Here is a 57,671-nt window from a genome sequence, read left to right as displayed (position 1 = left end):
CTTTATAACGAATTTCAAAATGTAATCTTACTGATGAAGTTCCTGTAGCCCCCATGGTAGCAATTTGTTCACCAGCACGAACATTTTGTTGTTCTTTAACTAAAATGGTTTGGTTATGTGCATACGCTGTTAAATAGTCATCGTTATGTTTTATAATAATTAAATTACCATAACCAGGTAATGCATTACCTGAATAAACCACTCGGCCATTAGCCGCAGCAACGACTTTAGCACCTAAATTACCTGAGATATCAATCCCTTTGCTAGCATTAGAAAATTTTTCAATAATTTTACCTTGTGCAGGCCATTGCCATACAATATTAGCTACGTTAGATGTAGTTGGTAGTTTAGTTGGCACTGCAGTATCAACTGGTTCAGTTACCGTTTCCGTAGTTTGAATCGTATTGGTTGGTTTATTTTTACCAGAAGTTGTAGTTGTAGTTGTTGTAACTGTCGTTACAACCGGTTTAGTTTTAGTCGTGGTATTGGTTACTGAACCGTTATTGTTATTATTTGTTGTGACAACAGGCATAGTAGAGGTGGTTTTTTTTGTTTCAACCACTGTTGTACCACCACTAACATCCAATACTTGCCCCACATTTACAGCAAATGGTTCTTTAATGTTATTTTTGGCTGCCAATGCTCTATAATCATTACCTGTTACCCAAGCGATATAAAAAAGTGTATCACCTCGTTTAACTGTATAAGTATCACCTTGATAACCACCTTTAGGTATATCATTGTAGTCACGATTATAAACAATACGTTCATTGGAGGTAACCACACTTTGGCTATCTCTAGTGCTATTGTTATTGGCTGTAACTGGCGAGCGAGATGTTGTTGGTGTTGATGATGAATAAATTTGTGACGAAGAACGAGTCCCAGTAGAAATATTTGCCGGTGGTTTTGAATATACCGACGAAGTAGAACAACTGGAAGAGTCAGAAATATCTTCAATTTGAGCTGGATTAGTTTGTGTACATGCGGCGATCATCAAACTTAAACAACTTAATGTGAGAATTTTTTTCACAATAACACCTTTCATTAATTTATATTATATTATTTTGTTATGCACATTTTAACTTTTTTACAACAAAAAGCTATTATATTAATTACTTGTAAAGTAAATCAATAAAATCACTGGCAAAAATGTACAATTCTTGATTTAAAAGTTATTAATACATCTCATTTGATGGCTAATTGTTCACAGAATATATAAATAATTCCCGCATTCTAAATAACCTACTATATGGACGAATAAATATCATCAATAAAAAAAAGCATTCAAGCAATATTTTTATCCAATAGTCATTAAAACTAATTTCACGGTAATGAGTATATACAATAAAACAAGGTTTGGTATAGTATATTTAATGTCTTACCATAAAATTTACAGTGATCAAAATAGAATGACTTTATATATTGTTGCAACACCCATCGGTAATTTAGATGATATTACACTAAGAGCCATTAATACACTTAAAAGTGTTGATCTTATTGCGGCTGAAGACACTAGACATAGTGGACTACTATTACAACACCTAGGTATTAAAGCTAAACTTTTTGCTTTACACGATCACAATGAACAAGAAAAAGCACAAGTTTTGATCGAAAAACTAAAATCAGGTTTATCAATTGCATTAATTTCAGATGCAGGCACACCGCTAATTAATGATCCTGGTTATCACCTAGTGAAAGCCTGTCGAGAAAATAATATTAATGTGGTACCAATTCCGGGCGCTTGTGCGGCTATTGCCGCATTATCGGTTGCTGGATTACCTTCTGACAAATTCAGTTATGAAGGTTTTTTACCGGCAAAAACCAAAGCTCGTCAAGATTATCTAACTACTTTATGCGAAGAGAGTCGAACAATGATTTTTTATGAATCAACTCATCGACTGTTAGAAACCCTAAATGATATGCAAACAATTTGGGGGTGCGATAAACATATTGTTTTAGCAAAAGAACTCACTAAAACATGGGAAACGATTGTCAACTATCCAGTAAATGAGTTAATTGACTGGTTACAAGAAGATAGTAATCGCCAAAAAGGCGAATTTGTTCTAATTGTTGAAGGACATAGCAAAACTGATAATGCTATTGATGCCAAAGTAATGACTACCTTAAAATTATTAGTTAAAGAGTTACCATTGAAAAAAGCAGCTGCAATTACCGCAGCGATGTATGGGCTGAAGAAAAATCAATTATATCAAATCGGTTTATCATTGGAAAATTAATCAAAAAGGTAATTAATAGTTAATTATGATGATAGGAACAACAAATTTTTAGTTCCTAAACTTAATACACTAGTTTTGCTCAATATTTTATATCAGTATCAACATTAGCATAATTAGCCTAATTTAGTATATAATTGCTACCTATTTTTAAGATTTTTATAACACAAGGTAATAAACAGTATGGGATTTAAATGTGGAATTGTCGGACTACCTAATGTAGGTAAATCAACGCTTTTTAATGCACTAACCAAAGCAGGAATCGAAGCTGCTAACTTTCCGTTTTGTACGATTGAACCGAATACAGGTGTAGTGCCAATGCCAGATCCGCGTTTAGATCAACTTGCGGAAATTGTTAAACCACAGCGAACCTTACCTACTACAATGGAATTTGTTGATATTGCAGGATTAGTTAAAGGTGCATCGAAAGGTGAAGGCCTCGGTAATCAATTTTTAGCCAATATTCGTGAAACAGAAGCGATTGGCCACGTTGTTCGTTGTTTCGAAAATGAAAATATCGTTCATGTTGCAGGTAAAATCGATCCGGCTGAAGATATTGAAATCATTAATACTGAACTTGCGTTAGCTGATCTTGAGGCTTGCGAAAGAGCCATTACCCGTTTACAAAAACGTGCTAAAGGTGGTGATAAAGACGCCAAGTACGAACTGGAAATCTTAGATAAATGTTTACCTCATCTTGAACAAGGCAAAAAACTATTATTACTCGATTTTAGTAAAGAAGAATTAGATGCAATTAAATATTTAAGCTTTTTAACCCTAAAACCAACAATGTATATTGCTAATGTTAATGAAGATGGTTTTGAAAACAACCCATATTTAGAAAAAGTCAAAGCTATTGCTGAGCAAGAAAAAGCCGTCGTTGTACCTGTCTGTGCTGCTATTGAAGCTGAATTAGCTGAACTTGATGACGCTGATCGCGATGAATTTATGCAAGACCTTGGTTTAACTGAACCTGGCTTAAATAGAGTAATTCGCGCAGGTTATAGTTTACTTAATCTGCAAACTTACTTTACTGCTGGTGTTAAAGAAGTTCGGGCATGGACAATTTCTGTTGGAGATACTGCGCCACAAGCTGCCGGTAAAATTCATACCGATTTTGAAAAAGGCTTTATTCGAGCACAAACCATTGCTTTTGATGACTTCATTAAATATGGTGGTGAACAAGGCGCTAAAGAAGCAGGCAAAATGCGCTCTGAAGGGAAAGATTATATCGTACAAGATGGTGATATTATGAATTTCTTATTTAATGTTTAATCTTTGTTGATGCCGTATATTGCGGCATCATTATCATGTATTTATATAACTCAATAGATTATCTGCTCTCAATTAACTACTTGTCTAACACCACGGAAAATCGATTATAAGGAGCTTCATTTATGTTATTAACCTTTGAACAAGCCAAAAAAAATATACTTGAAGCAACAAATAATCATAAACCGGCAATGGAAAAAGTAGCATTATTTGATGCCTTAGATCGAATCACTGCTGAACCTGTTATTTCTCCAATTAATGTACCTAGCTTTAATAATTCAGCTATGGATGGTTATGCTGTAAGATTATCTGATATCAATCAATCGACGTTATTACCGTTAGCAGGAGTCATTTATGCAGGTGACGATATCTCATCATTAAATTGGCCTAAAGGTAGTTGCTTACGAATTATGACTGGTGCACCAGTTCCTAACGAAGCTAGTGCAGTTGTAATGCAAGAAGAGACAGAACAAACTGAATCAGGAATTAAATTTTTACAGGAGATAAAACCAGCTAGTAATATTCGTTATATAGGTGAAGATGCTAAACAAGGTGCGGTTATTGTCGAAAAAGGTACTCGATTAACTATTCCGACCTTATCCAGTTTAGCAACACTTGGTATTGCTGAGTTAACAGTATATCGAAGAGTAAAAGTTGCAATATTTTCCACCGGTAATGAATTAACCGAAATTGGCAGCCCATTAGCAAATAATAGTGCAATTTATGATAGTAACCGATTTACCCTCAAATTATTATTAAACAAATTAAATTGTGAAATTATTGACTTAGGGATTATTGTCGATGATCCGAGCAAAATTAAGCAAACACTCGAAACCGCATCTAAACAAGCTGATTTAGTGATTAGTAGTGGCGGTGTTTCAGTCGGGGATGCTGATTATACTAAAATGGCACTAGAGGAACTGGGTAAAGTTAACTTCTGGAAAATTGCCATAAAACCAGGAAACCGTTTGCCTTTGGCAATATAGGTAATGCGTTATTTTGCGGATTGCCGGGTAATCCTGTTTCAACTCTCGTCACTTTTTATCAATTGGTTCAGCCATTAATTTTGGCGCTTGCTGGACAAAATTTAACAGAAGTTGAGTTATCACTTAAAGTAAAAACAGCAACAAATCTGAAAAAAAGTATCGGTAGATTGGATTTTCAACGAGGTGTATTGCAAATTTCAACTAATGGCGAGTTAGAGGTTGTCTCAACTGGTCAACAAGGCTCCCATCTCACGCAATCGTTTAATCATGCTAATTGCTTTATCTTACTTGAAAAAGATAGAGGCAATGTAACCAAAGGTGAGATAGTAACTGTTGAGCTGTTTAATACACTATTAAAATAGTGCAACTAATATCGCCCCAGCAGCTATCATGGCAACGCCTATAGCCGAAAGAAATGAAATTTTTTCGCCAAATATGATGGCTGCAAAAATAACCGCAAAAACGACACTAAGTTTATCAATGGGGGCGACTTGCGATACTTTCCCTTCTTTTATTGCCATAAAGTAAAATAACCACGATAACGCCCCAGCAACGCCACTCAATGCAATAATAAGCAGTGCTTTTTTATCATTAAAAAAAGTATTAATTAAATTCAGTTTTCCCTGTACAACAACAACACCAACTAAAAATACTGCCATCACTATAGATCTAATTGCTGTCGCAGTATTAGCATCAAGATGTTGTAAACCAATTTTACCGAGAATTGCTACGCAAGCCGCAGTAATCGCCGATAATAATGCATAAATAAGCCAAGCACTCATATAAATTAATACCTATCAATTTGGAATAAATATTGTTGATTATTAGAATTTCTTTGACATTGTTCTGATTTATTCATTACACCGCGGCAATCTTCGAGAACGCCATGAGCTTTTGACCAATGATATTGTTTACCTTCATCATTTTTGCCACCGCAAGCAGTTAAACCTAAACTAAGCGTTAAACAAGTTAATGCAATAATTACAGATTTCATTATGTTTCCCTCTCAAATATCAAAATGTAGTTTAAATTATTATTACTAATTATTTTAGTTCATTATTGCGACGATTGATAGCTAAGCTATCACCTATTTTTAATATATAAAATGCTCTATCTTTCTTTAATGAATTTAATAATGTTGGTGGTTCATCTAATGGCTCATCAGCCAATTCAAAAGCACCCCAGTGGATCGCAATGGCTGACTGGCAATTTAATTCATCATAAAGTTGTACAGCTTGTTGTGGATCTATATGCTGCGATTGCATAAACCAACGTGGTGCATAAGCACCAATTGGTATCAAAGCAAGGTCTATCTGCTTAAATTTATCGGTTATTTTCTTTAAGCTTGCGCAATAACCTGTATCCCCCATAAAGTAGACCGTTTTAGTTGATAATGGTTTATCAATATCTGTCTGCATAACCCATCCACTCCATAATGCTTTATTCACATCAAATGCACCTCGATTACTCCAATGCTTTGCCGGTGTAGCATTAAAGGTAATTCCATTAACATTAGTTGACTGCCACCAATCTAACTCAATAACTTGCTTGGCCCCCCATTTTAATAGTTTTCTTTTAAGTCCTAAGGGAACCAGAATAGTAAGTTGCGGATACCGCATTATAAGTTGGCGGATACTATTAAAATCAAGATGATCATAATGACTATGAGAGATTACCACTACATTAATTGGAGGTAATTTCTCAATGGTAATTGCTGGTTTTGTTCGTCGTTTTGGCCCAATAAATTGCACCGGCGATACCCGGTTAGAAAAAACTGGATCGGTTAATATCCATTGTTCATTAAGCTTTATCAAGGTAGTAGAATGTCCGATCCACCAAACTCTATCACCACTTAAGCTAATATCAATTGAGCTAACCCAATTTTGGATGAATGCTTGATATCCGCCTTTCGGCGGTAACACTTTACGTTGCAGTCGCCAACGCAAAGCATCAGTTAATTTAATTGAAAAAGGTTCAGTATTATCAAAACCTTTCTTTTTATGATGTGACTGATCACATATTATTTTGTTCGCTTTACTCATTAAGGGATATCTAGTTGTAGTTATTTAGCGCTGCGTTCTATTAATACCGCAACGTTACCAGCATTAGCAATGGCATCAGGTTTTGACACTTTTATTTTCAACCATTGTACCGAGAATTGCTCAATGACTAACATTGCGACACGTTCAGCTACAGTTTCAATCAACTCAAATTTATTTCTTTCAATAAATGACGTTATTGATTGCGACACAACAAAATAGTCTAAACAAAACTTCACATCATCACTTTGCCCAGCAGGTTGATTATCCCATGCCATTTCAAGATCAAGAACTAACTTTTGTTTAATCGTTTTTTCCCAATCATAAACACCAATTGTGGTATAAGCCGTTAGTGATTCAATGAATACTCTATCTTTAATTGTTAATGTCATATTCTATTCCAAATATAGATATTGTTTAAAATAGAGATTACCGAATCTTAATAAATTACGCTATAATTTATTTTAAATAATAGTAAATAATAGTTTATATGACGCGAATTTTTCAGCCTTACACAATCAATCAAAATAGTTTGATCACTTTAGATGATAATGCTTTTAATCACCTTATTCGAGTATTAAGAATGAAAACGGGGGAATCAATTACTCTTTTTGATGGTTCCAACAAAATTACGCCTGCCGTAATACATGAAGTTAATAAAAAAACGGTTATTGTTAAAACAGCAAACAGTGTGTTAGATAATCGAGAATCACCATTGAACATTCATTTAGGACAAGTAATTTCTCGGGGTGATAAAATGGAGTTTACTATTCAAAAATCGGTAGAATTAGGTGTTAATACCATTACTCCCCTACTTTCAGAACGTTGTGGCGTCAAACTCGATCAAGAAAGACTCGAAAAGAAAGTTCAGCAATGGCAAAAAATTGTTATTTCGGCTTGTGAACAATGTGGACGAAATATCATCCCAAGCATCAATCCAGTAATGAAATTAGAAAATTGGTGTGCAAATTTAACCGATAGTTTAAAACTTAACTTACACCCTAAAGCCGAACAAGGAATTAATCAATTAGCGAATGATAACAAAAATATTAGTTTATTAATTGGGCCGGAAGGTGGTCTATCTAATGAAGAAATTAACATGACTCATCAATATCAATTTACTGATATCTTGCTTGGACCGAGAGTATTACGTACTGAAACAGCGGCGTTAACTGCAATAACAGCCCTTCAAGTTCGTTTAGGTGATTTAGGTTAGTCGCAAGAAATAAATAAGTTAACAAATGATTGCTTTGCTTATTAATCGGTAACGGGTATGATAGTTGAAAACTTGATTATTATTGCTAATACCTCTTTCTACCTTGATTTTATATAAATTATTAAATAGGTAGAGCAGCATGCAAATCATCAACACCGAATTCAGTAAAATCAAATATAATCAGTAAGGAGTTACCATGATCAAACTTGGTATTGTTATGGACCCCATTAGCCATATCAAATTAAAAAAAGATACTAGTTTTGCGATGCTACTTGAAGCACAAAAACGCGGCTATCAACTTTATTATATGGAAATGAATGATCTGTTTTTACGCAATGGAGAAGCTAGTGCAACAACACGTACAGTAACAGTTCATAACAATAGTGAGCATTGGTTTGATTTTGGAGACGAACAGACTATAGCATTAAGAGAACTTGACGTAATATTAATGCGCAAAGATCCGCCTTTTGATACTGAATTTATCTATGCAACCTATATATTAGAGCGTGCAGAAGAAAAAGGAGTATTAGTAGTAAACAAACCCCAAAGTCTGCGTGATTGTAACGAAAAATTATTTACGGCTTGGTTTGCTGATTTTACACCTGAAACCTTAGTTACTCGCCAGACATCACAAATTAAAGCTTTTCATCAACAATATCATGACATCATTTTAAAACCACTAGATGGCATGGGTGGTTCGTCAATTTTTCGAGTAAAACAAGATGATCCTAATGTTTCGGTGATTATTGAAACGCTTACTGAACATAATACCCGTTATTGCATGGCGCAAACATTTATTCCCGCAATCAAAGATGGAGATAAACGTGTTTTAGTTGTCGACGGTGTACCCGTGCCTTACTGCTTAGCAAGAATCCCACAAAAAGGGGAAACACGAGGAAACTTAGCAGCTGGTGGACATGGTGAAGTCCGACCATTAAGTGATAGTGATTGGCAAATCGCTAATAGTATCGGCCCTGTTTTGCAACAAAAAGGACTACTATTTGTGGGACTTGATATTATTGGTGACAAACTAACCGAAATTAACGTTACTAGCCCGACTTGTGTTCGAGAAATTGAAGCTGCTAACCCAGATTTATCAATCACAGGTTTATTAATGGATGCTATTGAATCAAGATTAAATATAAAGAGTTAAAAATGATTAGAGAATATCAAGCAAAAGATTTAGATGCCATAATGACAATTTGGCTTCAAGGTAATGAACAAGCACATAATTTTATCGATCCTGAGTTTTTTAAACAAAACTTTGAATTAGTGAAGATGTTGATCCCAATGTCAACAATATATGTTCAAGATATCAACGGCGTTGTTGTTGGTTTTATTGGCCTAACTGAAAACTATATCTCAGGTTTATATGTTGAAAAAAATTCTCGTCATCAAGGTACGGGGGCAGCATTAGTTGAAAAGGCCAAACAACGTCATAACGAATTAATGGTACATGTTTACAAACAAAATAGTGATGCAATTAACTTTTATTTATCACAAAATTTTGAAATTGTTGGTGAATCAATTAATGAAGAAACCAATCATCCTGAAATATTAATGCGCTGTAATGTTGAACATAAAGTCAAAATAGGTAAATGTGCATTATAAATTTAACGACAATGTGAGCATATGAATTTAAAAAATCATTTTATTATAGCCATGCCTACTGTTAATGACTCAATTTTTAGTCGTTCAGTAATATATATTTGTGAACATAATCGTGATGGTGCAATGGGGATTATTATTAATAAACCCATTGTTGATCTCAACGTAGAAACGGTATTATCCCGTTTAGAAATAACCGCATCAAAAAGTTGTGCTGAACTTGAACACCCAGTGTTTTGTGGCGGCCCGCTTGCTGAAGAGCAAGGATTTATTCTTCATACTCCTCATCAAGGGTTTGCTTCAAGTATAAAAATTTCTGATGATATCATGATTACCACATCTCTCGATGCATTAAAATCTATTGGCTCACCAGAACAACCAAAAGATCTTTTCTTAGCATTAGGTTATTCAAGTTGGCAATCATTACAACTTGAAAGTGAAGTAGCAAAAAATGATTGGTTAGTTACCGATGTTGATCCTGCAATTATCTTCGAGGTAGCTATTGAAGATCGTTGGCAGAAAGCAGCTGAATCATTGGGCATTAATATTAAAATGATTTCACCTCAAATGGGTAACGCATAAATTATGGCTACCATCATTGCATTTGATTTTGGTACAGCGAGCATCGGCGCAGCTATCGGTCAAGATATAACCAAGACTGCAAATCCACTTTGTTCATTCAAAGCTCGAGATGGTATCCCTAATTGGCCGTCAATAGAGAAAGTACTTAATGAATGGAAACCTGATTATTTAGTGGTGGGATTGCCACTAAATATGGATGGCACAGAGCAACCGTTAACCGCAAGAGCACGCAAATTTGCTAACCGTCTGCATGGAATGTTTGGCTATCAAGTTCATTTACAAGATGAACGATTATCAACCGTTGAAGCAAAATCACATATTTTTGCTTCACGTGGCTACCGAGCCCTTGAAAAAGGCCATGTCGATGCGACTTCGGCAATTATTATTTTAGAAAGTTGGTTCGAAAATAGCGAATCTTGATAATCAAGAAATTATTTTAACAATAATTAGTCGCCAATAAATTTCATCCTTGCTAAAATAACAAGCAATTTTTTCTATTGAAAGGACTGCTCCCCGTGTCAAATAATAAATCTCTTAGCTATAAAGATGCTGGTGTCGATATCGATGCTGGCAATGAATTGGTTAATCGTATTAAATCTGTCGTAAAAGAGACCAAACGTCCTGAAGTTATGGGTGGACTTGGTGGTTTTGGTGCATTATGTGCAATTCCGGAAAAATATAAACAACCTATTTTAGTTTCAGGTACTGATGGTGTTGGCACTAAATTACGCCTTGCAATGGATTTAAATCGCCATGAATCAATTGGTATTGATTTGGTTGCTATGTGCGTTAATGATTTAATTGTTCAAGGAGCTGAGCCTTTATTTTTCCTCGACTATTATGCTACAGGTAAATTAAATGTCGATGTTGCCGCAACAGTTGTTACGGGTATTGCGGAAGGTTGTAAACAATCTGGGTGTGCATTGGTTGGCGGTGAAACTGCAGAAATGCCTGGTATGTATCATGGCGATGATTATGACTTAGCGGGCTTTTGTGTCGGTGTAGTTGAAAAATCAGAAATGATTGATGGTAGTAAAGTTCAAGATGGCGATGCACTAATTGCCCTTGCATCAAGTGGTGCGCATTCAAATGGTTATTCATTAGTACGTAAAATTATCGAAGTTAGTGGTGTTAATCCAGCAACAGAACAATTAGACGGAAAACCATTAGCAGATCACTTACTTGCGCCAACTAAGATTTATGTAAAATCAGTACTTGATTTGATTTCAAAAATCGATGTTCATGCTATTGCACACATTACTGGCGGTGGTTTTTGGGAAAACATTCCACGAGTTTTACCTGATAACACTCAAGCTGTTATTGATGAATCTAGTTGGCAATGGCCGGCCATCTTTAATTGGTTACAACAAGCAGGTAATGTAAGCCGTCATGAAATGTACCGTACTTTCAATTGTGGAGTAGGTTTAATCATCGCTTTACCAAAACAGTTAGCCGAACAAGCAATTAATTTACTTAATCAGCATGGTGAAAAAGCTTGGTTACTTGGCGAAATAAAACACTCTTCATCAACTGAACGAGTTGTTATTCAGTAATATATACAATATCAATTTTTGTCTAGTAATTGTAACTAATCAGCTAATATTACTGGACAAAAATCATCGATATAAGAATCTTCAAAAAAATTCCTTGCAGTATCAACCTAATATTTACATTTTATGTTTTTCAATACCAAAACCCTTCCTTATTTATTTTTACTAAAAACGTATAGTTAGCCAAAAATTTAACTTAAAAATAACTAAAAGCTATCTTAGTTTCTGGTACAATAAGCAAAATTATTATAACTAAGTAATGTCATAATACTCTAAGATACAAGGTTTTTTAATGATCATATCAGATGCTAATAGTGCGGTGTCATCTGTCGCATATCGTGCAAACGAAGTCGTTGCTATTTATCCAATAACTCCAAGTTCATCTATGGCTGAACAAGCCAGCACGTGGGCGGAATTCAATAAACCCAATGTTTTTGGTGATACGCCGAAAGTCGTTGAAATGCAATCCGAAGCAGGAGCAATATCAACCGTACATGGCGCATTAATGACTGGGGCATTAGCAACATCATTTACTTCATCGCAAGGTCTGTTATTAATGATTCCTTCGCTATATAAAATAGCTGGGGAATTAACACCATTTGTATTACATGTTGCTGCCCGTACTGTTGCAACTCATGCCTTGTCTATTTTTGGTGATCATTCTGATGTTATGTCTGTCAGGCAAACTGGTTTTGCGATGTTGTGTTCTAGCTCGGTACAAGAAGCACAAGATTTAGCCTTAATTTCGCAAATTGCAACACTCAATAGTAGAGTGCCATTTATTCATTTTTTTGATGGTTTTAGAACTTCACACGAGGTAAATAAAATTTATCCAATCAGTGATGAACAGATTCGTAATTTGCTTCCCCATCAAGCTATTGATGCTTTTCGCCACCGCGCCTTAACGCCTGATAATCCAGTTATTCGTGGTACATCAGCTAATCCTGATACCTACTTCCAATGCCGTGAAGCAGTTAATCCATATTATGAGTATACCTTCAATCATGTTGCAGATGCTATGCAAGCCTTTGAAAAAGAGACAGGTAGGAAGTATCAACCTTTCGAATATTATGGCGCAAAAGATGCTGAACGTATCATTGTCATTATGGGCTCCGGCGTCAGCACCACGAAGGAAGTTGTCGATCATCTGATTAAAAATGACGAAAAAGTTGGCGTCGTTATCGTAAGATTATTCCGACCATTTTCAGCAACTCATCTACTTGACGTTATTCCGCAAACTGTGAAAAAAATCGCAGTACTAGATCGTACCAAAGAACCAGGAGCACAAGCTGAACCTCTTTATCTAGATGTAATGACAGCCTTTGCTGAGAGTTTTTCACGTGGCGAACGAAACCATTTACCGCAAATTATTGGTGGTCGTTATGGTTTATCATCGAAAGAGTTCGATCCTCGCTGTGTATTAGCTATTTTTAATGAACTAACAACAGAGAAACCTAAACCTCGCTTTACCGTTGGTATTTATGACGATATAACCGGCTTGTCACTACCATTACCAGAAAAATCTATCCCACAAAAATCAGCACTTGAAGCACTATTTTATGGTTTAGGCAGTGATGGTACGGTTTCAGCGACCAAAAATAATATCAAAATCATTGGTGATAGTTCACCATTTTATGTACAAGGTTATTTTGTTTACGATTCGAAAAAAGCAGGTGGTTTAACCACGTCTCATCTTCGAGTTAACCTTGAACCAATAGATTCACCATATTTGATAACCAGCGCCCATTTTATCGGTTGTCATCAAGATCAGTTTATCGACAAATATCAAATAGTTGAAAGATTAAAAGATGATGGTATTTTCTTACTAAATACACCTTATAGTAAGGATGAAGTTTGGCATAGATTACCTAAAGAAGTGCAAATTCAATTAATTAAGAAAAAAGCACATTTTTATATTATTAATGCAGCTAAAATTGCTCGAGAATGTAATTTAGGTGCAAGAATTAATACAGTCATGCAAGCTGCATTCTTCCATTTATCAGAAATATTTAAAAATGATTTTAGTATTTCACAGCTAAAAGAAGTTATTGCCAAAAGTTACAGCAGTAAAGGACAAGATATTGTTGAAAATAACTGGAAAGCACTCGATTTAGCCATTGCATCTCTTGAGCAAATTCCATTAAGTTGCGTGGATGAAAGTAGTCCATCACGCCCGCCAGTTGTGCCAAGCAATGCCCCTGATTTTGTTAAAATGGTCACTGCAACTATGTTAGCTGGCTTAGGCGATAGTTTACCTGTTTCAGCCTTTCCACCCGATGGAACATGGCCAGTTGGCACCACCAAATGGGAAAAACGTAATATTGCTGAAGAAATACCAATCTGGCAACCTGAACTTTGTACTCAATGTAACCATTGTGCAGTTGCTTGCCCTCATGCAGCTATTCGAGCAAAAGTTGTTGAACCAGATGATATGATCAATGCACCAGAATCACTAAGCTCACTTGAAGTAAAAGCTCGAGATATGAAAGGTCAACGTTATGTTTTACAAGTTGCGCCTGAAGATTGTACCGGATGTAATTTATGTGTTGAAGTTTGTCCTTCACGTGACCGTAATAACTTTGATGTTAAAGCCATTAACATGCGTTCACGAATTGACAATTTAGAAACTCAGCGTGCTAACTATAATTATTTCACCGACCTTCCTGATCGGGAAATCAAAACGCTAGAACGAATTGATGTACGTACATCACAACTATTAACACCTTTATTTGAATATTCTGGTGCTTGTGCCGGTTGTGGTGAAACACCATACATCAAACTACTAACCCAATTATATGGTGATCATCTCGCTATTGCTAATGCAACGGGTTGCTCGTCAATTTATGGTGGTAATTTACCATCTTCACCATATACAACCGATCGCAATGGCCGTGGACCGGCTTGGGCAAATTCACTATTTGAAGATAATGCCGAATTTGCACTTGGTTATCGTATTACTTATGATCAACATAAAAAACGAGCATTACGTTTGCTTGAACATGTTGCCGGTGAGATTTCGCCAGAGATTGTTATTAATTTACAATCACCAGATTTATCAATTGATGAAAAACGAACTCAAGTTAATTTATTACGTCAACAATTAGCGCATTTAACTTCAGCAGAAGCTAAGGAGTTAATGCAAGATGCTAATTATCTAATTGATAAATCAGTATGGGCTATTGGTGGTGATGGTTGGGCTTATGATATTGGCTTTGGTGGACTCGATCATGTAATGAGTTTAACCGAAAACGTTAACATCTTAGTGCTCGATACCCAATGCTACTCGAATACAGGAGGACAGCAATCTAAAGCAACACCGATGGGAGCTGTATCCAAATTTGCAGATTTAGGTAAACATAAAGCTCGTAAAGATTTTGGGGTCAGTGTAATGATGTATGGCCACGTTTATGTCGCTCAAGTTGCTTTAGGTTCGCAATTGAACCAAACACTTAAAGCATTACAAGAAGCCGAAGCTTATGATGGCCCTTCTCTGGTTATTGCTTATAGCCCTTGTGAAGAACATGGTTACGACTTATCTAAATCTCATGAACAGATGAAAGATTTAGTTAAATCTGGTTTCTGGCCGCTATATCGTTATGATCCACGCCGCATGCAAGAAGGAAAACCAGGTTTAGTGTTAGACTCTAAAGCACCAAACAGTCAATCATTAACGGATATTTTACTTAAAGAGCAACGTTTCCGTCGTTTAGAAACACTTGAACCAGTTATTGCCAATACTTTACATGAGCAATCAACTAAAATGGTAAATTCTAAATATAAATTCTTGCAAATGCTGGCAACCTATTCTGATATTGAAACACCAGCAGATAGTTAATAACAAAGTAACTATCAGGCAAAAATAGTCTTAGTTATGAGGTCTTAAGATCATTGTTCGTATATTCATTAATAGTAGCAATGATCTTAAACATTGACATAATGCAGTGCAAATCCGAACTAAATTAGTGCGCTTTTCAATCTAGCTAATTAGTATTCAAACATCATAAATTCCCCAATCTTTAATTTTATCAATTTGATATCAGTTATTTCTATTTGTTTATTAAATTGGTATGAATCTTGCTGTATTTTATATTTGTAAAAGCGGACTGAACGTGAGGTGAATTATGGTAACAAATTTAAACATTAGTCGTAGAACATTATTGGGTTTTTCTACTGCAGCTATTGCTGGGTTATCTGTAAATCAATTATTATCTAAAGCCTATGCTAGCGAGTTACAAAAAACGATTTCATTCTCACTTCCGGTAATGGATACAGCTGTTACACCTAGTCTAGATAATCCAGTTAGACTCAACTTTAATGAAAATGCCATAGGTATGTCGGGAACAGCCAAACAAGCAGCTATAGATGCAGTTCCGAAAGCTAATCGATATGCTAAAGCTGAAATACTGCTATTGAGTAAAAGATTAGCACAGTATCATAATGTTAGCGAGGAACATATTTTATTAACAGCAGGATCATCTGAGGGTATTCGTAGTGCCATTGCTGCTCATATAAATCCTAACACTCAACTAGTTATTCCAGAATTGACTTATGGTGATGGGGAGCATTTCGCTAAAACTTTTAATTTGAAAATAACTAAAGTTCCTTCATTAAAAGATTGGCAAATTGATATTAACGGTTTGCGCAAAGCGGTTGAAAATCATCAAGGATTTTCGATTGTTTATCTAGTAAATCCGAACAATCCTACATCTACGGTAATTGGTTACAAAGAAGTTGAATCGTGGATAACAAGTAAGCCTAAAAATACATTATTTATTATTGATGAAGCTTATGCCGAGTTTGTCAATGATCCGGTATTCCGTTCTGTTGATAGTTTAATTTTTCAAGGTTATAGCAATATTATTTTACTGAAAACTTTTTCAAAAATTCATGCTATGGCAGGTTTGCGAGTCGGTTATGTTGTCAGTTCGCCAGATAATATCAAAAATATTGGTCAGTATGTAGCAGGTGAAAAACTGAATTACTGTGGAGTTTGTGCTGCTCTTGCATCAATCGATGATAATCAATTTTTGACCTACTCAAAGAAAGCAACTGATGTATCACGTAATATTATGGAAAAAGTATTGTCAGAATTAGGATTACACTATCTTAAATCAGAAACAAACTTTATCTTTCATAAGAGCCCTATTGAGTTGGGACAATATCGTGAATTAATGAAGAAAAATTTTATATTAATAGGACGTGATTCTAATCCAGCTACCAACTGGTGCCGAATATCATTGGGAACACCTGGCGAAATGTTGTATGTTGCCAATGTGTTATATGGTTTAAGAGAAAAATCACTGATATAAAATTGGAAAAACTAAGGAAAGGAAACAAAGACTCACTGAATATATTTCATATCAGTGAGTCAAAATTTTATTTAACTTTAGTATCAATTACCCGACGAGTCATCCAATAATGTTTTTTCCAATAATCTTCTTTTAAATTAGAGAAAATAACACCTTTTGATGTCGAAGCATGTAGGAATTTACCATCAGCATAATAGATGCCAACATGCAAACCACTTCGACTACGGCCAGTTTTAAAAAATACTAAATCACCAGCTTTAGGGGTGGTAACTTTATAACCTAATTTAGCTTGTTCAGCAGCACTTCTTGGTAGCGTTTTTGCCAATCTATTTTTGTAGAAATTCATGACTAAAGCAGAACAATCACTACCGGCTAAAGTCGTCCCACCATAACGATATGGGGTTTTTTTCCATTTTTTATAATGTTGATCGATTTTTGCCAAAATAACTGGATCTGATTTATTTACAGCTACTTGCCCCTGACTGCTACTACAACCAAACAATACAAACAGAGAAAAAATAAGTGAAATTACTAAACATCGTTTTCTAACACTGCTGCAATTGTTGCGCAACTTGATTAATAACCGACTGTCTTTTTTTATCATTTCTTTTTGATCCTTTATTTAAAGTCGACCACTGCGAATAACGTCTCGCTACCTTTAGACTTTTAGGTAACACACCTTTTTGCCACTCGTTTTTATCTAATCTAGATAATCTAATCGGGCTGGTGTTCGCGTGGCTGCGATAATTTAGACTCTCTTTTAGTTGAACTAATCGTAAAGAAAGAAAACAAATAATCACATCATCAACACTTAATTTACTATATCCAGAAAACTGATAGCGCATTCTAGATCCATAATGCTTTGCAGTTTGCATCAAACTACCCACCGCAGCGCCAATTAACGCAGCTGAACCAAAGGATAATCCACCGGTAGCTAAATCAATACTAGCTCCGATAGTTGCGCCAGACACAAATCCTTTGGTCAAATGCATACCCATCAATTTCAACGCATCTAAGTTAAACAAATCAGCATTATATCTACCTTTAATTAAAGGTAGATTCTCTTCACTCTCTTGAGTTGAATCAAATTGATATAGTTGCAATAAATCGTTAATTACTTTTTGTTCACGTAACCTGACTTTATTTTGCATATCAGTTACAGCTTGATTATCATCCGATTTTGCCATTTTATAAAAAGCAGTCACATCAACCAATGCTTCGGCAATAAGCTTATTTGCTGTATGATTACGCGATTCACGAATCCTCGTAATATTATCTAACCAATTATCCAATATTTTTTTAGCTGGTTCAATTAATAAAGCTAAACTTTTGTATAATTTTTCCTCACCATCTATGGGTGGAAACATAGCGTTGAACCCAATGATAGCATGGATCCCCATTCTTGAAAGCAATCTTTTCCATTCCTTTTCGTTTTGTTCTTTAGTTGAAGTGAAGTTAAGGACAGCAAGAATGGGTTTATCACTATTCGCTAAGATGGCTAATTCATCGTGATATTTAGGTAGCACAGGCTCTCTCACATCGATGACATAAATAGCTGCATCACAATTTAACACTTGTCTAATGACTTTTGCTTCTTGATTAAAAAGGTTTTCAGCCTCTGGACTTTGTAAAAAATTCGTTAATTTATCGATACCATCAAGCTTAGTATTTGCTGGTAAAAGTTGTGTTATATAATCATAAAGCGCCAAACTATCTTCAAAACCAGGAGTATCATAAAAAGTGATGTCAGTATCATTAGCCAACGGCAACTTAATCGACTCGACGTGTCTTGTAGTGCCTGGTTTATCTGAAACATCACCAAAATGACTATTGTACGATAATGCTCGTAAAAGCGAAGTTTTACCAAAATTTGCATGGCCAACTATCGCTAATTTCAATGAAGTTATCATATTAATTATCCTGCTCTAACCAATTAGGATTAGCTAATGGTAAAGATAACGATTGCCAATTATGAAATTGCTTTCCTTGATTAATAAACCATATCCGAGATTGCTGTGATTTATTAATTAACTGTTGAATAAAGTTCAATAATCCTCGATCAGGTGCTCGATCAGTATCGATGGCAATTAATAATTTTTTCGCCGGTTTTAGTTGCAAATAATCTAATATAGCAATCCGTTGTTCACGGGTATTGAGAAATCCATAGAACGGAACAATAGTTGCCGGTTTCCAACTGTCAACGATGTCCACTGCAACCAAATAGATACCATGTCCTTCTTCAATTTGCGAAATCGGCAATTGCCATCTAATTTCACCTAATTTATCTTCATCTTCTACATTAGTGACTAATGGCTGCAATTGTCGTGCTAGTATTTGATAATCTGGATCATCTAAATTTAATTTAAGCTTACGACTGCTTAGCATCCAGATGACACCACAAAAAATCATTAGAAATAAACGAACAATTAAGCCATAAAAAATAAAAACGCCAAGTAACCATATCGCCCATGAAGAACGAATATCACCAGCACTTAATGCATGTTCACTAAGTTTAATCACTTCATCTTTTGGAATAGAAAATCCAAACCAAGAAGGTAAATAACCTAAATAATGAGTCAATTGGGTAATTGAATCCGCACTTAATAAAGTTGTTTTCCATTCAAAACTATAATGTTGTGTAGAAAAAAGTACTAGCAAAACGATTAAAGCGCTAGTCAAAATAACTGTCCAAAACAGATTAAGAACAAAACCTAATAACCAATGAATTCGATAACCAAATAATGAAACAAAAGCGGGAACAAGTTGTTTTACGGTCTTTTTTTGGTAAAGTTTTTCTGCTATCCATAACCAACAGTGAATTAATAGGCTACCACCAAACCGAGAAAAAAATAACAATGAGCAAAGCCAGATAATTAGCGTAATAAAATGAACACCCAATAAACTGAATAACGCCCAATATAAATTGATTGGATTTTGACTTAATGCGCCAAATGTCAACGAGCTACCGATAAAAAGCGAAAAAAACAATAATAGCAAAAATGAGAGCTTAATTGAGCGCAACATGACTTTTTGTGCCAAATATAAACCATTTTGTTTAGATAATAAGGTAGCTCGCATAACAATACGATTAACCAAAGATGTTGGCATAGCTTTAACTTGCCGATTAATATCTTGATCAGCAAAGCGTCCAGATTGTGACTCAATTAAATGAATAGTTTCAGTAAGCCATAAAGATTTTAGCTTTTCACGCATTTTAATTTAATTTTCACATATTGGTTCGTCATAAAAGAAACGCGACATAAGTCGCGTTTAAAATCGATTAAATCGCTTACTGGGTAATTTCACCAATTTTATTTAAAAGAGTTTGAATCCGTTGCTGCCAAATTTGTTGGTCTTGTTTTAATTTTTCATTTTCATCACGTAATGCTTTCATTTCATCAGAACTATCATTAATTAATTGTTCAAGTTCTTGATTGCCTTGTTTTAATCTAGCGATCTCTTGTTGCAATGTATTAATGGTGTTAACAGTGTTTTGAATTCTAGTTTCTAATTGATTCAATATTTCTAATGACATATTTTTCCTCAAGCTCAATTTATTTGGTGTATAATAAGTAGTATTATAACCAATTCATTCTGAAATCAACACCTTTTTAAATTTTAAGTTGGAGAAAAATATGCGAAAACCTCTCGTTATGGGTAACTGGAAACTCAATGGTAGTATCGGTATGGCAAAAGACTTAGTCACAGGATTAAGAAATGAGCTATCAACAGATGCCAACTGTGGCATTGCAATTGCACCGCCTAGCGTTTATTTAGATTTTGTAGCACACCAATTAGGTGGCTCAAACATTCTTTTAGGCGCTCAAGATGTCGGTATTCATCTTTCTGGTGCTTATACTGGTGAAGTATCAGCAACTATGTTAAAAGAAATCGGCGTAACTCACGTTATTATTGGACATTCTGAACGTCGTACTTATCACAAAGAATCTGATGAATTTATTGCGCAAAAATTTGGTGTATTAAAAGAAGCAGGTTTAGTACCAGTACTTTGTATTGGTGAAACTGAAGCTGAGAACGAAGCTGGCCAAACTCAAGCAGTATGTGCTCGTCAAATCGATGCTGTCATTAATGCATTAGGTGTACAAGCATTTAACGGTGCGGTAATTGCTTATGAACCAGTTTGGGCAATCGGTACAGGAAAATCTGCAACTCCTGCTCAAGCACAAGCTGTTCACAAATTTATCCGTGATCATATTGCTAAACAAGATGCAGCTGTAGCTGAACAAGTAATCATTCAATATGGTGGTTCAGTTAATGATAAAAATGCAGCTGAACTATTTACACAACCGGATATTGATGGTGCTTTGGTTGGTGGTGCTTCATTAAAAGTTGATGCATTTGCAGCAATCGTTAAAGCAGCAGAACAAGCTAAGAAATAAAACGTAAGACGCCTATCTTAGGCGTCTTTTTCTACTCAGTAATACAATTGTAACTTATTTTTTAACCTTCTTTTCGTATCTAGATGGCCAAATTTGCTCAACAGGTACTTGTAAATATTCAGAGATAATACGTTCATATTTAGGACAATGTCGATATAATGCATTACGTAAAGTATCAGCCTGTAAACCACTTGAACGTGAAAGAGCTCTTAAATTTCCACCTCGAATTTTAATCTCACCTACTACTCTTGATGGTGTCCAGTCTTGATCTTGTTCTCTCATTATGAGATCCTCTATTGGTTAAATTTTTTGCTATTGTAAAGATTATCGGTATTACGCGACTAAAGCGATAACAAGTTACCAACAAAGAATAACATATAAAAAAACGAATTAAAATAATAAAAACAAAAAAATATCTAGAAATGGAATAAAAAACAATGGAAAATAAAGTAAAAAAACAGTCAGATCAAGAAAAAACACGAGCACTAACCAGTACGGGAGTAATAAACTTTAAAAATCGATTAACTATTGTTTTAGAAGGTCTCTCAGGAAACGCTTTTGCAAAAAAAGTAGGAATGTCTGAAGCAGTAATACGAGATTATTTATGTGGTAAAACCTATCCATCGCTAAATAGATTGGCAACAATAGCTCAGAAATGCGATGTACCAATCGAGTGGCTTGTGACAGGAAAGGGAGAATGTCGTTTACTTCCAGAAAGCCAAGGTAAAGGTTCTATTGATATTCCATTTCATCATCTCAATGAAACAAATAGTGCATTTTCAGTTTTGGAAACAATTCCATTTGATATCACCTTAATCAAACATCATGGTTGTGAAGTTGATAATCTAGTCGCTGTTTGGGCTAAGGGTGATAGTATGGAACCAACTATATCAAATCATGATATCCTTATTATCAATAAAGCTTATGCTAAACCTATTGATGGTTTTCTTTATGCGGTACAGTACGATGAGCATATAAGTATCAAGCGTATTCAAAATCAAGGTGCTAACTTAGTTTTAATTTCAGATAACCCTAAATATCCAGCTATGGTGGTTGACAGAAAAGAACAGGACGATTTTAAAATAATCGGTCATGTAGTCTATTTATTAAAAGATCTTAATTAATATCACCATAATAAAACTATTTCTAATTTTAACTCCATTGATATTATCAATGGAGTTTTGAACCATAATTATTTTTTTCTGCGAATAGATATCAGCAGACAACTATTAATCAAAATTTGTTAATCTAATCCATATCCCTCTTTTGCATAGCCTTATACATTTCATCATAATTATGCTAAAATTATCACAAAATTTTTGCCCATTGATTTAGTTATTATGCCAAATATAAACACTCGAAAAAAAGTCGTTGTCGGCATGTCTGGCGGCGTAGACTCTTCCGTTTCTGCTTATTTATTACAACAACAAGGTTACGATGTTGTTGGTTTATTTATGAAAAATTGGGAAGAAGATGACACTGAAGAATATTGTTCAGCGGCGATCGATTTAGCCGATGCGCAAGCAGTTTGTGATAAATTAAACATCAAATTACACACAATCAATTTTGCTGCCGAATACTGGGATAACGTATTTGAACATTTTTTATCCGAATATAAAGCGGGTAGAACGCCTAATCCTGATATCCTGTGCAATAAAGAGATCAAATTTAAAGCTTTTCTTGAATATGCAGCCGAAGATCTTGGCGCTGATTATATCGCTACCGGTCATTATGTTCGCAAGCGAGAAAATGGAAATAAAGTCGAATTACTGCGCGGTATAGATAACAATAAAGACCAAAGTTATTTTTTATATACGCTGAGTGAAAATCAAATTAGACAAAGCTTATTTCCTGTTGGTGAACTGGAAAAACCACAAGTACGAAAAATAGCCGAAAAACTGGGCCTAGCAACAGCAGCAAAAAAAGACTCAACAGGGATCTGTTTTATTGGTGAAAGAAAATTCAGTGACTTTTTAGCTCGTTATTTACCCGCACAATCAGGAGTGATTCGTACTGTAGACGGTGAAGTTATTGGTCAACATCAAGGTCTAATGTATCACACATTAGGACAACGTAAAGGACTTGGTATAGGTGGTCTAAAACAAGCCGATGATACACCATGGTATGTTGTTGACAAAGACATAAAAAATAATGAATTAATTGTAGCCCAAGGTCATGATCATCCTGCTTTGTTTTCGGATGGATTAATTGCTCAACAACTACACTGGGTTGATCGTAAAGTTGTAACTAAACCTTTTCAATGCACAGTAAAAACCCGTTATCGTCAACAAGATATTGTTTGTAATGTCACACCATTAGAACAAGATAAAATTCAAGTAATGTTTGAACAACCTGTTGCAGCAGTAACACCAGGGCAATCAGCGGTATTCTATCAAGATGAAGTCTGCCTTGGTGGCGGTATTATTGAGGAACGAATTGTAAGCAGTAAGGATCATTAAAGTGAATAGTAAATACCATCATATTGCAATAGCCCTTGCCGGCGTAACACAAAGTGCGTCACTTATTCCCCAACTTGCTAATACAGGGGTTTGTAACAATACGCTTTATCAAATAGCAATTAAAAGCATATTTAATACATCACCAAAAACCACTGATGATGTTTATGATGGTATTATCAATATTAAAACTGGTCTTGAAACACTTATCTCACTACTATCATCCAATCAAAAGCAACAAGTTGAAATCATCCGTTATTTGTTTGGTGCATTAAGTGTCACTAGCAAACTTTTAAAAAATAATGATGCACTAGGTAAAATAGATCAACGTTTACAACGGATATCTGGACTTTATTCAGATATGAATCAGGAGACAATTGGTAATCATGTTGATGATCTCTCTTATTCATTAGCGGGAATCTATTCGGATATTATCAGTCCTCTATCAACCAAAATCAAAGTAGTAGGTAAAGCTGAGTATTTACAAAATTCATTAGTGCAAGCCAAAGTTAGAGCTTCACTACTAGGTTGTGTTCGTTCCGCCATTTTATGGTACCAAGTTGGTGGTAGTCGCTGGCAAGTTTTGCTGGGTCGTAAACGAATATGTAATGCAGCACAAGAATTATTAAAAGATATTAATCAACAAAGTTATTAAATTTAAAAAAATAGCAACGGAGTAAAACCGATGGAATTATCTGCTCTTACCGCCCTATCACCAATTGATGGTCGTTATGGTGACAAAACAACAGAATTACGCACCATTTTTAGTGAATATGGTTTGTTAAAATATCGTGTGCAAGTTGAAGTTCGATGGCTACAAAAACTCGCTAAACAAGCAGATATTCTTGAAGTACCAACGCTAAGTGAGCAAGCTACTAAGCACCTTAATGAAATTGTTGAGAACTTTAATGAACAAGATGCAATACGCATCAAAACAATCGAAAAGACAACAAATCATGATGTTAAAGCTGTTGAGTATTTCTTAAAAGAAAAAGTTAACACTAACGAAGAACTGCAAGCTATTAATGAATTTATCCACTTTGCCTGTACATCAGAAGATATCAACAATCTATCTTATGCTTTAATGTTAAAAACAGCCAGAGACACAGTTCTTATCCCTTACTGGAACAAATTAATTACTATCATCACTACGCAAGCTAAGACTTATCGTGACTTACCATTATTATCAAGAACACACGGACAACCAGCTACACCTTCCACTATCGGTAAAGAATTTGCCAATGTTGCTTATCGATTAAAAAGACAGTTAAAACAATTAGAGTCAATTGAAATCCTAGGTAAAATCAATGGCGCTACAGGTAATTATAATGCGCATATGGTTGCTTATCCACAAATCAATTGGCATAAATTTAGTGAGGAATTTGTAACTTCATTAGGATTACAGTGGAATCCATATACTACCCAAATTGAACCACATGATTATATTGCTGAATATTTTGATTGTATTGCCCGTTTTAATACAATTATGATCGATTTTGATCGTGATGTTTGGGGGTACATCGCTCTAAATCATTTTAAACAGAAAACCGTTGCAGGTGAAATTGGTTCTTCAACTATGCCACATAAAGTTAACCCAATTGATTTTGAGAATTCAGAAGGCAATTTGGGCCTTGCTAATGCAATTATGAGTCATCTTGGTAGTAAATTACCTATTTCTCGTTGGCAACGAGATTTAACCGACTCAACGGTATTACGTAATCTCGGAGTAGGTATTGGTTATGCGATTATTGCTTATCAGTCAACACTTAAAGGTCTAAATAAACTTGAAGTAAATCAAGAGCATCTACTTGATGAACTTAATCGAAATTGGGAAGTATTAGCTGAACCTATTCAAACCGTGATGCGTCGTTATGGTATCGAAAAACCATACGAAAAATTAAAAGAATTAACGCGAGGTAAACGTGTTGATGCACAAGGAATGCAACAATTTATCGATTCGTTAGCGTTACCTGAACATGAAAAAGCTCGTTTAAAACAGTTAACCCCAGCAAATTACATTGGTTTTGCCATTAATTTTGTTGATGAATTATAACTGACATTATGAGTGTCGCAGCCTAAAGCTCAAACATAATGAGTTTTAGGCTAACCAATTTATGTTGAATGACATATAACAACAAAAATATTTAAAATTCGGTAGATAGGGAGCATCATTGAAAATCCGCATCGCAACAAGAAAAAGTCCCTTAGCCCTTTGGCAAGCTAACTTTGTTAAACAACAATTAATGACTATCCACCGAGATTTAACCGTTGAACTAATCCCAATGGTAACTAAAGGTGATGTACTATTGGATAGTCCGCTATCGAAAATCGGTGGTAAAGGGTTATTTGTCAAACAATTAGAACAAGCCATAATAGATAATAAAGCTGATATTGCCGTTCATTCTATTAAAGACATTCCAGCTCAATTTCCTACAGGATTAACACTTGCTACAATCTGTCAACGAGATGATGTTCGTGATGCATTTATATCAAATCAATATCAATGTTTAGATGATTTACCTAATGGCGCTATCATTGGCACCTCAAGTTTAAGACGTCAATGTCAATTACGGGCTAAATATCCACATCTCATAATCAAGGATTTACGTGGTAATGTTGGTTCGCGCTTATCAAAATTGGATAATCAAGAATATGATGGCATAATTCTAGCTGCGGTTGGTTTAAAACGACTAGGATTACAGGAACGAATCAAGCAATACATTGATACTGACTTAATTTTACCCGCGGTAGGCCAAGGTGCAGTTGGTATCGAAACTCGAATCAATGATGAAACAATCTTGCAATTACTTGCGCCACTTGATGATAAACATAGCCGAATTTGTATTCAAGCCGAAAGAGCAATGAATCAGGCATTGCAAGGTGGCTGTCAAGTGCCTATTGCCTGTCAAAGTCTTTTAAATAACAATTTATTAACCTTAAATGGTTTAGTTGGCAGTCTAGATGGTTCAACAATTATTAAAGTTAGTATAACAGGAGCTGCCAAAGAAGCCGAGAGCTTAGGTGAAAAATTGGCTGCAAAATTATTAGCTAAAGGCGCTGATAAAATATTAGCGGAACTAATTAACTAATGATTTATATTACTCGCCCTTCCCCCGAAGGGGATAATTTAACCCGATTATTAAATCAAGCCAATGTATCAGCAATACATCTGCCTTTTTTTAATATCTTAGCTGGTCAAGATCTGAGGGATTTACAGCAACAATTGGATAATCTCAATCTAGGTGATATGGTTATTATTGTTTCACCACAAGTTACTTATATGATTGAACAACATCTGCCCGATCTCAGGTTACCTAATCACCTTCGTTATTTTGCTATTGGCAAAAAATCTGCCGAATTATTTAGTCAGCAAAATAACGTTCATGTTGATTACCCTAACGAAGAAAATAGTGCCGGATTATTATCATTATTAAATCAACAAGCAATAAGTGGTCATAATGCATTAATTCTTTGTGGGGATAATGGTGGTCAACAATTATCTCAGCAGTTAAAATTGCAAACAGTTAATGTGAAAACAATTGCATGCTATACTCGTCAAACTATTACTTATAAACCAAACATATTAGCCGAAAATATTGCCCAACAAATCATATTAATTACAAGTGTTGATCACTTATTACAACTAGATATTTACTGCCAAAATAAACATAAGAATGAAGCGCAACTAATCGTTACCAGTGAGAGAATTTTTATAAAAGCTAAACAGTTAAATTGGCAAAAAGTTTTAAAAATTGTTAGCGCAAATAATCAATTTTTATTTAAAACAATGATAACTCTATGTCATAATGCCAAAAATATTTAAAAAATCTAAATGAGGTTAATTTATGCCAGCAAAATACTATGGTGCCAATGCAACACTTTCAAACATCAGCACCACTTCATTTAGTCAACCGCCTATACCTAATGCAAACAAAGAAGCGAAAAAGACGATGAACGTAGATAAAAAAGAACCAATCAAAAAAACTTCTAGTCCAAAAATCGAACAACCAACCAATTCATCGGTTAATAGCAGTAAATCCCACATACCTGTATCAAAACTGTCTATACTTGCAATAGCATTAACAGTTTGTCTAAGTGGATTTGTTTATTTCCAAGGATATAAACAAATTGAAAATCAAAAGCGAAAGATTGCCACCTTACAAACAGAAGTTGCAAACTTAAAGCAAAATACTAAAGCTAGCATAATTAATGATTTGCAAAGTAATATTAATGATGCCGTCAATCAACAAAACCAACAGTTTACATCTTTATCACAGCGTGTTGATCGCCAATTAAATGAAAACCAAAAGATTCAACAACAATTAAGCATACAAATTAACGATGCAACTAAGTTAAACGAACAAAACTTAAATACTATTAATGAACGTTTATCTGCCCTATCCACACTTGATAATAATGTTTGGTTAATCTCACAGGCTAACTACTTAGTCCATCTTGCTGGTAGAAAAATTTGGAATGATCAAGATTATACCAGTGCCCGTCTATTATTAAAAAGTGCTGACGAAAGTTTGGCCAAAACCAATGATCCAAGTCTATTAGCCGCAAGACAAGCCATTAGCAAAGATATTAATGCCTTATCACAAATAAGTTTTATTGATGCGGATGGAATTATTATTAAGCTATTAGGTTTATCTGAATCATTAACAGACCTACCTTTAGTCGGTAATTATAAAGAAACTGCGCAGGCAATTAAGCAAAATGAAATTAAAACCGCAGATGAGGTTTCAACAAGTAATAAACCGTCATCGAACTTAGCTGAAAATGATAATGTTAGCTCATCAATAGATGATTGGTCAGATAATTTACTTGTCAATGCCGAAAAATTTATGGACAAATTTATCAAAATTGAAAAACTTGACGCAAAAGATAACCATTTTGCCACTTGTTTAGATAAGGCTGGTAATGATGAAAAGCAAATTGTTAGATGTCAAATTTTAAAAACACCTTTAAGTTTAGAACAGACTCTGTATCTTCGTGAAAATATTCGTTTCCGGTTATTAATTGCGGCACAGGCAGTACCAAGACATCAAGAACTCATATATCAACGTGCTTTACATGATGCTTCGACTTGGATTAATGCTTATTTCGATGGTAATGCATCAGCAGTTAAATTGTTCTTAAATGATCTTGATAGTTTACAAAAACAATCGATTAGTAATCAAAATATCCCCGATAAACTCGACAGCATTATTGAGCTTGAAAAATTAATGCAAACCCGAGTCAAATCAGCATTAGGTAAATAGGAGAATAATAATGTTAAAAATACTCATTATTTTCTTAGTATTAGTCGGTGGATTTTTCCTTGGCCCTATTTTTGAAGGCCATCAAGGGTCAGCGGTATTTGAAGTTGCTAAATATAGAATAAGTATGTCTTTTAACTCATTTGTCATATTACAATTGTTAGGATTACTTGTCCTGTATTTAGTTTATGAAATATGTAAAAAAATCTTCAACTCAAAAACTGCTCTAGGTGAATGGTTAAGATTAAAATCACCGAAAAAATCGGTTAAACGTGTTGAACAAGCGCAATTTTACCTTTTACAAGGTGATTATCAACAAGCCGCTAAACTATTTATGAAAAGTGCCAAAGGTGCAAAAAGCTCAACTTTATCTTATTTACTTGCAGCTCAAGCACAAATTGATGCAGACCAATTAATCGCCGCCAATCAATCTTTAGTCGAGGCGGCAAAATGTTGCCAACCAAAAGAGTTATTTGCTTTTCAACTGGTACAAATTCGTCTACAACTCAAAAATCATGAATATAGTGCAGCTAAAATCACAATTGAAAAATTATTAAACGAAAAACCGCGTAATGTTGAAATATTGAGATTGGCAGATCAACTCTATTATGAAACGGAAGATTATCAATCGGTTATTGATTTATTACCGATCATGTATAAAACTAAAGCTTATCCAGACTCTCAACTTGATCAATTTAGACAAGCAGCCTATATTGGCCGTATCAAACAATTATCAACCAATAGTGATCCACTTGCTCTAATAAAATGGTGGAAACAACAACCAAAAGTTATCGTCAATAACTTAGCTAATCAGAAAGCAATGGCCAACTATTTAAATCAATTAGGTCAAACAGCCGAAGCGGAAAAGTTGACTAAAAGCATTATAAGATTAGAACAAAAAGAAAGAACCTAAAAAAAATTAAATAGTAAAACAGGGCAATAGCCCTGTTTTTGTTGGAATAAGAAAATCAACTTAGATAATAAAATAGCGAATTAATGCCATACTACTCATTCCAACAATAACGACCCACATTAGGTTACGAGTCAAAACAGCAATACCAATAGTTGGCACTGCAGCTAAGCAATATTCAACATTAAAACTAGGAAATTCGCCTTGTTTAACCATAAAAAGATTTTCAACAAATAGTGCCGTTAAAATACAAATAGGTACATAGGATAAAAAACGAATGACTACTTCAGGCAATTGCAATTTTCTGACTAATAAGAAAGGGATAACCCGAGGTAACCAAGTCACCAAACCACTACCCAAAATGATTAATATACTATAAATACTCATGCTTTACGCTCCACAATAATCCCCATAAAGCAACCTGCAAAAGTACTAAATAATATCGCCATTTCTGATGAGATAAAACGTAATAAAAAAATCAATATCACACTGACTGTCAACATTGCAATAACACGATTAAGAACTGTTTTAGATTTATCACCTGTTAACTGTAAATAAAGTAAACCAATAAACATCGCCACTAATGCATAATCTAATCCAAATTGTGCTGGATTGGGTAACCACTCACCAATCAATGCCCCAACTAAGCATGATAATATCCACGCAGCATAAGCGGTTATATTTAGTCCATGCATCCAGGCTGGATTTACGGGTTGTTTATTAGCAATAGCATTCATGGCTACCGCAAAACTTTCATCAGTTAATAGACTGCCAATACCAATATTATTCAATAATGAGAAACGACGAAATGCCGGTGCGGTAGCCATACTCATCAAAAAATGCCGTGAATTAACTAGAAACACCGTAAAAATAATCGCTGTTATTGGTGTTGCTACCATCATTAAACCGGTGATGATAAATTGTGATGCACCAGCATAAATAATAATTGCCATGAGAGTCACTTCTAATACCGATAAGTTAGATGCTTTACCCACAACACCTGCGGCAATACCTATTCCAATATAACCCAATAAAGTTGGAATACACGCTTGTACACCATCTTTAAATGTTAAAGACATTTTCCTTTCCTTAATGAAATAAATTGCTATCTAATATATTTAGTAATTGTAATAATATTGATTCAATTTCTATACTACATTATTCGCTATATAATTGATTGCTAATAATAAAATCTAGATGTAACAATAAGCCACATACAATAAGCAAATTTTGTTATAATAGCGCCTATCGGCTCTTTGTGACAATAAAAATCACTCATTATCTTATTAAAAAACGGTAATATTATTTATGTATACGGGTACTTTATTCATTATCTCGGCACCAAGTGGTGCTGGTAAATCAAGTCTTATTCGTGCCTATTTAGCACAAGAAAATCGCCATCCAGCAAAAGTTTCTATTTCTCATACGACAAGAAAACCAAGACCTGGAGAACAGCCTGGTGAACATTACTATTTTGTTGATAATCAAGAATTTGAATCATTAATTGAACAGAATGCTTTCGTGGAATATGCGCATGTATTCGATCACTATTATGGAACATCTAGAGCCGAAATTGAGCAATCTTTAATGCAAGGTATAAATGTTTTTTTAGATATCGACTGGCAAGGGGCGAAACAAGTTAGGCAGCAAATGCCTGAATCAAAAAGTATTTTTATCTTACCGCCATCACTTAAAGAACTTGAAAATCGACTCATCAAACGAGGTCAAGACGATGCGCAGGTGATCAGCAAAAGAATGCATAAAGCTCAATCTGAAATTTCACATTACAATGAATATGATTATGTGATTATCAATGATGATTTTGATGAATCACTAAGGTCATTAAATGCCATTATGACTAGTGCTAGTCTTGAACAAAGCAAACAAGCTATAGCACATCAACAGCTATTAGCCGCTCTATTAGCTGCGAAATATTAACTCAATTTAACGAACCAATATCGCCGATAATTCGGCGATAGTTAAAATTAGCATAACTGAATTAATTGCCTAATGCTTTCGTCGCTTGGCTATTTTGAATTAACTCTATTTTATAACCATCGGGATCTTCAACAAAAGCAATAATCGTTTTTCCCCCTTTCACTGGACCAGCTTCTCGAGTAACTCGACCGCCAGCTTGACGAACATCCTCACACATTTTAGCGACATTATCTACACCAATAGCAATATGACCGAAAGCTGTACCGTGATCATATTTTTCTGTTCCCCAGTTATAAGTTAATTCAATTACTGAACTGGTTGATTCATCACCATAACCGACAAAAGCGAGTGAATATTGATATTCCGGATTTTCACTGGTTCTTAGCAGTGTCATTCCCATAACTCGAGTATAGAAATCAATTGAACGTTTTAAATCTCCGACTCGGATCATTGTATGTAATACACGCATTGCTATATAGTTCCTTATTACTATTAAAACATTTAGTTTGAGTTTAGCGATTTGTGATTAGACAGGCAAATTTTTATGTCGACTAAATAATCAATTAGCTGATGGGGATTAAATAGCTAATAAGATAATTAAAATTAAAAGAAGCTTTCACTTATAATAACTATAAGCGAAAGCAAATTCAGATAAAACTAGCCAGATTTAAATGATAAATTTGAAATAAATCAGATATTATTTACCACTATATCTTGGTGCTGCATTGATACGTTGACCATTAGTAATTAATTTAACATTTTGTCCAGCATAAAACTGTTTAGCATCACCTTTTTGTACGATAACAAAATTAGAACCATTTTCAGGTTTAATTTCTAATTCAACTGCATCAGCTTGACTAGATTTGTTTTCAATCGCATCACCTAATATTGCACCACCAATAGCGCCCGTTGCTGTAGCTAAAATTCTACCGGTACCATCACCAATCGTATTACCTAAAACACCACCAATTACAGCCCCACCTACAGTACCAGCTAAATTACCATTATTTTTACCATCAGAATTCGCTTGAATCTTAACTGCTCTTACCGATACAACTGTACCATAACTTACTTGTTGGACTTGTTTTGCTTGGTCGGCTGTATAAACATCGCCAGAGTAAATATCACTATTACTACATCCAGATAAAATAGCTGCTAGAATAGTTAATGTGACGATTTTTTTCATAATTTATTCCTCATATAATTTGAGTATACTTTTTTATACCATGTTTAGCATAATATTCTTTTTGAAAAACAACAATATCATTTTCATTTTTTTATCATTAGATAATATAATTTTTGGTTAACTTGAGTTATACTCAGCTCAATTGTTAATCTACCATACAACAAGTACATGAAACGGTTATTTTTTCCTTTACTATTATCAGTTATGATAACGGCCTGTCATGATGAAAATCAACAACCGACGACAAAAAACGAAACCGTCTCTCATCAATCTAAACTAGATTGTTTACAAGACAAACCAACTAAAAGTTTAAATTTTGACGCCATTCCCGTTGATGGTTGTCCGGTAAAATAATTTAATAGGCAAAGTAACAGAATGAAAACTATCGAAATCGACGAAGAACTTTATCAATTTATTGCAGGTCAAACTAAACATATTGGTGAAGATGCATCAAGTATTTTGCGACGTTTATTAAACTTTAATCAACCTCTATTAACTAAAGCTGATCCTATATTAGCCAAAGAAAATCACTACCCTATTTTTAATGATCTACTTACTAGCGATACATTTACAAATGAAAAATCGATCATTAGCCGTTTTTTATTACTACTTGGTGCCCTCTATAACTATAACCCGGCACTATTTTCAATTGCTGCAACATCACTACATGGTAGTAAACGACAATACTTAGCTAAAGATAAACAATCTTTAGAAACCTCAGGAAAAAACACTAAACCAAGAGAAATTGTTGGTACCCCATATTGGGTAATTAGTAATACAAATACAGCTAGAAAACTTCATATTATTGAATCAATTATGAGTGACATGGGTATCTCAGAAAGCATGATTAATCAAGTTATCCATGCTTTTTTACCGTAAACTATATAATAATTCACTAACATAATGATTATAAAAGTGAATATTAAAATAAAGTTATGAAAGAGGAGTAAAAAATGGCTAAGTCAAGCCGTGCAGGATTATTAGCTCAACCATCTGACCTAATTAATATCCAAGAATTACAAAATAACTATTATCAAATTCAACCAGATGTTGATAATGTTAGCCAATTAGTTATTTTTGGGACATCAGGTCATCGTGGTAGCTCAAATAAAGCAACCTTCAATGAAGTACACATATTAGCAATTGCCCAAGCAGTAGCCGAATATCGCAAAGCAAACAATATTACTGGACCATGTTTTATTGGTCAAGATACCCATGCTTTATCTGAACTTGCTTTAAAATCAGTGCTTGAAGTCTTTGTGGCGAATGAACAAACTGTAGTTATAGCGCAAAATTGGGGCTATACTCCCACACCAGTGATCTCTCATGCAATATTGACTTATAATCAGGATAAACAATCTCAATTAGCTGATGGCATAGTTATTACTCCATCACATAATCCACCTGAAGATGGCGGTATCAAATATAATCCGACTAATGGTGGTCCAGCTGATACTGATATAACTAAACAAATCGAAAATCGTGCTAATGAATTATTAAAAAATAACCTTAGTGGTGTTAAACGTGTTAGCTTAGAGAAAGCAATAAAATCAGACTACGTTCATACTAAAGAATATGAAACTGATTATGTTAACGATCTTGAAAATATTTTAGATCTGTCATTAATTAAAGCATCATCGCTAAAAATTGGTGTTGATCCACTTGGCGGTGCATGTATTACTTATTGGCCCCGCATTGCTGAAAAATACGGCATAAACCTTGAAATCGTCAACAATAAAATTGACCCAACATTTAGCTTTATGCACCTTGATCATGATGAAGTGATCCGTATGGATTGTTCAAGTCGCTGGGCAATGGCCGGTTTATTAAACCTCAAAGATAAATTTGATTTAGCTTTTGGTAACGATACTGATGCTGACCGTCACGGCATTGTTACACCAAAAGGGTTAATGAATCCGAATGCTTACCTTTCAACTTGCGTAAACTATTTATTTCAAAATCGTCCACAGTGGCATCAAAATATCGCTATTGGTAAAACGCTGGTCACTAGCTCAATGATCGATCGTGTTGCTAATAGCTTAAACAAAAAATACCTTGAATATCCAGTTGGCTTTAAATGGTATGCTGATGGACTTTATCATGGTAAACTCGGTTTTGCCGGTGAAGAAAGTGCAGGTGGTTCATTCTTAAGAACTAATGGCAAAGTTTGGGCAACGGATAAAGATGGCATCATTTTATGCTTATTAGCGGCGGAAATGACGGCTAAAACAGGCAAAAATCCACAGGAGCAATACCAAGAACTTGAAGCTAAATTTGGTGTTTCTTATTATGGTCGAATTCAAGCACCTGCATCATTTACTGAAAAACAAAAATTAGCCAAACTCGATGCCAGCCAATTAACCACAGATAAACTAGCTGGTGAGGAAATTACTCAATGCTTAACCACTGCTCCGGCGAATAATGCGCCAATTGGTGGTTTAAAAGTGATCACGCAAAATGGTTGGTTTGCTGCTCGTCCTTCTGGTACAGAAGATGCTTATAAGATTTATGCAGAAAGTTTTATCAGTAATGAGCATCTATTAACTCTTCAACAAGAAGCACAGCAAATAGTCGCTAAAGCAATTCAATAAACTAAACTTAGGTAGGTTAATCAAAATTAACCTACTTTTTATTTATAATCGTAATTAACACTTAAGGTGTAACACAAGCAGCAAAAATACCGTCCCCGAGAATCATATCAATTGTGTCGATATATCCTTCATTTACATATATAAATGGTTTTCCGTTATTTTTAGATTGCTCAGATTGTGAAATTACATTATTTGTCCAATACTGATACGATTGCCAGTCTGTTCCTGTATAAGTTTGGCAAAGCATATTATGACCAGGATCATATAAATCATCTTCAGCCATACACCCCCATTCATTCGCAATTCCACCAATCCATTTTCCATTCTCCTGATAACTTAATTGCCGACGAGCAAACGTTCCATACTCATTAACATAACCGCCAATCCAACCATAGCCAGGATTGGTATTGGAAAAATCATTCACATCTGGCAATCGATAACCACTACCTAAACTTTTACAATAATCCCTTGCCTTAGCTTGATAATTTAACGCCTCATCGTTAGAACTAATAGGGCGAGAATTTTCATTTTCATTATTAAAAATAATCTCAGGATTAGCAATAAACCAACGCATTAATTTAAATTCATAAATTAGCGTACTTTTATTACTATCAGCATATAATCTGAAAGTCATTGGTCTAAAATTCTTATCCGTAGAATTGAAACGTGGCCCGATTAAGGTTATTTTTATAGCAGGTTCAGCCAATCCATATGGATACGGTCCATGACCACTATGCTCCCATTCAGTGGTTTTACTTACACTTAATGATAAACTAACATTGCCCCCCTCTATAGATTGTACAGTACTGCCATTGGCAGCTAATACCGCTTCAGGTGTTATACCGCCAAATAGTAAATAAAAATACAATCCATGTGACCCGGTCGTTGGAAAGTTATTTTTAGTTATTGAAGTTTCACCTTGATAATTACCACTATTGGTTGCTCGTAATACCTTAATACCTTTACTTGGATACCCTCGATAAACACCATAATCATGGTCACTCTCGACTTGTGCGACATCCCATAAAATTCCATCTACCTGATAATCAATACCGCCTAGACTCCCCCCATCAAAGAACAAATTTGGCTGGGCATAACACACTTTTGGATCTAATTTTGGCGTTAAATAATAACTATGTGAACCTTCTTGAAAATGATTTGTATTGGGATCACCATAAGGTGTAGTTAACTCACTATCACTAGCACTAATGGTTATTTTATGGACCCCATCACATAAATCTACAATGGTATCAGGATGACTTTTCACCTTCGATGTAATATCTATAAATGCGTTTTTAGCATTAATATCTGCTACAGCAGGATTACGGGCTTCCCATTTTATCTTAATGTCACCTGTTGCGGTTGCAGTAATAAGGTCACTATCATCAAATCCATCACCATCATCATCAGCAAAATAATTATACGGTGCAGCAAGTAAATCAGTCATATTTATGACAGGAAACTGGTTATTGCCTGATATAGGTAATGGAACAATCGTTTGTACACTGGCATATGTATTTTTTTTATCAGGTAACTCGATCGGATTGGTTATACTTGATACATCATTTTGCGGGGTTATCACAGTACCATTAGGTAATTTAATTGCCAGTAGCTCTTCTGTACTCGTTATTTTACTAACACCATCAAAGGTTAAATAAGGCGCTGAGCCTTGAATAATATTGGTCGTTTTAGTCGTTAATGCATAATTAGAAAAAGAGATAGACTGTAAAACAAACACCATTAACACGAAAACTATCTGCCGAGATAAAAAGGCTAAACCAAGAAATTTTGAAAAATTTTGCCGAATTTGCTGGAGAAATGAATTGTAGTGAGATAATAAACTGTGCGTGCTTAACTTTACTAACGTTAAATTATAGGTTGGGCATGTTTGGTGTTTGGTGTTTGGTGTTGTAAATTATAATACATATCCGACATCCATGTCAACTAAATTAATGATTTATTTGCAATTTTATACCTATTGGCACAAAATTCATCCTGTTATATAAATAAGTTATAAAAGTATAGTGATTGAAAAAAACCATGCAACTTATTTCGACTGTTAAATTGTTAATTTTTGTAAAGTTTAATGTAATATTACACTTTAATTATTCCTTTAAAACCAATTTCGAAGAGGTTATTGGAGGATTTTTGGCTTTAAAAACCCTGTTCCTCAAATTTTTTATAATCGACCTTTATTATTTACCCTATGGTCAATCATTTCTTCATGATGAGATACCTTATTAAATTAATTTACCTAGAAATCTCAATTAATTAATGGTACGCATTTTTAGAATAATTGAATACTTTGCTCTTTTATCCAATAAGCAAAAACAATTGCCTTTTTGAATAAAAAGGTAGGAAGAATAAAATGGAATTTTATTCTTTAAATTCAAGTGTTCAGATATATAACGCATTAATACTAGACAAATAATAGTACTTATAAAACCACTTAAAAAAATTTTAATTAGTTAAATACTAGGTATTATATTGGTTTTTTATCTTTTTTATGCAATATATTAATAAAAAACCAATACTCTAATAACTGTTAAAATACATCAAAAACTAACAGTGACTATAACTTGCATTTATTATATTTTAGGATTAACACAATTAACACTTAAGGTGTAACACAAGCAGCACGAATTTCAAATGCATTTAAATGAAGTACCCGAGTTTTTCCTTCAACCCGATATAAAAATGGTTTTCCTTCATTTTCAGGTAGCTCAGTATTTGTTGCTACATTATTCGTCCAATAATTATATGCATTCCAATCTGTTTCTGTATAAGTTTGGCAAAACATATTATGACCAGGATCATACAAATCATCTTCAGCCATACACCCCCATTCATTCGCAATTCCACCAATCCACTTTCTATTCTCCTGATAACTTAATTGTCGACGAGCATACGTTGCATACTCATTAATATAACCGCCAATCCAACCATCGTCAGGATTGGTATTGGAAAACTCATTCACATCTGGCAATCGATAACCACTACCTAAACTTTTACAATAATCCCTTGCCTTAGATTGATAACTTAAAGCTTCATCATTTGAACCAATAGGTGGTTCAAATCGAGTTTCATTATTAAAAACAATCTCAGGATTAGCAATAAACCAACGCATTAATTTAAATTCATAAATTAGCGTACTTTTATTACTATCAGCATATAATCTGAAAGTCATTGGTCTAAAATTCTTATCCGTAGAATTGAAACGTGGCCCGATTAAGGTTATTTTTATAGCAGGTTCAGCCAATCCATATGGTATCGGTCCATGCTCACCATGCTCCCATTCAGTGGTTTTACTTACACTTAATGATAAACTAACATTGCCCCCCTCTATAGATTGTACAGTACTGCCATTGGCAGCTAATACCGCTTCAGGTGTTATACCGCCAAATAGTAAATAAAAATACAATCCATGTGATCCGGTCGTTGGAAAGTTATTTTTAGTTATTGAAGTTTCACCTTGATAATTACCACTATTGGTTGCTCGTAATACCTTAATACCTTTACTTGGATACCCTCGATAATCCCCATAATCATGGACACTCTCGACTTGTGCGGCATCCCATAAAATGCCATCTATCTCATAATCACGACCGCCTAAACTAGCGTTATCAGGATACAAATTTGGCTGGGCATAACACACTTTTGGATCTAATTTTGGCGTTAAATAATAACTATGTGAACCTTCTTGAAAATGATTTGTATTGGGATCACCATAAGGTGTAGTTAACTCACTATTACTAGCGCTAATGGTTATTTTATGTACCCCATCACATAAATCCGGAATGGCATCAGGATGACTTTTCACCTTCGATGTAATATCTATAAATGCGTTTTTAGCATTAATATCTGCTACGGCAGGATTACGGGCTTCCCATTTTATCTTAATGTCACCTGTTGCGGTTGCGGTAATAAGGTCACTATCATCAAATCCATCACCATCATCATCAGCAAAATAATTATACGGTGCAGCAAGTAAATCCGTCATATTTATTACAGGAAACTGATTATTGCCTGATATAGGTAATGGAACAATCGTTTGTACACTGGCATATGTATTGTTCTTATCAAGTAACTCGATCGGATTGGTTATACTTGATACATCATTTTGCGGGGTTATCACAGTACCATTAGGTAATTTAATTGCCAGTAGCTCTTCTGTACTCGTTATTTTACTAACACCATCATCTAGCGTTAAATATGGTGCACTACCTTTTATACTTTCTGTGGTAAATGCACTTAACGCGTATACAGGGCTAAATATAGTTGAAAAAGTCATAGAACATAAACAAATCTTTTTCAAGAATTTCACTATTGTTTGGCCAAATGAGGATGAATATTTAAGTAGTGTTTTATTAACCGTTGAATTTCGCTTTATTGGCTGATTAATGAATAATTGCTGTATTGAAGGGGCGTGACTCAATATATTTTTTTTACTGGTCAATGTTGTATTAACAATTAATTTAGAAATAGCGCCTAAATAAGGGTATCTCAACATGCTCTTAATCCTTTAATTTATAATTTTTATCTAAAAATATGCAATCCTTGCAGAAAAAAGTATAGATATATTAGGTAATTATAGCAAATTCAGATTGGTAAATAATTGTTAAGACTTTTGTCATACCTACAAGGTAGTGAACGTTGGGTTAAATCTTGTACTAGAGTTGTTTATTTTCTGAACCACCTACACGGTAGTGAACATTCAGGTGACGATCTAAGCTCTGCGCTGTTTTTTCTAAACTACCTACACGGTAGTGAACCCTCAAATTTTATGGCACCTTTTCTTAGTTCATTTCTAAACTACCTACACGGTAGTGAACGATTTTGTTCGCCCCAATTGGTAACATAAACATTTCTAAACTACCTACACGGTAGTGAACCTTATTCATCTTTGTTACTGGCTTTTGGTTTATTTCTAAACTACCTACACGGTAGTGAACTGCTCGCCCATGCCTACGCCCTTGTTGCTAGCTTTCTAAACTACCTACACGGTAGTGAACAGGTTTTAACTTCCCCTGTAACGCTGGGTGTTTTTCTAAACTACCTACACGGTAGTGAACAAAATTAGGTGGGCTAAGGGAGGGAGCCGAAATTTCTAAACTACCTACACGGTAGTGAACTTAAAAGCATACCTGCAGATTTAAAATGCGAGTTTCTAAACTACCTACACGGTAGTGAACAATTTGTTGACGCCCAAGAAGGTGAAAAAGTTTTTCTAAACTACCTACACGGTAGTGAACTTTGCAACTCTGCGCGCCCGTCATCCAATTTTTTTCTAAACTACCTACACGGTAGTGAACTAGAACACAACATACTATAAATGCAGTTGGCAAAAAGACAAAGCGTAATTTTACTATTAAAAACCCTTTTTTTGAGTAACTTCTTAATGTTTTGATTTTTAATAATTTTATTTTAAGTCAAAAAAAAGGGTTAGAAATGGGTACAAATTTAAGTTTCAAAAAACCCCGTTCCTCAACTTTTTTAGTTCTTTTAGTTTCGGACGTTTTGTTGTTTGGTTGCTAGGTCTATTCAAAGATTACGTCCGAGTAAAGAGGGTTTGCGCGAACCCTCTTTACCAACTACCATGGCGACCGCGCAAGTGGTCACTAAGTGACTGCCTTCCGCCTTCGTTAGCTGTTAACGCACCGACTGTGATTTGTTCCTGCAAACAACAGTCTTGCCAAACATCCCTGTTTGCCATGCTAACCTCACTCAGTTGTCAGCACATTGCTCATGTCGCGAAATGAAATACTCCAATCTGATTTGCCAGAAATAAACTTTTATATTTAGAGCTAACTGATTTTAGTTTTAAAGCCAATTTCAGTGAAATTGTGGCTAGATTTAGGCTTTAAAAAACCCCGTTCCTCAACTTTTTTAGTTCTTTTAGTTTCGGACGTTTTGTTGTTTGGTAGCAAGTTCTATATGGCGTTTACGTCCGAGTAAAGAGGGTTTGCGCGAACCCTCTTTACCAACTCTCGCGGCGACTACGCAAATGGTCACTACGTGACTGCCTTCCGCCTTCGTTCGCTTTTAACGCATCGGCTGTATTTGTTCCTGACAAAACACAGCCTTGCCAAACATCCCTGTTTGCCATGCTAACCTCTCTCAGTTGTCAGCACATTGCTCATGTCGCTAAATGAAGCACTCCAATCTGATTTTCTAGAAATAAACTTTTATATTTAGAGCTAACTTATTTTAGTTTTAAAGCCAATTTCAGTAAAATTGTGGCTAGATTTAGGCTTTAAAAAACCCCGTTCCTCAACTTTTTTAGTTCTTTTAGTTTCGGACGTTTTGTTGTTTGGTGATTAGTTCTATATGGCGTTTACGTCCGAGTAAAGAGGGTTTGCGCGAACCCTCTTTACCAACTCTCGCGGCGACCACCAAGTGGTCACTGCGTGACTGCCTTCCGTCTTCGTTCGCTTTTAACGCACCGGCTGTATTTGTTCCTGACAAAACACAGCCTTGCCAAACATCCCTGTTTGCCATGCTAACCTCGCTCAGTTGTCAGCACATTGCTAATGTCGCTAAATGAAGCACTCCAATCTGATTGTCTAGAAATAAACTTTTATATTTAGAGCGAACTGATTTTAGTTTTAAAGCCAATTTCAGTGAAATTGAGGCTAGATTTAGGTTTTAAAAAACCCCTTTCCTCAACTTTTTTGTTCTTTTAATTTCGGACGTTTTGTTGTTTAGTGGTTAGTTCTATATGGTGATTACGTCCGAGTAAAGAGCATTTGAGCGAACTCTCTTTATCAATTCACGCGGCGACTACGCAAATGGTCACAATGTAACTGCCTTCCGCCTTCGTTCGCTGTTAACGCACTGACTGTTATTTGTTCCTGACAAATTACAACCCAACCAAACATCCCTGTTTACCATGCTAATTTCTCTCAGTTGTCAGTAGGTTGTTGATGTCGCTAAACGATGATAAAAACAATACCGCATTATCTTTACTCACTAATAACACTAACTGACCCAACTATATAAATAGTAATTATTACTTAATTTAATCGATTAAGTTAAATTAAAATAGAAAAGATGATGAAAACTTAAAAGTGATAGGACTTATATTAATAACCGGATTAGGTTTGATAGGATGTGAAGAAAAGAATCAAGAGTATTATTTAAAACATATTGATTCTGCTAAAGAAAAATTAGAAGAATGTCGTAATGATTTAAATAAAGCTTTTAGACAAAATGCTGAGAAATTATTCGAAAAAATAAAAAATGATACCAAATGTCAAGCTGTAGAGAATGCTATTAAAGAAGATCGAATCCTAAAAGCTAAATTAGAACAAGAACGTAAAGCAGCTGAGGAAAAACTAGCTTTAGAAACAGAAATGACAGCAATTAAAAACCAAATAGCGGACAAATCATGGCAAAAGTCAATCAATGAATATCTGAAAGTTGAAGGGTGTAATGTATTATTCTCCGCACCGTCTCCTAAATGTAAAAGCTTGGGAAATTGTTTATAATGAGAAAGTTGATGAGGGTAAAAAAGAATTAAAACAACTTTCATTCGAAGCTATTAAAGAGCAAATGATGTCTCTATGTAAATTAGAGCAACGTCGAGGTTCAAATTGTGCCGTTGCTCAATCGGCTTTAGAAGAAAAAGCCACTGAAGATCTGGCTAACGCCGATATTCAAACAATTGAATCACAAAAACCACTTTATTGTGCTGAAGATATCTACTCTTTAAAGGCCTTTAGAAAAAGTTGGGAAAAAGCTTTTGATAGAGAAAACGCAAAACATATAAAATTCTTTACCAATAATGATGATGAATTTATTAAAACATTTAACTCATGTGCTGATAAAATCGCAGACATTGAAGCACAAAATTTAAAATGGAACGAAAAAAATACTTTAGAACGTAAAATAACAGGAACCTATCCTTGCTATCAAGCAAAGGAAGCTTATATTAAAAGAGGAATGGGTTATTCTGTCAATTTTGAAAAGAAAATTGCAAAATAATTAAAATTAGGTGCACATTTTAAGATGTAGTGCTTGTCAGTAAAACTCATGATAAGTTAATCTGATTACAAGACCGAGACAACTAACAACTCGGTCTTGTTTATAAGTTGAAAATAAAACTTGCCACACCTAATAGTTAAAATAAAGCTCTCTGATATATAAACAATTTACTGTCTTGATTTCAGTATCATTCCTATTGAGATATGGGTTATTAGATGTATTTTGATAAGATTCAATATTTTCTTTTAAACTATAAGCCATCTATGTCATCATAAAAAACAATAAATCAAAGCTTAAAAATACTTCACCCAAAATTGCAGATAAACGCATTCTGTTTTTTACTGCGTAGCATTAGTCTATTATTTAACAAATGATATTTCATTTTATAATATCATAGCTTTGTTATTTCTTACGCTTCTTGTCAATGTAAATAACATCTATTTTGAGTTAACGGATTTGATCAAGCATTGGTATCAATAATCCATAACATAGTTTAATAAAATGTTATTTTCTACAAGCTATAAACGCAAAATCATTACCTGCGAAATCGCCCGGCGTACGAGGAGAAGGCAATAGTCCACCATCATGTAGGTAAATAATGAAGTATTGTGTATCAGAATTAGGATCTTTAGTAAAATAAGTCGTTTCATCCCACTCCCATTTAGAATTTGGATAAGTACGACGATTTATATATCCCCATTCAGGATAAAGTCCTTGATTAATAGCACGAGTAGAAAAATTCCATTTTCCATGACGTTGCCAATTAGGACCAACATTAACTACAGGTGAGTTAGAATAATCTTTGCGAGATGGGAATCCATCAATTCCACCACAAAATCGGTTAAATGCAGTACGCCAATCATAACTACCCACATTTTGAGGTTCTATCCAAACAGAAGTTGGATTAAATTTATAATCAAAATGTTTGTTAGGAGATGATTTTAATGTAGCTCGAATAACAATATCACCATTACCTTCTGGTGGTTTAGCTTTTAAAAGAACATTACCTGTTTGATCAACTGTTGCCACATTACCAGGATTAACTGCTACATTATAAGTATAACTATCTTGAGAATAATTCATTATTAATTGAAATTCTGCACCCGGGAAGCCTGTAGTAGGAAAGGGTTTATCTGAAACAATTGGCCTAGCTCTAAATCCTTTATCAACAATAAAATCTTCATTATAACCTCCTCCACTTTCGGGATCTGGTTTTATTGGGCCTGTATTCCATGGGTACATAGTCCCTTGAGCATCACTACCACGCCATTGATTTAAAGGTAAAACTTTAGTTGAATTTGGTTTCAGATAACATACATCACCTGTAGGTGCAATTTTATATATTTTAGTTATCTCTACTGACTCACTTTCATTTGGGTTACCAAATTCAGAATAGGTTTTTACTGAAGTTTTTAATGTCAATGACAAAGGCATTGCATAATTGCTTCCACAACCTATGATATTACCTATATCACTATCAGGAATTTTTTCACCATTATTATCAAACCAATTGTAAACCGTTTGTTCAACGATAAATGGCTTATTATTACGAATATTATCACCATCAGAATCATCATAATTAGATGAATTATCTAAATCATTTTCAGTATAGTTCTTAATAATAAAATCACTAAATTTTGTTAAACCATCAAATTCGTTAATATCCGTATCGTTTAAATTATGAGAGCTTGAACTATAAAAAACACCATTTAAGATAAAACCATGTTTGTTTGAAGCAGCTTCTATATTAACAATTTTTGGTTTACTACCAATAATGGTATTTACGGTATTAGCTAAGATTGCTTGGCTTTTTTGACTAATGGTTAAAAAACATAACATTAACAAAAGTAAACAGTTTAGTTTATTACTAAAATTAACCAAATTTAAATAATTACTTAGGCAGGTTTCAAATTTAAATTTATTATACATCGTGACTACCATGTCAATTAACCTGATGTTTGATATAATTTTTTACTCATAAAAGGATAAATACCAATCTGATTTCGTATTTGGAATCGTCAGCAAGTATAGTGACAGAAGAAAATCTATGCAATAAATTTTAATATTTAACTATTAACTTTCATTAATATTATTAAATTAAGCATTTAAAATAAAGCTTTGGATTTTTACAAAAACTTGTCTAAACTTTTTGGATAACAAATGATACAAATAAAAAAGGGATTGTATTCAATCCCTTTTAAATCATACTTATTAGCCAGCTCGATAGTTAGGTGGCTCTTTGGTGATAAGAACATCATGAACATGACTTTCTTTCATACCCGCACCAGTTATACGATAAAACTTCGATTTAGTGCGAAGTTCATCGATAGTTCCACAGCCAGTTAATCCCATACATGAACGTAAGCCACCCATTTGTTGATGGATAATTTCTTTTAACAAACCTTTATATGCAATTCGACCTTCAATACCTTCTGGTACTAACTTATCAGCAGCATTGTCAGATTGGAAATAACGATCAGATGACCCTTTTGCCATTGCCCCTAACGACCCCATACCACGATAAGATTTATAAGCACGGCCTTGGAATAATTCAATCTCGCCGGGAGCTTCTTCTGTACCGGCAAACATTGAACCAACCATAACACAAGATGCGCCAGCAGCAATTGCTTTAGCGATATCACCTGAAAAACGAATACCGCCATCAGCAATAACAGGAATATTATGTTGTTTGGCTACCTCAACAGCATCCATAATCGCACTAATTTGTGGTACCCCTACCCCAGTAACAATACGTGTAGTACAAATTGAACCTGGCCCAATACCGACTTTGACTGCGCTTACTCCGGCATCAATCAGTGCTTTAGCACCTTCACCGGTTGCCACATTGCCACCAACAATTTGTAAGTTTGGATAAGCTTGTCTTGTTTGGCGAATACGTTCAAGTACACCTTCTGAATGACCATGCGATGAATCGATAAGTAACACATCAACACCCGCTTCTACCAATGCAGCAATACGTTCTTCATTACCTGCTCCTGCGCCAACAGCAGCACCCACTCGTAAACGACCTTTTTCATCTTTACAAGCATTTGGTTTTTGTTCGGCTTTATTGTAGTCTTTGACTGTTATCATGCCTTTTAAGTGAAAACGATCATCAACAACTAATACTTTTTCAACACGGTGTTCATGCATCTTTTTCAAAACACTTTCCCGAGATTCACCTTCTTTAACAGTAACTAAGCGTTCTTTAGGCGTCATTACGGCTGTAACAGATAGTGATAAATCAGTAGCAAATCGAACATCACGAGCAGTAATAATGCCAACTAATTCTTGCGATTCTGTTATAACAGGGAAACCAGCAAAACCATATTCTTTGGCTAGTTCAATCACTTCTTTAATCGTTGCTGTAGGTAATACTGATACGGGATCTTGTACAATTCCGCTTTCATGTTTTTTTACCCGTTTGACATGTTCTGCCTGAACTTCAATTGGCATATTTTTATGAATAAAACCAATGCCACCTTCTTGAGCAAGTGCAATAGCAAGTTCGGCTTCGGTAACAGTATCCATTGCCGCAGATAACATTGGAATATTTAATTTGATGGTTTGCGTCAGTTGAGTTGTAATATCAGCAGTGTTAGGTAAAACAGTTGAATGGGCTGGAACTAATAAAACATCATCGAACGTGAGGGCTTCTTTAACTATACGAGACATGACAATATTCACCATTGAGTTGAATTGTTGATAAAATATTGCCGATGTATTCTACTCACTTTCAATATAAAAGACCAGTAAAATTTTATATTTATATTTCAGCAGATAAGTATAGCGCAAACTAATCTCTGTTACTCCCCATCGCTTTTTTGTGCCATTAAGATGTAATTGACATCAACATTTTTACCTAAGCGAAATTGATTACTAAGCAAATGATACTCCATACCAATTATTCCTTTTACAATCAAATTAGCTTGTTCAACCCAAGTCATTAATTCAGAAGGACGAATAAAACGATTAAAATCATGAGTACCTTTCGGTACTAAGCGTGCAATATATTCCGCACCATAAATCAACATTAATTTTGCTTTATGATTGCGGTTAATGGTCGATAAATAGAGTTGTCCATTAGGCTTAAGCAATTTTGCACAAGCATGAATAATTGAAAACGGATCGGGAACATGTTCTAACATTTCCATACAAGTAATAACATCATAGTGCGCAGGGAATTGTTCAGCATGCTGCTCTACTGTTTGATTCTGGTAGTTTATTTCTAAACTATTTTGCTCGGCATGTAATTTTGCCACTGCTAATGACTCTTCAGCAAGATCAATTGCAGTTACATTAGCCGCGAGTTTTGCAAGACTCTCTGACAAAATACCACCGCCACAGCCAACATCTAATACATGTTTTCCATTTAGATCACCTGACAATTGTTTTATATAATCTACTCGTAATGGATTAATAATATGTAATGGTTTGCATTGGCCGTTGGGATCCCACCATTGCGAAGCAAGTTTTGCAAACTTATCTATTTCGTTCAAATCGATGTTTTGTGTCATGGCTATTCTTTTTAGAGAAGTAAATATTTTATGTAATATATGCGATGGGCTGATGATTAGCAATATCAAAGATTTCATGCTCCCTTTTTCTCAACTTTTTGTCATATTGAATTGTTTTAGCTCACTAACGTTTAGAGGTTTAAATAATTTCTGAGGGGATTTTAGTACAAAGGATTTTTTCGAATAAGGGGGTACACACAGCCACTAGTTTTTGCCATCGACAGCGAAACTAGCTGGTCATTACGCGACTAGTTTTTTTCACGTTAATTATTTATAGATTATCAATTATTTGTTTTAGAACATAAATAGCCTTGTCAAAAAAGCATATTTGACATGACCTTCAATCTCTTTCGTCAACATAATGTAATGACTTAAAATTTAAATCTACCTACACGGCAGTGAACTTATTGATTTCTTTATTGCAACTTTCAAAGCTTTTCTAAACTACCTACACGGCAGTGAACCAGGATGGGCAACAACTGGCTAAAAACATTGATTTCTAAACTACCTACACGGCAGTGAACTAGAGCCAGATATACTATAAATGTTGTTGGCAAAAAGGCAAAGTCTATTTTTACTAATAAAAACCCTTTTTTAGAGCCATTTTTCAACATATTGATTTTTAAATTATTTTATTTTAAGTAAAAAAAAGGTTGCAATAGTCTAAATGTAATCGCCAAAAACGTCACTCCTCAACTTTTTATTGCTCGTTTTTTACTCTGACCACTTCAAAACACGATTAAACTTAAGGTTAACGATTTAATTTTTTATTGGTTATCGTTATAAATGATAATGTTTTCTTGTTTATAAATTTATTTCATGGCATGATTTAGCATTTTATTTATCTAATAAAAAAATAGTTAGGCTTTTGCTAAAACTAAAATTAAATATTTAATCAAAACTCTAGGGAAAATAGATTCATGAGTACAGGTACTATGAAGAAAAGTCATTCACAGTGGAGCTCTCGCATGGGATTTATGCTCGCAGCTGCCGGTTCTGCTGTGGGTTTAGGTAATATATGGAAATTTCCATATATGGCTGGTGAAATGGGTGGTTCAGCATTTGTTCTGACCTATTTACTATTTATGTTTGTCATTGGCTTGCCAATTTTAGTTTTAGAATGGTTAATCGGCCGTCGCGGACAAAAAAACCCAATCCATACCATGGAAGATGTTGCCGCATCAGAAGGACGCTCAAAATTATGGCGCTGGGTTGGTATTATTGGAGTACTTGGCTCGTTTTTAATTCTTTCTTTTTATAGTGTAATTGGTGGCTGGGCGACTGATTACATCTTTTTAGCTATCAATGGCACCTTCAATGGTGTTGATGGTGCTGCTACTGGGCAAATTTTTAGCGGTTTCCTTAGCGATGTCGGTAGCCTTTTAACTTGGCATACCGTGTTTATGGCTGCGAATACTATTATTGTGGCTATGGGCGTTGGTGGTGGTTTAGAGCGTGCTTGTAAAGTGATGATGCCTGGTTTAGGGCTACTGCTTTTAATTCTAGTTGGTTATGCAGCTATTGTTAGTGGCCCATCATTTGGCGTAGCGTTTAACTTTTTATTCACCCCTAATTGGTCAGCATTGAGTGGTACCGCTATTTTAGCTGCTTTAGGCCATGCGTTCTTCAGCTTATCATTAGGTATGGGGATTATGATGGCTTATGGTTCATATCTTGGTAAAGATGTGAATTTACTATCTACTGCCCGCACCGTGGTTATTTTAGACGTTATTGTGGCCATGCTATCTGGTATGGCAATCTTTCCGTTAGTATTTGCTAATGGTTTAGAAGCTGGAGCGGGTCCAGGTCTTATTTTTGTTACCTTACCAATTGCCTTTGGTAATATGGCTGCTGGCTCAATTTTAGGTTGTTTATTCTTTATCTTCCTAACTTTTGCTGCCTTAACTTCATCAATTTCATTACTTGAACCAACTGTAGAGCTTTTAGAAGAGAAAACGCCTATGGGTCGTAAAACTGCGACAGTGGTTAGTAGTGTATTAATTTGGGCATTAGGTATTGCTTGTATTTTATCCTTTAATGAATGGTCAGATGTCACGTTATTTGGTAAAAATATTTTCGATTTACTCGACTATCTAACGAGTAAGATTATGTTACCTGTGACTGGCTTAGGAACTGTAATCTTCGGTGCTTGGATGATGAACCAAAAAATCATTCGTAAAGAATTGAACTTAGGCAATTTCTGGTTTGGTGTATGGTCAATCTTGACTCGCGTCATCATTCCTGTGGCCGTAGTAGTTATTTTAGTTTGTGGATTCTTACCAGAAACTCGATAACTAACTGGTTAGTAAATTTAAAAGCCTTGATTAATATCAGGGCTTTTTTATTGCCCAAATAACAAAAAAATCAGCAATTAATTAGTTATCTTAATACTCTCTCTTGAAATTGTCTTTTTTATTCCCATATAACGATACAACAATTAATCAAATCATTATGTCAATGTTAATCAATTAATATTAACGAGATAACATCTTATTCATCGCACTAGTAAGATGAACATTTTGTGGTTAATATTAATTGAATTTGCAAATATAGCTGAGGTATTAGTCAATGAGTAAGCAAGGAACTGAAACACGTGGATTTCAATCCGAAGTTAAACAAATTCTTCATTTAATGATTCACTCTTTATATTCTAATAAAGAAATATTTTTAAGAGAATTAATTTCAAATGCTTCAGATGCAGCTGATAAGCTTCGTTTTAAAGCACTTGAAAATCCTGATTTATACGCTGGTGATGCCGAGCTTGGGGTTCGTATTTCAACCAACAAGGAAGCTGGCACCTTAACCATTTCCGACAATGGTATTGGTATGACTCGTGATGAAGTCATTGAGAATTTAGGAACAATTGCGAAATCAGGCACCAAAGCATTTTTAGAATCAATTGGTAGTGATCAAGCTAAAGATAGCCAACTTATTGGCCAATTTGGTGTCGGTTTTTACTCAGCATTTATTGTTGCTGATAATGTTACCGTGACAACTCGTGCGGCAACAGCCAAAGCAGATGAAGCAGTGATGTGGCAATCTGCTGGTGAAGGTGAATACACCATTTCTGATACTAACAAAGAAACACGTGGTACAGAAATCGTCTTACATTTGAAAGATGATGAAAAAGAGTTTTTAGATGATTGGCGCTTACGTTCAATTATTAGCAAATATTCAGATCACATCTCATTACCAGTTGAAGTACAAACTACTGATGAAGAAAGCAAAGAAGTTAAATGGGAAAAAGTGAATAAAGCCCAAGCACTTTGGACGCGTAGCAAATCAGAAGTAACAGATGAAGAATATAAAGAGTTCTATAAACATATTTCCCACGATTTTGCCGATCCGCTAAGCTGGAGCCACAACCGTGTCGAAGGTAAACAAGAATATACTAGCTTGCTCTATATTCCATCTAAAGCGCCATGGGATATGTGGAATCGTGACAATAAACACGGTTTAAAATTGTATGTGCAACGTGTTTTTATTATGGATGATGCAGAACAATTTATGCCAAACTACTTACGCTTTGTAAAAGGTTTAATTGATTCTAATGATTTACCATTAAATGTTTCCCGCGAAATCCTGCAAGATAACAAAGTAACCCAGAATTTACGCAATGCATGTACTAAACGTGTTTTACAAATGCTTGATAAACTTGCTAAAGATGACAAAGAACAATATCAACAATTCTGGAGTGAATTTGGTCTCGTTTTAAAAGAAGGGACTGGTGAAGATTTTAGCAATCGTGAGTCTATTGCTAAGTTATTACGCTTTACTACTACTAACAGTGATAGCGAAGTACAGAGCGTATCATTAGATGATTACATCAGCCGTATGCAAGAAGGTCAAGAGAAGATCTACTTTATTACTGCCGATAGTTATGGCGCAGCCAAAAATAGTCCTCACCTTGAATTATTCCGTAAAAAAGGTATCGAGGTATTATTACTTTCTGATCGTATTGACGAATGGATGATGAGCAATTTAACTGAATTTGCTGGTAAACAGTTCCAATCTATCAGTAAATCTGACGAATCAATCGAAAAGTTAGCCGATCAAAATAGCGATGAACAAAAACAAGTTGAAAAAGAACTTGAGCCATTTATTGAACGAGTGAAAAAAGTTTTAGCAGACAAAGTTAAAGAGGTTAAATTAACCCATCGTTTAACTGATACACCAGCAATTGTAACAACAGCTGCTGACGAAATGTCTACCCAAATGGCTAAATTATTTGCTGCAGCAGGACAAAAAGCACCAGAGATCAAATACACATTTGAGATTAATCCTGATCATCAATTAGTTAAACGCATCGCTAATACTCAAGATGAAACAACATTTAGTGATTGGGTTGAGTTATTGTTAGATCAAGCGCTTCTTGCTGAAAAAGGATCATTGAGTGATCCAAGTAAATTTATTCAGACTATGAATAAATTACTTGTTCAATAGTTAATTTTATATTTCTAATATTCAACCCGACAAGGCTTACCTGTCGGGTTTATTGCTATTTTTTACCGCAAAAAATCAACAATTTTTAAGCCAAATTTTGATACTTATCACACTTTTTCATTTTATCACTTTCTATTTTTGTTAAGCTAGACATAATAACCTAACCTTTAATTTAGACTGTAACAGATGAAAGTTCATAAAATATTAAATAATAATGTTGTCGTAACGTTAGATGCAAAGGGAAATGAATTAATTGTTACTGGACGTGGGGTAGGATTCAAAAAAAAGGAAGGAGATGAAATTGACCCCAAACTTATTGAAAAGCAGTTTTCATTGAATAATCAAGAAATACTGCCAAAGTTTGCTGAGTTGCTTTCGGAAATACCTATCGAAATTCATACAACTTCAGATATTATAATCAATTATGCAAAAAAACAGTTAGGTGGCAAATTACAAGATAGTATCTATATTTCATTAACCGATCATATCTATTTTGCTATTGAAAGACATAAGCAGGGATTTGATATTCCGAATAACTTCATTTGGGAAATAAAAAAATTCTATCCAAATGAATATCAAATTGGTTTGCATGCTTTATCGGTGATTAAACAGCGCTTAGGTGTAGAACTGCACGAAGACGAAGCTGGTTTTATTACCTTCCATATAGTCAATGCACAACTAAATGATACCATGCCGAATATTGTTAATATGACGAAGATCATGCGTGAAATTTTGAATATTGTTAAATACCATTTTAAATTTGAATATGATGAAAATAGCCTATCCTATCAACGATTCGTCACGCACTTAAAGTTTTTTGCGCATCGTATCTTGAGTCAAGGTAAACAAGCTCAACAAGACACATCATTATATGAAATTATTCGGCAAAAATATGAACAAGCCTATTTGTGTACTAAACAGATAGACTTACATTTAATTCAACAATATCAGCATCCATTATCTGATGATGAAAGTTTGTATTTGACTATTCATATTGAACGACTAAGAGCCGAGCTAAAAAATAATAGTGTGATCGAAATCACAAAATAATTAACTATTAGCAACAATATTATTAAATTTATGTTAATTTAATTAACACTGAAATTTTGGATTGTTATTGCATCAACTATTTTTTGATGCAAGCAAAACCTAAACTCCCAATGGAATGGGAGTTTAGGTTTTTTTTTGCGCTTAAATAAGGATAAGCTATGAAAAACAAACAACTTGCCGAAGTAATTATTGAGCATGTAGGTGGTAAAGATAATATTATCAGTCTAGTGCATTGTGCAACTAGACTTAGATTTGCATTGAAAGATGAATCAAAAGCAAATGCTGAATTTTTAAAAAAACAAGCCGGTATCATTACAGTTGTACAAAGTGGTGGACAGTTCCAAGTCGTAATCGGTAACAGTGTTGCAGATGTATTTAATGTCATCATGCAATTAACCAATCTCAATGAAAAACCAACCAACGATGCACCACCGGCTGCCCCTAAAGGTATTGTATCAAAACTGATTGATTTAGTTTCTAGTATCTTTATCCCTGCACTAGTCGTACTTGTTGCTGGTGGTATTTTTAAAGGAATAGTAGCAATATTACAAGTCATGGAACTTGTTCAAGCTGACTCACCAACCCTTAACTTCTTAAATGCGATTGCTGACGCCCCATTCTATTATTTACCAATCATTCTAGGATTTTCAGCGGTTAAAAAATTCGGTGGTAATCCTTATGTAGGTATGGCATTAGGTGGTGCATTGGTTCATCCTAGTGTGGTTGGCATGTTAGGTAATAAGTTTGAATTACAAACAGAATTTTTTAGCATTCCTATTAAATTAATCCCTTATCCTTCATCGGTTTTCCCAATAATCTTAGCTGCATGGTTCTATTCATTATTAGAACGCAACTTAAACAAAATCATGCATGACTCATTCAAAAAGTTTATTGCTCCGTTATTTGGTTTGATAATTACCGTACCACTAACCTTTGCTGTAATTGGTCCAGTTGTGTCATTCTTAAGTGATACCGTTGCTAGTGGTATCATCTATGTTTATCAACTTAACTCTGTCATTGCTTCTATGATTTTAGCTGCTCTTTGGCAAGTGATGGTGGTGTTTGGTATCCATTGGGGATTAGTACCATTTGCGATGAATAATATCTCGGTTTATCAAGAAGATTTTATGATTCCAATCTTATTCCCTGCGGTATTCGCTCAAGTTGGCGCAGTATTAGCGGTTATGTTACGCAGCAAAGATCCACAAGTTAAAACATTAGCAAGTTCATCGGTATTATCTGGAATTTTTGGGGTAACCGAACCAGCCATTTATGGCATTAACTTACCATTAAAACGTCCATTTATTATCGGCTGTATTTCGGCAATGATTGGTGGAGGTATTGTTGGTTATTATCATTCGGTCATCTATTCATTCAGCTTTATTAGTATCTTCTCATTTTTACAATTAATTCCACCTACAGGCATTAATGAAAAATTTTATGCGGTAGTATTTGGTTCACTTATTTCATTTGCAGTAGCCACATTAGTCACTTATCTATTTGGTATTCCAAAAGATAAAAAACAAAATAATGAAAATGAAATAGAAAATTCTGATTCAAACAACAATAAAACTGATAGTGATGAACTAGTAAAAACAATCACTATTGCCAGCCCATTAACTGGTCAACTTATTGACTTAAAGGAAGTTAATGATGTTACTTTTGCGAGCGGTTTAATGGGTAAAGGTGCTGCAATTATTCCAACTATTGGCGAAGCTGTCGCACCAGAAGATGGTGAAGTAGTGTCACTATTTAGAACGAAACATGCTATCGGTTTCCAAACTAAATCAGGTGCAGAAATACTTATCCACATTGGTATTGATACAGTGAAGTTAGATGGCCAACATTTTGAAGCTCATGTAGAAAGTGGTCAAAAAGTGAAAAAAGGTGATCGACTAGTAAGCTTTGATATTGAAGCAATAAAACAAGCCGGTTTTGAAGTAACTACACCAATCATAATCACTAACAGTGATGACTATATCGATGTGCAGTGCATATTTAATCAAGATAATATTCAACATGGTGACGCACTATTAGCGTTAAGTGCAAACAAGGAGTAAAACATGGCTAATACTTTTCCTAATGATTTTTTATGGGGCGGCGCAATTGCCGCTAACCAAGTCGAAGGTGCTTATAATGAAGATGGTAAAGGTCTTTCAACATCAGACTGTACTCCTAATGGTCTATTTGGCGATATAGTTGATCGTAATAATGTTGAAATTAACAGTATCAAAGATAGGGCTATCGACTTTTATCATCGCTATCCAGAAGATGTAGCCCTGTTTGCGGAAATGGGATTTACTTGTTTAAGAACATCTATCGCATGGACACGTATTTTTCCTAATGGTGATGAAGAACAACCAAATGAAAAAGGTTTAGCATTTTACGATAAACTGTTTGATGAAATGTTAAAACACAACATTACGCCTTTAGTCACCTTATCACACTACGAAATGCCCTATTACCTCGTTACTCAATATGGTGGTTGGGGAAACCGTAAAGTGATTGAGTTTTTTACTCGCTATGCCAAAACTGTATTTGAACGCTATAAAGATAAAGTGAAATATTGGTTAACATTTAATGAAATTAATATGTCACTACATGAACCATTCACCGGTGTCGGTTTAGCTAGAAATAGCAGTAAAGCAGAAATCTATCAAGCTATCCACCACCAATTAGTAGCCAGTGGACGGGCTGTTAAACTTTGTCATCAAATTATACCTGATGCAAAAATTGGTAATATGTTACTTGGCGCTATCGCTTACCCTCTTAGTCCAAAACCAGAAGATGTTTGGGCAACGCATTTAGAAAATCATGGTTGGTTGTTCTTTGGTGATGTGCAAGCTCGTGGTTATTACCCAACCTATATGAATCGTTATTTTAAAGAAAACAATATTGAATTAACGATTAGCGATCAAGACCGTGAAGATTTGAAAGAAACTATCGATTTTATCTCGTTCAGTTATTACATGAGTTGTTGTGGTACAGCTGACGACTCACTTCGTCAAAAAGGTAACATTCTTGATATGGTACCTAATCCACATCTCAAAGCGTCTGAATGGGGCTGGCAGATCGACCCAATCGGTATCCGTTACTTATTAAACTTGCTTTATGAACGTTTCCAAAAACCACTATTTATTGTTGAAAATGGTTTAGGCGCTAAAGACAAACTCGAAGCTGATGGCACCATTAATGACGACTATCGAATTAATTATATGAACGATCATTTAGTGCAAATTCGTGAAGCGATTAATGATGGTGTTGAAGTGATGGGATATACCAGTTGGGGACCAATTGATCTAATTAGTGCATCTAAAGCAGAAGTGACCAAACGATATGGTTTTATCTACGTGGATTTAAATCAAGACGGTTCTGGTACCCTACAACGTTATAAGAAGAAAAGCTTTTATTGGTATCAATCAGTCATTTCATCGAAAGGTGCTAATTTAAAATAATGATGATTCCGGTAGGTCTTCATTTGCCCTACCGATAATTTCACTCATCATACTAATGACAATGCCATATGAGGCTAAAGATGAAAAATAAAACAATTAAAGCAGTATTCGTTACTAGTGCACTGTTATTAACAACGCTAGCTACTGGTTGTAGCAATCAAGCAAATAATGCAATAAACAATAATAGTGATGATGCCATAAATATTTATTTTGCTCGACACGGTAAAACTTTATTTAATACCTATGATCTTGTACAAGGTTGGGCTGATTCACCATTGACTGACAAAGGTATTGAAGTTGCACGTTATTTAGGTGAAGGTTTTAAAAAGCAACACATTCAATTTGATGCTTATTACACCAGTGATGCTGGACGTCAACGTGAAACAATGCAAGTTTTGTTACAACAAAAAGGTGTTAAAGATTACCAGATCCAAGAATTAAAAGGTTTACGAGAAGTCTTTTATGGCGGATTTGAAGGTGGAAGCAATGCCAAGATGGTATCTGCATCCATGAAATCTCTTGGTTTTAAATCTGTTGATAGCTTTTATAAAAGTTATGTGCAAGGACAAATTCCCGTGGCAACTCTAACTGATGCCATCGCTAAGAGTGACCCTAAACAGCAAGCGGAGAACTTTGACCAGGTTAAAGAGCGAACCCAAAATGCGCTGCATAGCATTGTAAAAAC

At 34.7% G+C, this 57,671-nt stretch carries 52 protein-coding genes, 1 pseudogene and 1 CRISPR repeat array (2 of these 54 running past the window's edge); of the genes and pseudogenes, 32 read left to right on the top strand and 21 right to left on the bottom strand.

Annotated elements, in window-relative coordinates; translation table 11 throughout:
- On the bottom strand, window positions 1-1,045 hold the 5' portion of the coding sequence (nlpD, locus tag RAM17_RS06045) for a murein hydrolase activator NlpD (RefSeq protein WP_110448094.1). Its footprint begins 41 nt before the window's first position; the window shows 1,045 of its 1,086 coding nt (coding positions 1-1,045); the start codon lies at window positions 1,043-1,045; its stop codon lies off the left edge, out of view.
- Between the two features lie 328 nt (window positions 1,046-1,373).
- On the opposite strand from nlpD, the gene rsmI reads away from it, so the two are divergent.
- The 3 genes and pseudogenes from rsmI (at window position 1,374) to moeA (ending at window position 4,854) form a co-directional block, all read left to right on the top strand.
- Window positions 1,374-2,237 (top strand): 16S rRNA (cytidine(1402)-2'-O)-methyltransferase, encoded by an 864-nt coding sequence (gene rsmI / locus RAM17_RS06040; RefSeq protein ID WP_110448095.1) that lies wholly within the window; start codon window positions 1,374-1,376, stop codon window positions 2,235-2,237.
- Window positions 2,238-2,417: 180 nt separating this feature from the next.
- A complete protein-coding gene (gene ychF / locus RAM17_RS06035; protein WP_034902214.1) occupies window positions 2,418-3,509 on the top strand; it encodes a redox-regulated ATPase YchF in 1,092 nt (363 codons plus the stop codon).
- Window positions 3,510-3,631: 122 nt separating this feature from the next.
- Window positions 3,632-4,854, top strand: a pseudogene (moeA, locus tag RAM17_RS06030) (molybdopterin molybdotransferase MoeA).
- On the opposite strand, the gene RAM17_RS06020 reads toward moeA, so the two are convergent.
- From RAM17_RS06020 to folB, 4 genes are read right to left on the bottom strand one after another with little or no spacing between them, the layout of a single operon-like run.
- The gene (locus tag RAM17_RS06020) at window positions 4,846-5,274 is read right to left on the bottom strand and encodes an EamA family transporter (protein WP_086359021.1); all 429 of its coding nucleotides are present in this window, start codon (window positions 5,272-5,274) and stop codon (window positions 4,846-4,848) included. The pseudogene moeA and the gene RAM17_RS06020 overlap by 9 nt on opposite strands.
- A 5-nt stretch (window positions 5,275-5,279) precedes the next feature.
- Entirely contained in the window at window positions 5,280-5,486 is a 207-nt protein-coding gene (locus RAM17_RS06015; RefSeq protein WP_110448097.1) for a hypothetical protein, read from the bottom strand.
- Between the two features lie 49 nt (window positions 5,487-5,535).
- Window positions 5,536-6,534, bottom strand: coding sequence for an MBL fold metallo-hydrolase (locus RAM17_RS06010; RefSeq protein WP_110448098.1), 999 nt, complete (start codon window positions 6,532-6,534; stop codon window positions 5,536-5,538).
- 20 nt (window positions 6,535-6,554) lie between these two features.
- The gene (folB, locus tag RAM17_RS06005) at window positions 6,555-6,923 is read right to left on the bottom strand and encodes a dihydroneopterin aldolase (RefSeq protein ID WP_110448099.1); all 369 of its coding nucleotides are present in this window, start codon (window positions 6,921-6,923) and stop codon (window positions 6,555-6,557) included.
- Between the two features lie 98 nt (window positions 6,924-7,021).
- Here folB and rsmE point away from each other — a divergent pair, with 98 nt between their 5' ends.
- From rsmE to RAM17_RS05965, 8 genes are all read left to right on the top strand, one after another.
- On the top strand, window positions 7,022-7,747 hold the full coding sequence (gene rsmE / locus RAM17_RS06000; protein ID WP_110448100.1) for a 16S rRNA (uracil(1498)-N(3))-methyltransferase: 726 nt from the start codon (window positions 7,022-7,024) through the stop codon (window positions 7,745-7,747).
- A gap of 196 nt (window positions 7,748-7,943) precedes the next feature.
- The gene (gshB, locus tag RAM17_RS05995; RefSeq protein ID WP_110448101.1) at window positions 7,944-8,900 is read left to right on the top strand and encodes a glutathione synthase; all 957 of its coding nucleotides are present in this window, start codon (window positions 7,944-7,946) and stop codon (window positions 8,898-8,900) included.
- Window positions 8,901-8,902: 2 nt separating this feature from the next.
- Entirely contained in the window at window positions 8,903-9,358 is a 456-nt protein-coding gene (locus RAM17_RS05990; RefSeq protein WP_110448102.1) for a GNAT family N-acetyltransferase, read from the top strand.
- Window positions 9,359-9,379: 21 nt separating this feature from the next.
- A complete protein-coding gene (locus RAM17_RS05985; RefSeq protein WP_110448103.1) occupies window positions 9,380-9,937 on the top strand; it encodes a YqgE/AlgH family protein in 558 nt (185 codons plus the stop codon).
- Window positions 9,938-9,940: 3 nt separating this feature from the next.
- Window positions 9,941-10,357 (top strand): Holliday junction resolvase RuvX, encoded by a 417-nt coding sequence (ruvX, locus tag RAM17_RS05980; RefSeq protein WP_110448104.1) that lies wholly within the window; start codon window positions 9,941-9,943, stop codon window positions 10,355-10,357.
- A gap of 95 nt (window positions 10,358-10,452) precedes the next feature.
- Complete coding sequence (gene purM, locus RAM17_RS05975) at window positions 10,453-11,490, top strand: phosphoribosylformylglycinamidine cyclo-ligase (RefSeq protein ID WP_110448105.1); 1,038 nt, start codon at window positions 10,453-10,455, stop codon at window positions 11,488-11,490.
- A 289-nt stretch (window positions 11,491-11,779) separates the two neighbouring features.
- Complete coding sequence (gene nifJ, locus RAM17_RS05970; protein WP_306240954.1) at window positions 11,780-15,322, top strand: pyruvate:ferredoxin (flavodoxin) oxidoreductase; 3,543 nt, start codon at window positions 11,780-11,782, stop codon at window positions 15,320-15,322.
- A 286-nt stretch (window positions 15,323-15,608) separates the two neighbouring features.
- A complete protein-coding gene (locus RAM17_RS05965) occupies window positions 15,609-16,796 on the top strand; it encodes a pyridoxal phosphate-dependent aminotransferase (protein WP_110448107.1) in 1,188 nt (395 codons plus the stop codon).
- A 67-nt stretch (window positions 16,797-16,863) separates the two neighbouring features.
- Here RAM17_RS05965 and RAM17_RS05960 read toward each other — a convergent pair whose 3' ends face one another.
- The 4 genes from RAM17_RS05960 to zapB all read right to left on the bottom strand — a co-directional run bounded on the left by RAM17_RS05960 (window position 16,864) and on the right by zapB (window position 20,331).
- Complete coding sequence (locus RAM17_RS05960; RefSeq protein ID WP_110448108.1) at window positions 16,864-17,400, bottom strand: C40 family peptidase; 537 nt, start codon at window positions 17,398-17,400, stop codon at window positions 16,864-16,866.
- Complete coding sequence (locus RAM17_RS05955) at window positions 17,342-18,706, bottom strand: DUF3482 domain-containing protein (protein ID WP_110448109.1); 1,365 nt, start codon at window positions 18,704-18,706, stop codon at window positions 17,342-17,344. The genes RAM17_RS05960 and RAM17_RS05955 overlap by 59 nt, the downstream gene beginning before the upstream one ends.
- 1 nt (window position 18,707) lies before the next feature.
- Window positions 18,708-20,009, bottom strand: a complete 1,302-nt coding sequence (locus RAM17_RS05950; RefSeq protein ID WP_110448110.1) for a DUF2868 domain-containing protein — start codon at window positions 20,007-20,009, stop codon at window positions 18,708-18,710.
- A 76-nt stretch (window positions 20,010-20,085) separates the two neighbouring features.
- Window positions 20,086-20,331: a cell division protein ZapB gene (gene zapB, locus RAM17_RS05945; RefSeq protein ID WP_110448111.1), complete on the bottom strand. Its 246-nt coding sequence runs from the start codon at window positions 20,329-20,331 to the stop codon at window positions 20,086-20,088.
- A gap of 100 nt (window positions 20,332-20,431) precedes the next feature.
- Between zapB and tpiA the strand changes: the two genes are divergently transcribed.
- Complete coding sequence (gene tpiA / locus RAM17_RS05940) at window positions 20,432-21,196, top strand: triose-phosphate isomerase (RefSeq protein ID WP_110448112.1); 765 nt, start codon at window positions 20,432-20,434, stop codon at window positions 21,194-21,196.
- Between the two features lie 54 nt (window positions 21,197-21,250).
- Here the strand turns inward: tpiA and RAM17_RS05935 are convergent, their stop codons facing one another.
- Window positions 21,251-21,478 carry a helix-turn-helix domain-containing protein gene (locus tag RAM17_RS05935; protein WP_110448113.1) on the bottom strand — a complete coding sequence of 76 codons (228 nt, stop codon included), beginning with the start codon at window positions 21,476-21,478 and terminating at the stop codon, window positions 21,251-21,253.
- Between the two features lie 155 nt (window positions 21,479-21,633).
- Here RAM17_RS05935 and RAM17_RS05930 point away from each other — a divergent pair, with 155 nt between their 5' ends.
- From RAM17_RS05930 to RAM17_RS05895, 8 genes are all read left to right on the top strand, one after another.
- A complete protein-coding gene (locus RAM17_RS05930; RefSeq protein WP_110448114.1) occupies window positions 21,634-22,320 on the top strand; it encodes a LexA family transcriptional regulator in 687 nt (228 codons plus the stop codon).
- A 216-nt stretch (window positions 22,321-22,536) separates the two neighbouring features.
- Window positions 22,537-23,655, top strand: coding sequence for a tRNA 2-thiouridine(34) synthase MnmA (gene mnmA / locus RAM17_RS05925; protein ID WP_110448115.1), 1,119 nt, complete (start codon window positions 22,537-22,539; stop codon window positions 23,653-23,655).
- A gap of 1 nt (window position 23,656) precedes the next feature.
- Window positions 23,657-24,307: a high frequency lysogenization protein HflD gene (gene hflD / locus RAM17_RS05920; RefSeq protein ID WP_181414680.1), complete on the top strand. Its 651-nt coding sequence runs from the start codon at window positions 23,657-23,659 to the stop codon at window positions 24,305-24,307.
- Between the two features lie 30 nt (window positions 24,308-24,337).
- Window positions 24,338-25,705, top strand: a complete 1,368-nt coding sequence (gene purB / locus RAM17_RS05915; protein ID WP_110448117.1) for an adenylosuccinate lyase — start codon at window positions 24,338-24,340, stop codon at window positions 25,703-25,705.
- Window positions 25,706-25,823: 118 nt separating this feature from the next.
- Complete coding sequence (gene hemC, locus RAM17_RS05910) at window positions 25,824-26,741, top strand: hydroxymethylbilane synthase (RefSeq protein ID WP_110448118.1); 918 nt, start codon at window positions 25,824-25,826, stop codon at window positions 26,739-26,741.
- Complete coding sequence (locus RAM17_RS05905; protein ID WP_110448119.1) at window positions 26,741-27,475, top strand: uroporphyrinogen-III synthase; 735 nt, start codon at window positions 26,741-26,743, stop codon at window positions 27,473-27,475. The genes hemC and RAM17_RS05905 overlap by 1 nt, the downstream gene beginning before the upstream one ends.
- 22 nt (window positions 27,476-27,497) lie before the next feature.
- Complete coding sequence (locus RAM17_RS05900; protein ID WP_110448120.1) at window positions 27,498-28,916, top strand: uroporphyrinogen-III C-methyltransferase; 1,419 nt, start codon at window positions 27,498-27,500, stop codon at window positions 28,914-28,916.
- Between the two features lie 10 nt (window positions 28,917-28,926).
- Window positions 28,927-29,826, top strand: a complete 900-nt coding sequence (locus RAM17_RS05895; protein WP_110448121.1) for a heme biosynthesis HemY N-terminal domain-containing protein — start codon at window positions 28,927-28,929, stop codon at window positions 29,824-29,826.
- 60 nt (window positions 29,827-29,886) lie between these two features.
- Here RAM17_RS05895 and RAM17_RS05890 read toward each other — a convergent pair whose 3' ends face one another.
- Entirely contained in the window at window positions 29,887-30,210 is a 324-nt protein-coding gene (locus tag RAM17_RS05890) for an AzlD domain-containing protein (protein WP_110448122.1), read from the bottom strand.
- Complete coding sequence (locus RAM17_RS05885) at window positions 30,207-30,902, bottom strand: AzlC family ABC transporter permease (RefSeq protein WP_110448123.1); 696 nt, start codon at window positions 30,900-30,902, stop codon at window positions 30,207-30,209. Before RAM17_RS05885 ends, RAM17_RS05890 begins: the two co-directional genes overlap by 4 nt.
- 229 nt (window positions 30,903-31,131) lie before the next feature.
- Between RAM17_RS05885 and gmk the strand changes: the two genes are divergently transcribed.
- Entirely contained in the window at window positions 31,132-31,761 is a 630-nt protein-coding gene (gmk, locus tag RAM17_RS05880; protein WP_110448124.1) for a guanylate kinase, read from the top strand.
- A 61-nt stretch (window positions 31,762-31,822) separates the two neighbouring features.
- Here the strand turns inward: gmk and gloA are convergent, their stop codons facing one another.
- Together gloA and RAM17_RS05870 are read right to left on the bottom strand one after the other, a co-directional pair.
- Entirely contained in the window at window positions 31,823-32,230 is a 408-nt protein-coding gene (gene gloA, locus RAM17_RS05875; protein ID WP_110448125.1) for a lactoylglutathione lyase, read from the bottom strand.
- A 228-nt stretch (window positions 32,231-32,458) separates the two neighbouring features.
- Window positions 32,459-32,950: a glycine zipper 2TM domain-containing protein gene (locus RAM17_RS05870; RefSeq protein WP_110448126.1), complete on the bottom strand. Its 492-nt coding sequence runs from the start codon at window positions 32,948-32,950 to the stop codon at window positions 32,459-32,461.
- A 165-nt stretch (window positions 32,951-33,115) separates the two neighbouring features.
- On the opposite strand from RAM17_RS05870, the gene RAM17_RS05865 reads away from it, so the two are divergent.
- From RAM17_RS05865 to pgm, 3 genes are all read left to right on the top strand, one after another.
- Complete coding sequence (locus tag RAM17_RS05865) at window positions 33,116-33,301, top strand: hypothetical protein (protein ID WP_146208331.1); 186 nt, start codon at window positions 33,116-33,118, stop codon at window positions 33,299-33,301.
- A gap of 21 nt (window positions 33,302-33,322) precedes the next feature.
- Entirely contained in the window at window positions 33,323-33,826 is a 504-nt protein-coding gene (locus tag RAM17_RS05860) for a replication initiation regulator SeqA (RefSeq protein ID WP_110448127.1), read from the top strand.
- A gap of 74 nt (window positions 33,827-33,900) precedes the next feature.
- Window positions 33,901-35,538 carry a phosphoglucomutase (alpha-D-glucose-1,6-bisphosphate-dependent) gene (pgm, locus tag RAM17_RS05855; RefSeq protein WP_110448128.1) on the top strand — a complete coding sequence of 546 codons (1,638 nt, stop codon included), beginning with the start codon at window positions 33,901-33,903 and terminating at the stop codon, window positions 35,536-35,538.
- Window positions 35,539-35,599: 61 nt separating this feature from the next.
- Here pgm and RAM17_RS05850 read toward each other — a convergent pair whose 3' ends face one another.
- The 4 genes from RAM17_RS05850 to RAM17_RS05835 form a co-directional block, all read right to left on the bottom strand.
- On the bottom strand, window positions 35,600-37,285 hold the full coding sequence (locus RAM17_RS05850; RefSeq protein ID WP_306240944.1) for a hypothetical protein: 1,686 nt from the start codon (window positions 37,283-37,285) through the stop codon (window positions 35,600-35,602).
- A gap of 870 nt (window positions 37,286-38,155) precedes the next feature.
- Window positions 38,156-40,048, bottom strand: a complete 1,893-nt coding sequence (locus tag RAM17_RS05845) for a hypothetical protein (protein ID WP_306240942.1) — start codon at window positions 40,046-40,048, stop codon at window positions 38,156-38,158.
- Window positions 40,049-40,222: 174 nt separating this feature from the next.
- Window positions 40,223-40,850: a CRISPR direct-repeat array (repeat unit 28 nt; unit sequence TTTCTAAACTACCTACACGGTAGTGAAC).
- Window positions 40,851-41,122: 272 nt separating this feature from the next.
- Window positions 41,123-41,251, bottom strand: coding sequence for a hypothetical protein (locus RAM17_RS05840; RefSeq protein ID WP_258334368.1), 129 nt, complete (start codon window positions 41,249-41,251; stop codon window positions 41,123-41,125).
- 264 nt (window positions 41,252-41,515) lie between these two features.
- Window positions 41,516-41,644, bottom strand: coding sequence for a hypothetical protein (locus RAM17_RS05835; RefSeq protein ID WP_258334369.1), 129 nt, complete (start codon window positions 41,642-41,644; stop codon window positions 41,516-41,518).
- 961 nt (window positions 41,645-42,605) lie between these two features.
- Between RAM17_RS05835 and RAM17_RS05830 the strand changes: the two genes are divergently transcribed.
- Window positions 42,606-43,025 (top strand): hypothetical protein, encoded by a 420-nt coding sequence (locus RAM17_RS05830; protein ID WP_306240939.1) that lies wholly within the window; start codon window positions 42,606-42,608, stop codon window positions 43,023-43,025.
- The gene (locus RAM17_RS05825; RefSeq protein ID WP_306240937.1) at window positions 42,970-43,521 is read left to right on the top strand and encodes a hypothetical protein; all 552 of its coding nucleotides are present in this window, start codon (window positions 42,970-42,972) and stop codon (window positions 43,519-43,521) included. The genes RAM17_RS05830 and RAM17_RS05825 overlap by 56 nt, the downstream gene beginning before the upstream one ends.
- A gap of 504 nt (window positions 43,522-44,025) precedes the next feature.
- On the opposite strand, the gene RAM17_RS05820 is transcribed toward RAM17_RS05825, so the two are convergent.
- The 3 genes from RAM17_RS05820 to ubiG all read right to left on the bottom strand — a co-directional run bounded on the left by RAM17_RS05820 (window position 44,026) and on the right by ubiG (window position 48,038).
- The gene (locus tag RAM17_RS05820) at window positions 44,026-45,450 is read right to left on the bottom strand and encodes a hypothetical protein (RefSeq protein WP_110448131.1); all 1,425 of its coding nucleotides are present in this window, start codon (window positions 45,448-45,450) and stop codon (window positions 44,026-44,028) included.
- Window positions 45,451-45,732: 282 nt separating this feature from the next.
- On the bottom strand, window positions 45,733-47,196 hold the full coding sequence (guaB, locus tag RAM17_RS05815) for an IMP dehydrogenase (protein ID WP_110448132.1): 1,464 nt from the start codon (window positions 47,194-47,196) through the stop codon (window positions 45,733-45,735).
- Between the two features lie 131 nt (window positions 47,197-47,327).
- Entirely contained in the window at window positions 47,328-48,038 is a 711-nt protein-coding gene (ubiG, locus tag RAM17_RS05810) for a bifunctional 2-polyprenyl-6-hydroxyphenol methylase/3-demethylubiquinol 3-O-methyltransferase UbiG (protein ID WP_110448133.1), read from the bottom strand.
- Between the two features lie 920 nt (window positions 48,039-48,958).
- Between ubiG and RAM17_RS05805 the strand changes: the two genes are divergently transcribed.
- The 6 genes from RAM17_RS05805 to RAM17_RS05780 form a co-directional block, all read left to right on the top strand.
- Window positions 48,959-50,332: a sodium-dependent transporter gene (locus tag RAM17_RS05805; RefSeq protein WP_198199572.1), complete on the top strand. Its 1,374-nt coding sequence runs from the start codon at window positions 48,959-48,961 to the stop codon at window positions 50,330-50,332.
- A 274-nt stretch (window positions 50,333-50,606) separates the two neighbouring features.
- Entirely contained in the window at window positions 50,607-52,481 is a 1,875-nt protein-coding gene (gene htpG / locus RAM17_RS05800; RefSeq protein WP_110448134.1) for a molecular chaperone HtpG, read from the top strand.
- A 186-nt stretch (window positions 52,482-52,667) separates the two neighbouring features.
- Window positions 52,668-53,531, top strand: a complete 864-nt coding sequence (gene licT / locus RAM17_RS05795) for a BglG family transcription antiterminator LicT (protein WP_110448135.1) — start codon at window positions 52,668-52,670, stop codon at window positions 53,529-53,531.
- 158 nt (window positions 53,532-53,689) lie between these two features.
- On the top strand, window positions 53,690-55,591 hold the full coding sequence (locus tag RAM17_RS05790; RefSeq protein WP_110448136.1) for a beta-glucoside-specific PTS transporter subunit IIABC: 1,902 nt from the start codon (window positions 53,690-53,692) through the stop codon (window positions 55,589-55,591).
- A gap of 3 nt (window positions 55,592-55,594) precedes the next feature.
- Entirely contained in the window at window positions 55,595-56,986 is a 1,392-nt protein-coding gene (locus RAM17_RS05785) for a glycoside hydrolase family 1 protein (protein ID WP_110448137.1), read from the top strand.
- Between the two features lie 80 nt (window positions 56,987-57,066).
- A protein-coding gene (locus tag RAM17_RS05780) for a histidine phosphatase family protein (protein ID WP_110448138.1) crosses the window boundary here: on the top strand, window positions 57,067-57,671 show its 5' portion. It continues 214 nt past the right edge of the window; only the first 605 of its 819 coding nucleotides appear in the window; its start codon is at window positions 57,067-57,069; the stop codon falls past the right edge of the window.

Source organism: Gilliamella apis, assembly GCF_030758615.1.
Lineage (GTDB): Bacteria > Pseudomonadota > Gammaproteobacteria > Enterobacterales > Orbaceae > Gilliamella > Gilliamella apis_A.
This window is presented reverse-complemented; position numbering and strand designations above follow the sequence as displayed.

What these genes read in the sequence shown, in the direction of transcription:
- rsmI (WP_110448095.1), top strand. Translation starts at nt 1,374, where the DNA reads ATGTCTTACCATAAAATTTACAGTGATCAAAATAGAATGACTTTATAT.
- ychF (WP_034902214.1), top strand. Translation starts at nt 2,418, where the DNA reads ATGGGATTTAAATGTGGAATTGTCGGACTACCTAATGTAGGTAAATCA.
- RAM17_RS06020 (WP_086359021.1), bottom strand. Translation starts at nt 5,274, where the DNA reads ATGAGTGCTTGGCTTATTTATGCATTATTATCGGCGATTACTGCGGCT.
- RAM17_RS06015 (WP_110448097.1), bottom strand. Translation starts at nt 5,486, where the DNA reads ATGAAATCTGTAATTATTGCATTAACTTGTTTAACGCTTAGTTTAGGT.
- RAM17_RS06010 (WP_110448098.1), bottom strand. Translation starts at nt 6,534, where the DNA reads ATGAGTAAAGCGAACAAAATAATATGTGATCAGTCACATCATAAAAAG.
- folB (WP_110448099.1), bottom strand. Translation starts at nt 6,923, where the DNA reads ATGACATTAACAATTAAAGATAGAGTATTCATTGAATCACTAACGGCT.
- rsmE (WP_110448100.1), top strand. Translation starts at nt 7,022, where the DNA reads ATGACGCGAATTTTTCAGCCTTACACAATCAATCAAAATAGTTTGATC.
- gshB (WP_110448101.1), top strand. Translation starts at nt 7,944, where the DNA reads ATGATCAAACTTGGTATTGTTATGGACCCCATTAGCCATATCAAATTA.
- RAM17_RS05990 (WP_110448102.1), top strand. Translation starts at nt 8,903, where the DNA reads ATGATTAGAGAATATCAAGCAAAAGATTTAGATGCCATAATGACAATT.
- RAM17_RS05985 (WP_110448103.1), top strand. Translation starts at nt 9,380, where the DNA reads ATGAATTTAAAAAATCATTTTATTATAGCCATGCCTACTGTTAATGAC.
- ruvX (WP_110448104.1), top strand. Translation starts at nt 9,941, where the DNA reads ATGGCTACCATCATTGCATTTGATTTTGGTACAGCGAGCATCGGCGCA.
- nifJ (WP_306240954.1), top strand. Translation starts at nt 11,780, where the DNA reads ATGATCATATCAGATGCTAATAGTGCGGTGTCATCTGTCGCATATCGT.
- RAM17_RS05965 (WP_110448107.1), top strand. Translation starts at nt 15,609, where the DNA reads ATGGTAACAAATTTAAACATTAGTCGTAGAACATTATTGGGTTTTTCT.
- RAM17_RS05960 (WP_110448108.1), bottom strand. Translation starts at nt 17,400, where the DNA reads ATGATAAAAAAAGACAGTCGGTTATTAATCAAGTTGCGCAACAATTGC.
- RAM17_RS05955 (WP_110448109.1), bottom strand. Translation starts at nt 18,706, where the DNA reads ATGATAACTTCATTGAAATTAGCGATAGTTGGCCATGCAAATTTTGGT.
- RAM17_RS05950 (WP_110448110.1), bottom strand. Translation starts at nt 20,009, where the DNA reads ATGCGTGAAAAGCTAAAATCTTTATGGCTTACTGAAACTATTCATTTA.
- zapB (WP_110448111.1), bottom strand. Translation starts at nt 20,331, where the DNA reads ATGTCATTAGAAATATTGAATCAATTAGAAACTAGAATTCAAAACACT.
- tpiA (WP_110448112.1), top strand. Translation starts at nt 20,432, where the DNA reads ATGCGAAAACCTCTCGTTATGGGTAACTGGAAACTCAATGGTAGTATC.
- RAM17_RS05935 (WP_110448113.1), bottom strand. Translation starts at nt 21,478, where the DNA reads ATGAGAGAACAAGATCAAGACTGGACACCATCAAGAGTAGTAGGTGAG.
- RAM17_RS05930 (WP_110448114.1), top strand. Translation starts at nt 21,634, where the DNA reads ATGGAAAATAAAGTAAAAAAACAGTCAGATCAAGAAAAAACACGAGCA.
- mnmA (WP_110448115.1), top strand. Translation starts at nt 22,537, where the DNA reads ATGCCAAATATAAACACTCGAAAAAAAGTCGTTGTCGGCATGTCTGGC.
- purB (WP_110448117.1), top strand. Translation starts at nt 24,338, where the DNA reads ATGGAATTATCTGCTCTTACCGCCCTATCACCAATTGATGGTCGTTAT.
- RAM17_RS05905 (WP_110448119.1), top strand. Translation starts at nt 26,741, where the DNA reads ATGATTTATATTACTCGCCCTTCCCCCGAAGGGGATAATTTAACCCGA.
- RAM17_RS05900 (WP_110448120.1), top strand. Translation starts at nt 27,498, where the DNA reads ATGCCAGCAAAATACTATGGTGCCAATGCAACACTTTCAAACATCAGC.
- RAM17_RS05895 (WP_110448121.1), top strand. Translation starts at nt 28,927, where the DNA reads ATGTTAAAAATACTCATTATTTTCTTAGTATTAGTCGGTGGATTTTTC.
- RAM17_RS05890 (WP_110448122.1), bottom strand. Translation starts at nt 30,210, where the DNA reads ATGAGTATTTATAGTATATTAATCATTTTGGGTAGTGGTTTGGTGACT.
- RAM17_RS05885 (WP_110448123.1), bottom strand. Translation starts at nt 30,902, where the DNA reads ATGTCTTTAACATTTAAAGATGGTGTACAAGCGTGTATTCCAACTTTA.
- gmk (WP_110448124.1), top strand. Translation starts at nt 31,132, where the DNA reads ATGTATACGGGTACTTTATTCATTATCTCGGCACCAAGTGGTGCTGGT.
- gloA (WP_110448125.1), bottom strand. Translation starts at nt 32,230, where the DNA reads ATGCGTGTATTACATACAATGATCCGAGTCGGAGATTTAAAACGTTCA.
- RAM17_RS05865 (WP_146208331.1), top strand. Translation starts at nt 33,116, where the DNA reads ATGAAACGGTTATTTTTTCCTTTACTATTATCAGTTATGATAACGGCC.
- RAM17_RS05860 (WP_110448127.1), top strand. Translation starts at nt 33,323, where the DNA reads ATGAAAACTATCGAAATCGACGAAGAACTTTATCAATTTATTGCAGGT.
- pgm (WP_110448128.1), top strand. Translation starts at nt 33,901, where the DNA reads ATGGCTAAGTCAAGCCGTGCAGGATTATTAGCTCAACCATCTGACCTA.
- RAM17_RS05845 (WP_306240942.1), bottom strand. Translation starts at nt 40,048, where the DNA reads ATGTTGAGATACCCTTATTTAGGCGCTATTTCTAAATTAATTGTTAAT.
- RAM17_RS05840 (WP_258334368.1), bottom strand. Translation starts at nt 41,251, where the DNA reads ATGGCAAACAGGGATGTTTGGCAAGACTGTTGTTTGCAGGAACAAATC.
- RAM17_RS05835 (WP_258334369.1), bottom strand. Translation starts at nt 41,644, where the DNA reads ATGGCAAACAGGGATGTTTGGCAAGGCTGTGTTTTGTCAGGAACAAAT.
- RAM17_RS05825 (WP_306240937.1), top strand. Translation starts at nt 42,970, where the DNA reads ATGTATTATTCTCCGCACCGTCTCCTAAATGTAAAAGCTTGGGAAATT.
- RAM17_RS05820 (WP_110448131.1), bottom strand. Translation starts at nt 45,450, where the DNA reads ATGTATAATAAATTTAAATTTGAAACCTGCCTAAGTAATTATTTAAAT.
- guaB (WP_110448132.1), bottom strand. Translation starts at nt 47,196, where the DNA reads ATGTCTCGTATAGTTAAAGAAGCCCTCACGTTCGATGATGTTTTATTA.
- ubiG (WP_110448133.1), bottom strand. Translation starts at nt 48,038, where the DNA reads ATGACACAAAACATCGATTTGAACGAAATAGATAAGTTTGCAAAACTT.
- RAM17_RS05805 (WP_198199572.1), top strand. Translation starts at nt 48,959, where the DNA reads ATGAGTACAGGTACTATGAAGAAAAGTCATTCACAGTGGAGCTCTCGC.
- htpG (WP_110448134.1), top strand. Translation starts at nt 50,607, where the DNA reads ATGAGTAAGCAAGGAACTGAAACACGTGGATTTCAATCCGAAGTTAAA.
- licT (WP_110448135.1), top strand. Translation starts at nt 52,668, where the DNA reads ATGAAAGTTCATAAAATATTAAATAATAATGTTGTCGTAACGTTAGAT.
- RAM17_RS05790 (WP_110448136.1), top strand. Translation starts at nt 53,690, where the DNA reads ATGAAAAACAAACAACTTGCCGAAGTAATTATTGAGCATGTAGGTGGT.
- RAM17_RS05785 (WP_110448137.1), top strand. Translation starts at nt 55,595, where the DNA reads ATGGCTAATACTTTTCCTAATGATTTTTTATGGGGCGGCGCAATTGCC.